Here is a 57,671-nt window from a genome sequence, read left to right as displayed (position 1 = left end):
CATCATTACGTCCGAGATTCCCACCGAGTTTGCGCTGGCAGCAAAGGTGGCGCGGCAGAACATCGACAAGCATATGCCCGACGCCGTTGTCTGCCTCGGCCAAGCCGGCGGTCGCCACGCGATTACGCCCGAGCGCGTCGCGATTAACCTCATCGACGCACCAATCGCGGACAACGCGGGAGCGTTGCTTGTAGATGCCCCCATTAATCCCGCCGGGCCCACCGCCTACTTTGCCACGCTGCCGGTGAAATCCATGGTGCAAGCCATCCGTGCACACAACATTCCGGCGGAGCTTTCCACCACCGCCGGCACGTTTGTCTGTAATTTCCTGATGTATTCGGTGCTGGATTATCTCGCGTCCTCTGACTTAGATATTCTCGCTGGATTTATCCATGTTCCTTATATACCGGAGCAACACCAGCAACCTGCCGTGCCTCTCGATGACCTGGTTGCCGGCATCACCGCCGCGCTTGGAGCCCTCATCGCGGACGAACCTGACGAACCTACGGGCGATTCGCTGCTTGGCAATCTGCATTAGGCGCTAGTGTGCTTCGGGCTCCGTGGCATTCCACACCGCAGCCCACTTGGCGCCCAGCGAATCGATATTCTCGTGCGCATTAATGCCGCTGGGCTGCGGAACTACCCACAACTGCACATCGCGCGGCCACCCGGCTGGAACCTCCACCAGCGCCGGATCCTGCAAACCCAACTTCGCCTTGCGCAGACCAAACGCATCCCGATAAGCCGTAATTCCCGTAACCGCCACCGCTTCCGGGCGCAGTCGGGAAACCATCTTCACGATCCGAGCCGCACCCTCACGTAGCTGCTCCTTCGTGAGCTCACTCGCCCGCGCGGTGGCCAGCTCTGACACAAAATTGGTCAGCCCAATACGCTTGTCCGCAAACTCTTGAAGGGCGGAGTCGGGAAGACCCGCGGAGGCATCGACAAGCTGGCTCATAATTCCGCCACGCTGCAGCGATGGCCAAAACCTATTTGCTGGATGCGCAAACGGCGCATTGACCGCCGCCGTCCACGGAGTTGGATTTACCCCCACAATCAGCATGCGCAAACGCTGCGTCTCATCCGCTGCCGGAACGATGTCATCCACCGGTGCCAGGCGAAACTGCTCCAAATCTTGCTTGCTCGGCTTGACACCATTCATGGGCGAGGGACGACGCTGCGCAAACTTCATACCCGCCATTGTGCACCCAACTACCGCGCGTGCCAAACATCAATGCCATCTTTACCAACTTGTAATTGCAGTTCTGTACAGGCGCTTTGCTGCTTTTCGATGCGCAAACCGGCAAACATTTCGGCACAAGCCAAAGAATTTGCTTAGCCTGGATTCTAGCGCTCCGATGATAGGAATTAATGCCCTAGCAGGGTCGATGGGGAGTGCGACAGCGAAAGAAGAAACAATCTACCTCACATCGAGGAAAGGATAGTCTTTTCAATGTCTAAGAATGTTCAAGACCTGCTCTCCGCAACCGCATACGACAACAACGGCGACAAGCTTGGCGATGTCAACGAAGTCTTCGTCGACGACGACTCCGGCCAGCCAACCTTCGTGGACGTCAACCACGGCCTTTTCGGCATGGGCAACTCGCTTGTGCCACTGCGTGGCCATTCCATCGACGGCAACAATCTGACCCTTGCCTTCCCCAAGGACCGCATTAAAGACGCCCCCGATTTCGATACTGACAAGCCACTAACCCCAGACCAGCAGACCGAAATCTACGATCACTACGGCATTTCCGGCGCCTCCCACGTGGAGGGCTACACCGGCGGCGAGCGCCCAGGAACCACCACCGACACTGATACTTATAGTCACGGTGACGCTGGTGCCACTGACACTGATGCGGGCGCGGGTGTTGCCGGCGCAGGTGCTGCTGGTGCGGGCGTGGCAGGAGCCGGTGTTGCTGGCGCTGCCGCCAACAATCCAGATTTCTCATCCGATAATGAGCGCCCACATCCAGACTTCTCCGATAATGTTCGCGAGTACGATGCCGGTGCTTCCTCCACCCACACCACCGACATCCCTGGCAACACTGCCGCCGAGACCGCAGCGGTAGGTTCCACCGAGGTCACCGAAAACGCGGGCACAACCGACACTTCAGAAGTGGCCAGCACACAGTCCGGCGTCCCCGCTGGCGAGACCCGCCTGCGCAAGTACGTTGTTACTGAGACTCAGACTGTTGAAGTACCAGTAACCCACGAAGAAATCCGCGTCGAGCAGGTTCCAAATTCCGAAGAAGACGACCTCCAAGCAAACACTGGTGGGGTCGACGACGACGGCGTCGAAGGCCTTAACCAGAAGTAGCCGCCCGACGAGGAAGCGCCCGCGCTTCTAAAAGCTTTTCTGTAGTGCTCCGTGTTCTCACGGGGCACTTTCCTTTTTTCTTTTTGCTTTTCAACGCTTTCCTTGACATACAGATCCCTCACTCCAAGCTGCGCCCGCGGTCACCGCATACCTCCTTGAAATGGCCGCGTCCCCTTCGCGCTCACCGAAGTCCTGCGCCTGGCGAGTTGGCTTTCCCCGGTGAGCGCGAAGCGCACATCGGGCGGGACGAGGCGCGGGAAGGGGCAGCGGAGAAGGTAGCAAAAAGCGGCCCGCACCGAGAAAATCAGGTGCGGGCCGCGGAAGTACGGGTCAGTAAGCGTTAAGCCTTGACCTCAGCGTCTTCCTTCTTGTGGGAAGGGGAGACGGCTGCTTCGATGCCTTTGGCGCCAGCGTCCCAAACATCCTGGTCCAGGATCTTTGCGCGCTTAGCCACGATGGTCGCAGCCAGGGACTGGCCGGTGACGTTGACTGCGGTGCGGCCCATGTCGATGATTGGCTCGACGGCGAGCAGCAGGCCAACGCCAGCCAGTGGCAGACCCAGGGTGGACAGGGTCAGGGTCAGCATGACGGTTGCGCCGGTGGTGCCTGCGGTTGCGGCGGAGCCGATGACGGAGACGAAGATGATCAGCAGGTAGTGGGTCAGCGTCAGGTCGATGTCGTAGAACTGTGCAACGAAGATTGCGGCGATAGCAGGGTAGATGGAGGCACAGCCGTCCATCTTGGTGGTCGCGCCCAGTGGGATGGCAAAGGATGCGTATTCGCCTGGTACGCCCATGTAGCGTTCGGTGACGCGTTGGGTGACTGGCATGACGCCCATGGAGGAGCGGGTAACAAAGCCGAGGGAGAATACTGGCCAGACGCGCTTGTAGAACTCGATGGTGTTGATGCCGTTGAACTTCATTACTGCTGGGTAGACAACTGCGAGTACCAGTGCGAGGCCGACGTAGATGGCGAGCACGAACTTGCCCAAGGAGCCGAGCGCATCCCAGCCGTAGGTTGCAACAGCCTTACCGATGAGCGCGGCGGTACCGATTGGTGCCAGGCGGATGATCCACCACAGGATGACCTGGATGACCTTGAGGAAGGATTCGGTAAAGCGCAGGAATGGGTCGGCAGCTTCGCCGGCCTTAACCGCAGCGATACCGATGGCCAGGGAGATAACCAGTAGCTGCAGGGCAGCAAAAGACAAAGAGACGCCATCGTCGCTTGTCGATGCAGACAGGCCGATAAAGTTATCCGGCACGATTGATTGGATAAACCCAGTCCAGGAACCAACGCGGGATGGATCGGCGGCAGATGATGGATCGACCGTGGAGTTAACACCGGGGCGCATAATAAGCGCGACCGCGATACCCACGAGGACGGACAGGAATGCAGTAATCGCGAACCACACCAGCGTGGATACCGCGAGCGCTGCCGCGTTGGCAACCTTGCGCAGGTTTGCCACGGAAGTGACAACCGCTGCGAAGATCAGCGGCGGAACCATCACGCGCAGCAGCTGCACGTAGGCGTTGCCGACACCGCTAAGCAAGTCCGAGAGCCACTGCAAGCTCATGCCGGATGCGATGAAACCTAAAATCAGACCAATAATCAGGCCGGCGAAGACTTGGGCGCCGAATCCGGTCGCCCACTTGGGCAGGCCGAAGCGCTTGTTATTGGTTGCTTCCGAGCGAGTTGAAGTATCAGACATGCTCAGTACCTTTCGTAAGTTTCTAGACTGCCTTGTTTGATCGAAATAGACAGACCAGTTTATTTGACCGCTTCACTTTAGCTTTAAATTCATAACAGCACAACGTCATGTGTTGCACGGAACATTCCAACAGGTGAGAGGGGAGAGGGGGCATCGGCAAGCAAAGCGTAAAGCCGCAACCTTTAGCATGATGGACGGGTATGGAACGTGAGCTGCTGAAACCTGAAGAAATCGAACGCGTGCTGGTAGTTGTTGCTCACCCTGATGATGCTGAGTATGGTCTGTCCGTGGCTGTCAACAACTTCACCGCCGCGGGCAAGGAAGTTGGATACTTGTTGCTGACTGCCGGCGAAGCTGGTATTTGCGACATGGAGCCAGCAAAGACTAAAACCTTGCGTGCCGATGAACAACGCTCCGCCTGCGCGGAAGTCGGCGTCGAGCATCTGACCATCCTGAATTTTCCCGACGGTGAGATGGAATATGGCCTGGAGGTGCGAAAAGCTGTGGCGAAAGAAATCCGTGAGTTCAAACCTGACACCGTGGCCGTTATCAACTTTGAATTCAGGGCAAGCTGGGGCATCAACCACATTGACCACCGCATCACCGGCGAAGCTGTGGTGGATGCCATCCGCGATACTGACAATCCCTGGACCCACCGCGACCTGAGCGAGCAACCTTGGAAAGCGGACCGGCTCCTAATTTCGGGGAGTGCCAACCCCACCCACCGCCTGCTGGTGTCTGAGGATGATATCCAAGCCGGCGTGCGCTCCCCAGAGCAGCACAAGGTCTACCTTGAAGCGCTACCGGACCACCCCAAACCAGCTGATTTCATCCCCGCCATGGTGGAAGGCGAAGGCGCGGAGAAGTACCTGAGCTTGCAGGTTGTCAACATGTGATACGGCCACGTCGGGGCTAGTTTTCCGTGTTACATCTTTCGGACCATATGTGCGTATTTAACGTGTAAAAAATACTTTCATGCGGTACTCTTAGGGCTATGTCAAAGTTGAGTCCGCTGAATTGGCCCGTTGTGCGCCAGATGCAGCGCGGCGACTTGTTTGGCCGGGATAAATCCACCCAATCCTCCAAGTCCCGTGACATGCACGGACGTACTGTTGAGGCCGACAAAGTAGTCCAGTCGGTCTGCCCCTACTGCGCTGTGGGTTGTTCCCAGCGCGTCTATGTCAAAGACGACCGAGTTGTCCATATTGAAGGCGATCCGGACTCTCCAGTATCCCGTGGCCGTTTGTGCCCGAAGGGTGCAGCATCCGAGCAGCTGGTGAACTCAGCGACTCGCCTGACCAAGATTAAATACCGAGCTCCTCACGCCACCGAGTGGGAAGAGCTCGATGTTGAAACCGCAATGGATATGATTGCGGACCGCTTTATTGAGTCCCGCCGCAACCAATGGCAGGACTTTGATGATGAAGGCCGAGTTCTCAACCGCACCATGGGTGTGGCAGGACTGGGCGGCGCGACCTTGGATAATGAGGAAAACTACATTATCAAGAAGCTGTTTACCGCAGCTGGCGCAGTCCAGGTTGAGAATCAGGCCCGCATATGACACTCCGCCACGGTTCCCAGTTTGGGATCCTCGTTTGGCCGCGGTGGCGCAACTCAGCCACTGCAGGATATGGCGAATGCTGACTGCATTCTGATTCAAGGCTCCAACATGGCCGAGTGCCACCCAGTGGGTTTCCAGTGGGTTGTTGAAGCCAAGAAGCGTGGTGCCCGCGTAATCCACGTCGACCCGCGCTACACGCGTACCTCGGCGTTCGCGAACCGTCACGTTGCTATTCGCGGTGGTACCGACGTGGTGCTGCTGGGCGCATTGATCAAGTACATGATTGACAATGACCTGTACTTCCACGACTACGTGGTTAATTACACGAATGCTGCGTCGATCATTTCTCCGGACTTCCTAGACACCGAAGACCTCGATGGTCTGTTCTCTGGCTACAACCCAGAGACCGGCAAGTACGTGACTGACTCGTGGCAGTATGTGCAAAAGCCAGAGGGTGCTTCCTGGAATGTAGAGCGTGATGAGACGCTGCAGGACCCGAACACGGTCTTCCAGATTCTCAAGCGCCACTACTCGCGCTACACCCCAGAAGTAGTGGAGGAAACCTGCGGTATTTCCCAGGATGACTTCTACTATCTCGCGGAGTCGATCGCGCAGAATTCCAATCCGGAGCGCACCACAGTCTTTGCCTACGCACTTGGATTCACTCAGCACACGCTCGGTGCACAGTTCATCCGCACTGCCGCGATTTTGCAGCTGCTGATGGGCAACGTCGGACGTCCGGGCTCGGGCATCATGGCGCTGCGTGGACACGCATCCATCCAAGGCTCGACTGATATCCCGACGCTGTTTAACAACTTGCCGGGCTACTTGCCGATGCCCCATGCAGACCACACCACCTGGAATGACTTCCTGGATGCAACGGCCAAGGCTGACCAGAAGGGCTTCTGGGGTCTGCGTGAGAATTACGCAGTGTCTTTGATGAAGTCCTACTGGGGCGACAATGCCACCGAGGACAATGACTGGGGCTGGAATTACATGCCGCGCATCAACGGCGCGCATTCCACCTATGAAACCTTGATGGGCATGCTCGACGGCATTGTCGAAGGCTATATCGTCTTCGGCCAAAACCCAGCTGTCGCGCAGTCCAACGGCGGCATGCAGCGCCGCGGCTTGGCAGCGCTGAAGTGGCTGGTTGTTCGTGACTTCCAGGAGATTGAGACGGCATCGTTCTGGTATGACTCGCCGGAGATTAAGACTGGTGAGCTCAAGACCGAGGACATCGGCACTGAGGTATTCCTCCTGCCTGCGGCAACGCACGTGGAAAAGGCTGGTACCTTTACTCAGACTCAGCGCATGCTGCAGTGGCGTTTCCAGGCCACCAATCCGCCAGGAGACGCAAAGTCTGACCTGTGGTTCTTCTACCAGTTGGGCAAGCGTATTCGCGAAAAGCTCGCGGATTCGACCGATCCTCGTGACGCGTCTTTGTTGGCTGTGACATGGGATTATGAAGAAACCGAGCATGGCGAGCCCGATCCCGAAGACGTGCTGCGCGAAATCAACGGTTACTACCTGGACGGGCCAAAGAAGGGCCAGCTGCTGCCTGGCTTTACGGAGATGAAGACAGACGGCTCCACTTCCGGTGGCTGCTGGATTTACTCTGGCGTGTTCAAAGACAATATCAACCAGTCCGCCCGCAAGGTTTCGGGCTCCTCACAAAATGAGGTTGCTCTGGAGTGGGGTTGGGCATGGCCATCGAACCGCCGGATGTTGTACAACCGTGCATCGGCGGCACCTGATGGAACGCCGTGGTCAGAGCGCAAGAAGTACATCTGGTGGGATGCTGAGGCAGGCCGCTGGACGGGCAATGACGTGCCAGACTTCCCGGTCAATCTCGATCCGTCGCATCGTGCGCCGGTCGATGCCACAGGTCCGGCCGCACTCGACGGCACGGATGCCTTCATCATGCAGGCAGATGGTCGTGGTTGGTTGTTCGCACCCAAGGGGCTTTCCGATGGTCCCCTGCCAACCCACTACGAACCGCACGAGTCGCCGGCACGCAATATTTTGTACAGCCAGCAGCAATCGCCAACGCGTCTGACCATCAAGCGCCCGGACAATATGTCTAAGCCGATGGCCGGTGAGCCTGGCTCTGAGGTTTACCCAGTGGTCTTCTCTACTTATCGTTTGACAGAAATGTACACCTCGGGTGCGATGAGCCGACGGTTGCCGTACTTGGCGGAGCTTCAACCAGATCTCTTCGTGGAGGTCGACCCAGTCTTGGCTGAAAAGCGCGGGCTGGAAAACGGCGGCTGGGCAACAATCATCTCGCCACGCGGTGTGATTGAGGCTCGCGTGCTGGTGACAGAACGCGTGGAACCAATGACCATCAACGGGGAAGATTTCCACCAAATTGGTTTGCCGTTCCACTATGGCCAGTCCAGTTCATCGCCAGTAACTGGCGATGGTGCTAATGACCTGCTTGGTCTGACCTTGGAACCGAATGTGTTCATTCAGAACTCCAAGGTTGGTGCGTGTGAAATCAAGGCGGGCCGTCGCCCACGCGGCAAGGCTCGCTTGGAGATGCTCAAGGAATACCAAAAGCGTGCTGGGGTGACACTGGATACCGGCAATGAGCTCATCAATACAGATGAGCAGCAGCTAGAAGGTACTTCCACGACCGACCTGTTCATTCCGAATAAGGTGGAAAAGGAACCGGTGGAGGCATCGGCAAGCGCACCTGGCGTCGCTTTTAAACCGGACCAAGAAGAAGAACTACGCAGAAACCTCGACGGTGACATCCACTCTGAAGGTGGGGAAGAAGGCGCCGCTGACGGATCTGCACACCACGGTTCAGCAATGGGCGAAGTCCCAGATTCTGAATCGGATTAAGGCAAGGAAGGCGAAGACTAATGGCGGCGTCGACGAACCAGCTGACCGAAAGCACTCACGCGCACGGCTATGACGATTATCAACGCATGGCCTTTTTTACCGATACCTCGGTATGCATCGGCTGCAAGGCCTGCGAAGTTGCCTGCAAGGAGTGGAATCGCAACCCGGTGGAAGGCTACAACCTGACCGGCAATTCCTACGACAACACCGGTGCGCTCGGTGCGAATACCTGGCGCCACGTGGCGTTTATTGAGCAGGACAATGAGCGCATCACTAAAGCACGTGAGGAAGGCGCCAAGCTAGTCTCCCTGGGCATGCCGACGATTGGCACTTCGCCTGCCGATGCCTCAGCTCCCGCCGCGCCCGCCGACACCACCCCTCCTGACACCGATACCTTCCGCTGGCTGATGTCTTCCGATGTCTGCAAACACTGCACCAATGCTGGCTGCCTCGATGTCTGCCCAACCGGTGCTTTGTTCCGCACTGAGTTTGGCACCGTCGTAGTTCAAGATGATGTCTGCAACGGCTGCGGCACCTGTGTTGCCGGCTGTCCTTTTGGCGTTATTGAGCGCCGCGAGGACGGCGGCGTGTCTTTGAAGGCCAACCACGTGGAAGCGCAAGAAGTGCCTGAACATGCTGGTATTAACGTGTTCAAGAAGCTTAAGCAGCTGCGCCCGCAAGGCCCCGACCACACTCCCGGTGAAACCATGCCGATCAAGAATCTTGGCGTGGCTCAAAAATGCACCATGTGTTACGACCGCCTGAAAATGGGCGAGCAGCCAGCCTGTTCCAAGACCTGCCCGACTGATTCTATCCAGTTCGGTACCTATGAAAACATGCTGTCTGCCGCGCAAGAGCGCGTGGCGGAGCTGCACCGCCAAGGCCAAACCGAGGCGCGCCTTTATGGCGCCAACGGTGAAGACGGCGTCGGTGGCACTGGCTCCATCTTCTTGCTTCTCGATTCCCCAGAGGTCTATGGCCTTCCACCTGACCCACGCGTTCCCACCGCGGACCTGCCGGCGATGGCGAAGACCTTTGCCAAGGCTGTTGGAGCCATGGGCGTTGCGGTTGCGGCCTCGTTCCTAGTTGGTAGAGGAGGGAAGTAAATGCCAGATTTTGACGAATACCGCCCACCCGGATCTGAACGTCGCTACCGTGGCGGAAAGAAGAAAAAGGGGAACGGACCGCGCAAAAAGCGTGGCGCTGGCGCACAGGACGGCTCGCGCGAAGAGCGCATGGCCATGGACTTTGAGTTCGCCAACTACTACGGCCAGCCCGTGGTTAAGGCTCCACCATGGGAGTGGCCGATTGGCGTGTACTTCTGGCTCGGCGGCATCGGCGGCGGCTCTGCTCTGCTCGCCGCGGGTGCGCAGGCAACCTCGAACAAACCGCTGCTGCGCGCAACGCGTCTGACCTCAATCATCGCTGCTGGTCTCGGCTCCGGATTCCTCATTTTGGACCTCGGCCGTCCTGAGCGTTTCTACAACATGTTCCGCGTGTTCAAGGCTTCGTCGCCGATGAACATGGGCTCGTGGCTGCTGGGCGGATTCTCCGGCGCAGCCGCTGTAGCTGCCGCATCTGAGGCAGCTGAGATGACCAAAAATGTCGTCCCGCTGCCAAACGTTGTCCACCGCGTGCTGCACACAGCTGCTGGTCCCGCCGGCATTGTTTCCGCAGTTCTCGGCGGCCCTTTGGCTGGCTACACCGCAGTTCTGATCGCCGATACCTCCAATCCCACCTGGAACGGCGCCAAGAAACACTTGCCCTACGTATTCGTGGCTTCTGCATCCTTGGCCTCTGGCGGTACCGCCATGATCACTACGCCATTCGAGCACGCCGGCCCTGCCCGCGCGCTCGCCCTGACCGGCGTCGCAGCTGACCTCGCGATGGTCCGCGTCATGGAAGACAACATGGAACCCGAGCACGTCAAGCACCTCAAAGAGGGCAAGCCCGGCAAACTCATGAAGGCTTCTGAATACCTCGCTATCGCCGGCGGCGTCGGCACCGCGCTCGCGTCCGTGACCAAGTCCCGCGCGGTTTCTGTCTTTGCCGGGGGATGCCTTGCCGCAGCTTCGCTGTGCACCCGTCTCGGTGTTCTCGGAGGCGGACTCGAATCCGCCAAAGACCCCGAAGCGACCATCGGCCCGCAAAAGCGTCGCGCCGAAGCGCGCCTGCGCGAATCCGGCCTGACCAATTCAGTGATCACCACAAAGTAGGGCATCGGCAAGCACCTGCTTCTGCCCGCTGTCCCATCCGCCCACTGTCCAGCCCCGCGTCCCCTTCGCGCTCACCAGAGTCCTTCTTCTCCCGAGGGCCCTGCCTCCGGTGAGCGCGAAGGGGACACGGTGCGGAAGGAGCGAGGCGGGCGGGGTAAGAGCAGAGAAAGAAAGCCCCGCGGGATAAACCCGCGAGGCTTGCAGAAGATTGAAAAGGCTAAAAGCAGCGCGCCCGGTGGGGAGCGTGGTGCCAGGGGACTAATTGATGGTGATGTAGGCCCCGGAATCAGGACCGGAAGGTCGGGAGATGGTGCGGCCGATGACTGGATAACCTGGGACTTCGCCGACTACAAGCAGGCCGCCGGAGGTTTGGGCGTCGGCGAGGAAGATCAGGTCCTCCTCGGTAAGGGAAGAGTTGGTGACGTCTAGGTGTTCGCGGACCCAGTCGAGGTTGCGGCGGGAGCCGCCGGGGACGAAGCCATCGGCAAGAGCTTGCTTGGCGCCGGGGATTTCTGGGACGTCGGCGAAGTTGATTTCGGCGTTGATGCCGGATGCGCGGCACATCTTGTACAGGTGGCCGAGCAGCCCGAAGCCGGTGATGTCGGTGGCGGCCTTGTGGCCCGCGGCAACCGCGGCCTTGGAAGCTTCGCGGTTAAGTGTGGTCATGGATTCGACGGCCTCAGCGGAGACTTCGCCGGTGGCCTTGTGCTTGTTGTTAAAAATGCCGACGCCGATGCCCTTGGTCAGCGTCAGGGGAAGGCCGGCTTCCGCGGAATCGTTGCGCATAAGCTTGTCGGGGCTGGCAATTCCGGTAACAGACATGCCGTAAATAGGCTCCGGCGCGGTAATGGAGTGCCCGCCGGTGACAGAAATACCGGCTTCGTTGCACACGTCCATGCCGCCGCGCAGCACATCGCGCAGCACATCGAGGCCAAGCAAATCCACTGGCCAACCAACAAGGTTGATGGCGGTGATGGGGTCGCCGCCCATGGCGTAGACATCGGAAAGCGCATTTGCGGCGGCCACCCGCCCCCAGTCATAGGGGTCGTCGAGCATCGGCGTGAAAAAGTCCGCCGTGGAAATCACTGCGGTGTCGCCGTTGATGCGAATGGCGGAGGCGTCATCACCGTCTTCTAATCCAACAATGACGTTGGGGTCATCGTTGCCAATAAGCCCGGCAATTGCGGACTCAAGCTGACCTGCAGGAATCTTGCATGCGCAGCCGCCGCCGGCCGCGAAAGAGGTAAGTTTTGGTGTCATATTCCCCAACCTACTACTTTGAGTAGTGGAGGCGTACGTGTCCTGGTGGGCGCCCCGGTCTTCAAAACCGGTGAGGCCAAGTAGCTTGGTCTGGCAGGTTCGATTCCTGTCCGTCTCCGCCACCTGCGCAAAGGAGCTTTAATGACTGACCTGCGGCGTTTCATTCCGCGCGCTGATGAGATTTTGGCCTCGCCGGCGGTGGAGGTTGCCCGCCGTTATATGGCGGAGCACATTATTCGCACGCGGATTAATAAAGTTCTTGCCCAGGCACGGGCGGGAGATATCGCACCGCAGGCAGTGATGGATGAGGTCGCAGCAGTGCTCGCCGATGCTACCCCGTATTCACTTCACCGCGTCCTCAACGCCACGGGCGTGATTATTCATACCAATATTGGACGTGCGCCTTTGCCGCCGGAAGCGATTGACGCGCTGGTAGCAGCGGCTGGATATACGGATGTGGAGCTGGATTTAGCCTCGGGTCTGCGGTCAAAGAACCGCGGGCGCGCAGTAATTGAAGCGCTGCTTGCAGCGTGTCCGGGAGCCGAGGATGCGCTGGTTGTTAACAATGGTGCTGCCGCATTGTTGCTGGCCACCGCCGCGTTGGCGCCGGAGCGGGAAGTCATTATCTCTCGCGGGGAGCTCATTGAGATTGGCGCCGGATTTCGCCTGCCGGAGCTGATTGAGTCCACCTCGGTGCGCTTGAAGGAGATTGGCGCAACCAATCGCACGCACCTGGCGGACTATGAGGACGCTATTAGTGACAAGACTGGTGCGATTTTGAAGGTGCATCCGTCGAACTTCCGGATTGAAGGTTTCACTGCAGCGGTAGGCATTGATCCGTTGCGCCAGCTTGCCGATGCCCACGGAATCTCTCTCATCGTCGACCTCGGCTCCGGGCTCTTGCAACCAGACAAATCAGTGCCGGAGGAACCAGACCTGCAGGCGCAATTGGCCGCTGGCGCGGATATTGTTATCGCATCCGGCGATAAGCTGCTGGGCGGCCCGCAGGCCGGTATCATTCTGGGGACAAAAGAAGCGATTGCAAAGGTGAAGAAGCATCCGTTGGCGCGTGCGGTTCGTATCGATAAGCTGCGGCTCAACGCGCTAGAAGCAAGCATTAACGCGCCCAGCAACGCTGTGCAGGACGCCCTGCACCTGGACTCAGATACGCACCTGGAGCGCACCCGTGCTGTTGCAGCCGCCGTAGGGGGAGACGTGATTGAGCACCCAGGCCGCGTCGGCGGGGGCGGTGCGCCGGAGTACCCGCTGCCAGGTTTTGCTGTGGCACTGGATGAATCCCTGGCTGCGGCATTGCGCGCAGGAACCCCGGCGGTGCTGCCACGCGTGCACCAAGGCCAGTGCCTGGTTGATGTGCGCTGCATTCCGGCGAGCGAGGATGAGACGTTGATTGCGGCCATCCGTGCCGCGCAGGAAAGTCTGGCGGAGTAGATGTACGTATATGCGACCTCTGGCCACGTTGATCACGGTAAATCCACTCTGGTCAATGCGCTGACCACTATGGACCCTGACCGCTGGGCAGAAGAAAAGCGCCGCGGGCTCACCATCGACTTGGGTTTTGCTTGGACCACCCTTGAATCCGGCGTAAATGTCGCCTTCGTGGACGTGCCCGGGCATGAGCGTTTCATTGCGAACACGCTCGCTGGCCTGGGCCCCGCGCCAGCGGTCCTGCTGGTCATTGCCGCTGATGAAGGCTGGAAGGAACAGACCACGGAGCATCTTGAGGCCATCGATGCCCTGGGAATCTCCCGCGGCATCATCGTGCTCACGCGCATGGACAATGGCCAGCGCATCACCGCGCCGGAGGTGTGGGAGAAAGTCCGGGGCACGTCGCTTGCCGATGCCCCCATCATGGCCGTTTCCGCCCACACCGGCGAAGGTATAGAAGAGCTGCGCGCGGCACTCGATGCTGTATTGCCCTCAGATTTGGAGCTCGCCGAAGCCGCTGAACAGCCGGTGCGGATGTGGATCGATAGAGCGTTTTCCGTCAAAGGCGCCGGCACGGTAGTTACCGGTACGTGGGCTGTGGGGCGTGTGAAAGTAGGCGATAGACTGCGTATCCTCACAGAAACCGGAACACACGAAGTGACTGTGCGCGGTCTGCACAGCGAAAACTCCGCGGTCGAAGAAGCAGCGCCGGTGATGCGACTGGCTGTGAATCTGCGCGGTATTGATGCAGACAGTATTTCGCGCGGGGACGTGCTCACCGCCGCGGATAGCACCTGGTGGCGGCCAGAAATCTTAGACGTTCGCCGCCGCACCGGGACACAGCTGGACAATGTGCCCAAAGAACTCAACCTGCACGTGGGCACAGCTTCCGTACCTGTACACGTACGCCCGCTGGGAGCGGAGCACGCGCGGCTGATCGTGCAAGGCGCGACGCTGCCGCTGCGCATCGGTGACAGACTCGCGCTGCGTGGGCCAGGCTTGGACAAGCTCGCAGGCCTTGAAGTGGTGGACATGGATCCACCATCTATTCGTCGCCGCGGCGCACCAACTGAGCGCGCGAAGGAGCTGAGCTCCCACCACCCACGCGATGCCGGAGCTTATGTCGCCCGCCGGGATGCAATTCACAAGACGGAGCTCGCATCAGCAGGTTTTGATACCGGCAACAAGCCAACCTCAGTCATTGAATATCAGGGCTGGTGGGTCAACGCCGCAGCCATTGGACGCTGGACCAAACAGCTACGCGAGATGTTCGATACATACATGGCGCGCAATTCGCTTGCCGATGCCCTCCCACTCGCCACCGCACTCACCAACCTCGCGCTACCAGCAGATGCCCTGCTCGCTATCCCGCTGACTGGCGCGAAGCTCAAACGCGATGGTGCATTCATTCGCGATCCTAAGGCTGCACCACGCGACCTTGGTCCCGCCGAGAAATCCGTGGCACAGCTCGAAACACAACTGGCAGCAGCGCCGTTCGCAGCACCCGATGCCGATACTCTCAAAGACTTGCGCCTGGGCACCAGCGAGCTGGCCGCGGCAGAGCGCGCCGGGCGGCTGCTGCGCATTGACTCCATCGTGTTGCTTCCCAGCGCCCCGCACAAGGCTGCTGATATTCTGGCGCAGCTGCCGGGAGAATTCACGCTCTCCGAGGCTCGACAAGCACTCGACACCACTCGGCGAATCGCGGTGCCGCTTTTGGAATACATGGATTCCAAAGGGCTGACCAAACGCACCAGTGAAACCACGCGCGTGGTCACCTAGTCCTCGTCCGGCTTACCCAGATCGTGCTTGCGAAATAGTGCTTCAAAAGCCTCAGTTGCTGGTTGGTCATCAAACTGCGGAGTGGTCAGGAAACGCTGCGATTTCGGTTTCGTGGCCTCGGTAGATTCTAGATACTCACTCGGGTCGAAACTGAGCATTGCATCTTCTGTGTCTTCCCCGGGAGTGGGGAGTGGGGTGGGGATGAGGGGTGCATCGAAAAGCGAAGGCAAAGACGGAACCGAGGGGGCAAAAAGATTATTAGGATCCGCCGGTAAATCCACCGCGACCATGCCGTCGGCGATGTATGCGCGGGCGGCGATGGGAGCCTGGGCAAGCAGCTGGGTGAGCAACTCGAAATCGGTAGCCTGGCCCAACAAACCCAACACCGCGTCATCAACGGTGACCACAATACTGCCGGCGACGTGGTGAAACTGCACGAAGACGCACGCGGTGCCCAACGCCTCAATCTGGGATGATTGAACATCCGAAGACATCGACGTATCCAGCCCCGCTGCCACCCCGCCCGCGAGCAAAACCGTACCTTCCGGCTGGTCATTGCGCGCGATATGCCACGGCGCCAAGCCCAAATTGACCGCAACATCATCCAAATCCACCACCGCGGTGGTCGATGCCGTCATGCCAGCTGAGCGCAACCGCTCCATATCAGGAAACTCTGCTGCCTCTTCGGCGGTGAGCCAACCTACCGTGCCAAACATGCTGCGCACCCGCCAGCCGCCCGTGCGATTATCTGCCTCCAACGTCACCGGAATCTGCGTCTGCGCCGGCAGGGCCAAGGTTGCGGACAAGCAGACATAATCCAACACCGCGAGGTGCTCAACCCCAAGATGGTGCGCGGGCAACGGATAGTCAGACATGAGATCGATACTAGGCCAGGCTTAGTTGGGCGCGTCAACAGCGTGGGTTATAAAATGACGCTTATGTATGAGCTCTCCACCATATTGGTTGCCTTTGGACTGACCGTGCTGGCGGGTCTGTCCACGGCAATTGGCGGCGCCATCGCTGTGGGGCGACGCAATCCAGGGCCCGGCTTTTTAGCCGCAGCACTGGGGCTTTCTGCGGGTGTGATGCTCTACGTTTCTTTTATAGAAATCCTGCCCAAAGGAACCGAAGAGCTCACCACCGCTTTTGGTTCGGATAAAGCAGGTCAATGGGCGGGCATCGGTGCTTTCTTTGCTGGCATCGCGGTTATCGGCATCATTGACCGGATGGTACCGGCCTCCATCAACCCGCACGAGCCGGGCACCGTCACCCAGGCCGAACGCAAAAATCGGTTGATGAAGACAGGTGTGTTTACCGCAGGTGCGCTGGCACTTCACAACTTTCCGGAAGGCTTCGCCACATTTTTAGCGGGACTTGAAGACATGACCATCGCGATTCCAGTGGCGGTGGCCATTGCGATTCACAATATCCCCGAAGGCATCGCCGTCGCCGTGCCGTTGCGCGCCGCCACCATGTCACGCGCCAAGGCATTCTGGTGGGCAACCGCTTCCGGCTTCGCCGAACCAATCGGCGCACTCATCGGTTTCCTAGTGCTCATGCCGTTCATGGGGCCAGCAACGATGGGCATTTGCTTTGCGATGGTCGCCGGCATCATGGTCTACATCAGCCTCGACGAACTTTTGCCGGCTGCCGTTGAAACCGGCAAACACCACCACGCCATCTACGGTCTGATTGTCGGCATGGCCATCATGGCGGTGTCGCTGCTGCTGTTTATCTAATTGTTAAGCAGCCTCCGCTGGTTCTTCCTTTTCTTCCTTGCTGTCTGGCGTGAGCTTGTCCACGCCCGCAATTACGCCAACGATGATGGTGCCCACGATGAAACCGAAGACCATCGAACCGGCGGTATCAACCAACCAGGTGAGGAATCCAGCTGGCACCAAGTCGGTCAGACTGTGAATGATGTCCGCTGGTTCAGTGACATCAAAGTCGGACAGGCCGGCGACGATGATGTGCCCGCCGACCCACAACATTGCAGCCGTACCGATAACCCCGATGATGTTGAGGACATGCGGCATGCTCTTAACCAAAGCACTGCCGAGAGGGGAGTTGCCGTTGCGCCGACGCAGCATCGACAAGCCAATGTCATCCATCTTGACCAACAAGCCAACCGCGCCGTAGACAACAACGGTGATGAGAATCGCGACCGCAAGCAAAGCGCCCAGGCGCATCCAGAAAGACTGATCCAGCAGCGAGTTCAGCGAGATAACCATGATTTCTGCCGACAGAATCAAATCAGTTGTAATCGCTGACTTCACCAAGCGGTCTTCGGCTTCCTTGCCTTTGGCCACGGTGGGTTCTTTCTCATGCTCATCTGAGGGCATGAGCTTGTGGAAAATCTTGTGCGCGCCCTCATAACAAAGATAAGCGCCGCCGCACATCAAGATGGGGCCAAGCGCCCACGGTGCCAGCCAGGACAGCAGCAGCGCAATCGGCAAAATGATAACAATCTTGTTCACCAAAGAACCCTTGGTGATACGCCAAATCATTGGCAGCTCGCGCTTGGGGTCAACGCCCTGGACATATTGCGGGGTGACAGCGGCGTCATCAATGACTACGCCCGCAGCTTTCAGCGAAGTCCTGCCGGCAAGGGTTGCGACATCATCAACCGATGACGCCGCCGAGCGTGCAATTAATGCAACATCATCTAAGAGCGCGAGAAGTCCGCCAGCCATGAGATACCTCCAGAGGTGAAATAAAGTACAGGAGGAAGTGTAGCGCGCGCACCGGACATCAGCCGGGCAACCGCACTAGCTAGAAAAAGAAAATATTAAGCAACCGGGGTGAGTTCAACATCGTTGGCCCAGGTTAACTCCATGCCGAGTGCACGAAGCCACTCCATAGCATTGTCGCCATAGCGGGTGATGCCCTCGACGGCGGTCAAGGTGGCATCGATAGCCTTCTCTGCCTCTTCAGCAGTAATAAGACCAGCAGAAGTTGCCGCTGAAAGCTCATCGATGTCTTGGACATCAATCGGCTCACCAGTGTTAGAAATCAAGTCCACGTACAGGTCGCGCGTGGTCCACACATCACCGTTGCGGTCAATCTCAGCAACGTCGATGTAGAAGTCCTGACGCTCCTCAACTCCATCGCGGAAGTGGAAGATGTTGGCGCGCAAACCAAGCTGTGGCAGAAGCCAAGACTCCAGGTAGCCGAACTTAGGGTGGTTGGCGCCACGCGCCATGTAAAGACCAAAGTCAGTGATCTTATAGGTGTCTACCTCGCGGAGGTAGCCCTTTGGATCAACGTTGACGTGCTCAGTCGTGTTGAAAGTTTCCTTCTTGACCGGATGAAGATCGACGCTCATTTTATTTCACCTCGAAAATGGCTGCGGTTGGTACAAAGCTGCAGGGTTGTTCTTGAGTTTTGACCGTGCCGGACACCACCGCGACGATGGTTCCTTTACCCGTAGATGCGGTCCCAGAAACAGTTGCTGGTCCATCAGGATTGATGCCGTTGTTGCTCAGGGGAGTGATACCTGTCTTAAAGGTGTCAATGTTGAACCACTGAACATGCATGTCGCCCTGGCGCTGAGCTGCTGGCTCGGTTCCCAAAGCGGTGAACACGAAGGCGGTTTCGCCTGACTTCGCGCCCGGTGCTGGGATTTCCGTTGGGCCTGGAACAGCAATGGCTGAGCCGACCGAGTCGCCTTGGCCGCCGATGCACTTGCCCGAGACCGTTGGCCAGTAGAACTGCTCAAAGTTCGGTCCGCCCTCAACGAGCGGAACTCCACTTTCGCCATCGCCTTCGCCCGCGTAGAACGCCAGCGCCGACAAGATTGCGTTGCGAGCATCGCGTGGCATCCATGGTTGGTTCGCGAAATCACGGACCTGGGCTTGGGTTGCGGCAGTCGGGCGGCCTAGCTCATCCAGCGGGTTTTCAACACCGCTTGACGATGCCACCTGCGATACCCCAGCCGACGGCCCCGCACTTGATTGTGCGATCGCCGGGGTAGCAATACCGAGTAGGGCAGCTGCTAGAGCTGCAGCGAAGGCCAAACGGCGGTTCTTGCTCACTGGGTTACATCCTTGGGTTAGTGAAATGATTGAGGTTACTTCGTGGCGTCAAGCCCTAGCGTTAGTCACATGCATAACATTTGTAACACTAATAACTTTGACACCCCCTGTAACAATATTCACTTTTTGCACGCAGTCAACCCTTAAAGCTGACTGTTGTTTACTACTTCGTCCATTGAGTCCGTTTCGTTACATACGCGCCCGAACTTTTCCCACCCCACGGCCAGGCCCGTCTTCGCGATGCACCCAGACCGCCTGTTCCAGCAATCCCTTTCTGTCACCGATTCCCGAATCCAACCCCGTGCCGAGTGGTATTTAACCCAGCGTCCATCCCCGCGTCCCCTTCGCGCTCACGGGGCAGCATCGACTAGCAAGTTGCTTTACGACGGTGAGCGCGAAGCGCACATTGCTGCAGATGTTGCCGATGTTGCCGATGCTGCCGGTGCTGCCGAAGTGGCCGGTGGGGGCGCCGCGGCGAAAATATTGTACGGCGACTGGCAGCAAGTTGGCAGGATATGGGTCACATGCGGGAGTGTCAATAGTGCATGAATAGGCAACAACGAGTACTGTTTAGACGCTAGCTTTTAAACTTTTCTGTGAGGAGATTCCTTTAGTGACCACCACTGAGTTCCGAAATGTTGCCATCGTCGCCCACGTTGACCACGGCAAAACCACCCTTGTCAACGGCATGCTGGAGCAGTCCGGCGCATTCGGTGACCACGGCGACCACTCGGACCGCGTTATGGACTCCAATGACCAGGAGCGCGAGCGCGGCATTACCATTTTGGCCAAGAACACTGCGATTCACCGCAAGGGCCAGGGTAAAGATGGCGCCGATTTGATCATCAATGTTATTGACACCCCTGGCCACGCCGACTTCGGTGGCGAGGTTGAGCGCGGCCTGTCCATGGTGGACGGCGTTGTGCTTCTTGTCGATGCATCGGAAGGCCCACTTCCGCAGACCCGCTTCGTGCTGACCAAGGCACTTGAGGCGAAGCTTCCTGTCATCATCGCGGTGAACAAGACTGACCGCCCTGACGCACGTATTGATGAAGTTGTCTCTGACGCGCAGGATCTGCTGCTCGAAATCGCTGCGGGCCTGGAAGATGAAGAGGCTTCCGCTGCTGCTGAAGAGCTGCTCGACCTGCCAGTTCTGTACGCTTCCGGCCGCGCGGGTATCGCGTCGACTGAAAACCCTGGCAATGCAAACGTCCCAGAAGGTGATGATTTGCAGCCGCTTTTCGATGTCGTCTACAACGTTCTGCCAGAGCCATCGGCAAACGTGGATGCACCACTGCAGGCACACGTTGCCAACCTTGACTCCTCTGACTTCCTTGGCCGTATCGCTTTGCTGCGTATCAAGGCTGGCTCCATCAAGAAGGGCCAGCAGGTTGCATGGATTCACTACGATGATGAGGGCAACCAGCACATCAAGAACGTCAAGGTCGCGGAGCTTCTGCGCACCGTTGGCTTCGAGCGTCAGCCAACCGCTGAGGCAATCGCCGGCGATATCGTGGCTATCTCTGGTATCTCTGACATCATGATCGGTGACACCATCGCTGATACTGAGAACCCAGTTCCACTGCCACGTATCAAGGTCGATGAGCCAGCTATTTCCATGACCATCGGCGTGAACACCTCGCCTTTGGCTGGTCAGGGCGGCGGCGACAAGCTGACCGCACGTGTTGTTAAGGCACGTCTGGACCAGGAGCTCATCGGTAACGTGTCCATCCGCGTTCTGCCAACTGAGCGCCCGGATGCTTGGGAAGTTCAGGGCCGTGGCGAAATGGCTCTGTCCGTTCTGATTGAGTCCATGCGCCGCGAGGGCTTCGAGCTCACCGTTGGTAAGCCACAGGTTGTTACCCAGGTTATTGATGGCAAGGTTCACGAGCCATACGAGATGGTCACCATCGACGTGCCAAGTGAGTACCAGGGTGCAGTTACCCAGCTCATGGCAAACCGCAAGGGCCAGATGCAGGCTATGGACGTCCGCGAGGGCGGCTGGGTGCGCATGACTTTCCGCATCCCAGCGCGTGGTCTGATTGGTTTCCGCACCATGTTCATGACCGAGACCCGCGGTTCCGGTATCTCTAACTCCTTGTCTGATGGCCTGGATGTTTGGGCAGGCGAAATCAAGGCTCGCCCAACCGGTTCTTTGGTTGCTGACCGTTCAGGCCAGATCACCGCTTATGCGTTGATGCAGCTGTCTGATCGTGGTGACTTCTTCGTGGAGCCAGGCGTTGAGGCTTATGAGGGCATGGTCGTTGGTGCTAACAACCGTGATGAGGACATGGACCTCAACATCACCAAGGAAAAGAAGTTGACCAACATGCGTGCAGCTTCCGCAGATGCGACTGTTACCTTGGCTAAGGCTCGTAACTTGTCTCTGGAAGAGGCACTGGAGTTCTGTGGCAACGATGAGTGCGTTGAGGTAGGCCCCAAGGTCCTGCGCGTGCGCAAGGTGCACTTGTCTGCAACCGATCGTCGTCGTGCGGCATCTAAGGCGAAGCAGCTCAACAAATAGAAACTCATGCGTCGGGCAAGGATTAAGCGCTTAACCGGCACGTCATTGGCTTTGTCCGCGACGTTGCTGGTTAGTTGCATGGCTAATCCTGGCCCGGCGCCGACTGTTGATGAGCAAGAGCAGCTTGCCGATGACCCCGCAGACGACGCAGCCTCAGACGACGAGGCTGCGTATGAGGGCGAAGGCGATGCTGACTCTGAGGGTTCTGAGTACCCAGATTCGGCAGGAACTGAGGACGATGGGGGAACGGATCGTTCCGTTGTCTCTGTCGGCATTGACGCTTTTCAGCTTGGGTTTAACCCGCATCTAGTCTCCGATAACACGGAGCTGGTTGATTCCATCGCGGATTTGGTTTTGCCGTCGGCATTTAACGGAAACTTCGTTGACACCGATGTGCTGACTTCGGCGATGGAAGTCGATGCTCCAGTCGGAGTGGAGCAGCGTTTGCGCTACTCCATTAAAGATGGCGCGCAGTGGTCTGATGGCACACCGATTACGGGTGCTGATTTTGAATATTTGTGGACCGAAATGGTGTCCACTCCGGGGGTTCGAAATGTGGCGCCGTATCGCGCCATTTCGAAGATCACCACCTCTTCGGGCGGAAGTGTGGTGACGGTAGACTTTTCGACTCGTGTCAAAGACTGGCACATGCTTTTTTCGCATTTGCTGCCTTCGCATCTTTTGGAGCCCGGTCAGTTCGAGCGGGTGTTGGAGTCGGATATTCCGGCATCGGCAGGCAAATTTAGCGTTGGCAGCATTGACCAAGCCCGCGGCATGATTACTTTGAACCGCAATGACCGCTTCTGGGGCGAAGACCCAGCGGGCATTGATGTGGTGCAGCTGCGCGCGATTCGCACGACGTCGCAGGCGGCGACGCTGCTGCGCTCGGGTCAAGTCAGCTTCGTTGATATTGAGCCGGCACAAACACTCAAGGAGCAGCTCGCATTGCTTGGCGATGTCCGCACCGTCAACGTCAATCCCGCGCGCCAATTGCGACTTAATTTGTCCACGGAATCTGAGGTGCTCTCGACTCCGCAGCTGCGTCGGACGTTGCTGTCGTTGATTGACTCTGACCAGGTCGCACGCCTTGCCACCGAGCGCACCACGGATCTGCGGGTTCCTTATGGCGGGAATCCGTTGCTGGGTACAGCTAGCGCGGAAGACATCGCTGCATTGGCTGCGAATAGTCAGGATAATCCGGTGCGCATTGCAGTGGATCCCACGGATGCCGCTGCATCGAACGCGGCGCTGACCATTGTGGATATGCTGCGACTTGCGGGCGTTGAGGCCAACGTGGTGGAAAACCGCATGACCACCATCATCGAGGACTCCTTGCCCGAGGGCGAAGTCGATGCCGTCATCGCCGGCGTAGATGCCTCAGTCACATCCGCCAACATGGCTAGCTTCTTTACATGCCAGGCCCCTGAAGAGACTGAGAGCACCAGCAGCACCTCTGAGACAACGACTTCACCAGCCACCTCCACGCAGGCAACTGAACGTGCTGGCGCACAGCAGCAGTTGTGGTCTGGGAATCTTTCACTCGCATGCCTTGACGAATTCGAAGCGACCGCCCAGTCGATATTGAACGGTGATATCAGCGCGCAGGAAAGCCTCGCGCTCATCCGAGAGGTTAACCGCGATCAAGCGCTATATTTGCCGCTTATCGATGAAACCCGCATCCGCGCCTTCGACTCCGAAGATGCCGAAGCTTCCGACAGCACCGAAGCCTCAGACGACGGTGAAGCTGCAAACGATGCGGAAGCTGCAGACAACGCGGAAGGTGATGTGGATGATAACGCTGATCACAGCGAGAAGAGCATAATAGATTGGCACCGTGGGATTGCCTCGGCACCAGAATGGGAGGTCAACAACAGTGACGAATAGGATTAGCTCGAAGTTCGCGGGCAAGCGCGTGTTGGTTGTCCACGCACACCCAGACGATGAAGTGCTGTTTACCGGCGGCACCATCGCAGAGTTGACCATGCATGGTGCAGATGTTCTCCTGCTGACGGCAACGTTAGGGGAGGAGGGCGAGGTCATCGGCAAGCGATTTAAAGCGCTTGAAGGCAGTGACCTACTCGGCGGTTTCCGTATCCGGGAGCTGCAGGACGCGGCCCGCGCTATTGGTGCTCGCAGCGAGCATCTCATCGCGCCAGGGCACCTGCGTGATTCCGGAATGGTGAGCTCGCCAGCGCATGAGAATCCACGCGCTCTGGTTAATTGTGTGGATGAGGCGGCAGGGGGCATCGAAAAGCATCTTGCGCGCTTCAAACCTCATGCTGTGATCACCTATGGCCCTGACGGCGGCTATGGCCACCCGGACCATATCGCGGTGCACCAGGCGACCGAGCGTGCGTGCAAAGCTGCTGGTGTGACCAACATCTGGTGGACTATTTACCAGCGTGAGGCCATCTACCAGGCCCTTGATACCGTTACTGCGGCCGACGGTTGGCACAAGCCTTCCGATGCCTACCTGCACAATTTCACCAACGCGGCATACGACCTGAAGCTTCCACTTTCCGATGCCGCCCTCGGCGCCAAGATTGCTGGAATCGCCGCGCACCCCACCCAAGTGTGGCTGGGAAACGGCACTGTGACAGAAACCAATCCTGTGCCTGCTTGGGCGATTTGTCACGAACCTGCCCTCGCGCCGGTTGCTTATGCGCTGTCGAACAACCTGGTAATGCCGATCATCCGTGCGGAATATTTGCAACGCAGCCGCGGCGAATCCACGCCGCTGGACGCCGACCTGGCTGCCGATGCCGCGCGCTTGCACACCGCTGACCATAAGCCTTTGAACGGCGACGTGTGGGAGGAATTTTTCAATGAGTACCTCATTCGTTCCCTTTGAATTCTCCCGTGGCGAGGCTGTTGGCGGGCTCCTCTGGCTTTCTGTTGGCGCGCTGCTCTCGCTCGTGCTGGAGGTCGTCTACCTGGGCGCATACATAACCCTGCCCAGCGGGATGCGCATCGCTTTTCCGATTACAATCTTGATCGCCTGGTGGTTTAGCAAAGTCTTAACCAAGACTGCGCGGCTCTGGACCCCGAACCCGCTCATCGCAGCAATCCCGCTGATTGTGTGGGTGCTCGGATTCTTTGCCTTCTTGGTTATCGGCTCAACTACCGGAGATCAATGGTTAGGAAGTAATATTCGCACCGTCGCCTTGCTTTTTGCCGGAATAATAGGTGGTGTTTGGCCATTTGTAGTGTCCAAGTGACATACTGATAAATGTCTGGATAGTGCCGGATTTCAGGAGAATTAATACCCCATGACTTATACAATTGCTCAGCCCTGCGTCGATGTAATGGACCGTGGCTGTGTTGAAGAATGCCCCGTAGATTGCATCTACGAGGGCAAGCGTATGCTCTACATCCACCCAGATGAGTGTGTGGACTGTGGCGCTTGCGAACCTGCGTGCCCTGTAGAGGCCATTTTCTACGAAGATGATGTTCCAGATGAGTGGCTGGAATACAACGATGCTAACGCCGCGTTCTTTGATGACCTCGGCTCCCCGGGGGGTGCTGCGGGCCTCGGCCCACAGGACTTTGACGTGGATATGATTAAAGCCCTACCACCACAAAACCAGGACTAAATTCTACAAAGGAGTTCAACCCATGGCACGTTCCCCATTGGGCAGTGTATTGCCAGATTTCCCATGGAATTCTTTGGCGGATGCAAAGGCGAAGGCCGAATCCCACCCTGATGGAATCGTGGACTTGTCAGTGGGTACTCCTGTAGATGAGGTTTCTCCGACTGTACAGCTCGCACTGTCATCGGCAGCCTCTGCACCTGGATATCCTCAAACTGCCGGCACGCCCCAGCTGCGTCAGGCGATTGCGAATGCGTTGGAGCGCCGTTACGGAATTACCGGACTCAGCGTCAAGGCTGTGCTGCCAGTAGTAGGCACCAAGGAGGCCATCGCGTGGCTTCCTACCTTGTTGGGAATGCGCGGCGAGTCCGTCGTCATTCCGTCCGTTGCATACCCCACCTATGAAGTGGGCGCAAAGATCGCTGGGGCAGAGGTCATTCGTGCCGATGACCCCGCTGATTTCGCCGATGCTTCCTTAATTTTCATCAATTCACCATCCAACCCCACGGGCGCGGTGCTTGGTGTGGAGCAGCTGCGCGCGATTGTGGCGTGGGCACGTGAGCACGACGCCATCGTTGCCTCTGACGAGTGCTACATGGCGCTGGCGTGGGATGATGACAACCCGCCGGTGTCCATCCTGGATCCGCGCGTGACGGATGGCGATATGACTGGGTTGATTGCAATGCATTCGCTGTCCAAGTCTGCCAACATGGCCTCTTACCGCGCGGGCTTTTTCGCCGGCGACGCAGAGCTTATCGCCGAGTTGTTGGAGGTGCGCAAGCACGCCGGCCTCATGGTGCCAGGTCCCATCCAGGCAGCCATGGTCGCAGCGCTTGACGATGACCAAACAGAAGCCCTCCAGGCCCAGCGCTACGCTGTTCGCCGAGCCAAGCTGATGCGCGCGCTGAGCGATGCCGGGTTCACCATCTCTCATTCCGAAGCCGGAATGTACCTGTGGGCGACCAGCGGCAACAACTGCCGCGAAGACGTTGCCTGGCTCGCTGACCTCGGCATCCTCGTTGCCCCAGGTGACTTCTATGGTGAGGTCGGCGCTGAGTACATCCGCGTGGGACTCAACGGCACCGACGAGCGTGTCGAAGCCGCGTGTGCGAGGCTTGCAGCTGCAGGTCAGCGCTAGTTAGTTTTCACAGCGAATTGCCACCGCGTGGTGGCGATTTGTGCTGCCTGCGTGCGCTAGACTTTAATAACTTTCTGCGCTTAATATTCTGTTAACCGCAGCGTTAAGTTTTATTGCGAAGAATTGTCCACGAAGAAGGGTTACTAAAGAGCATGACGGTAGCTCGTTTTATTTCCAACATGGGGCAATTCCTCAGATTCGGCATCGTAGGTGGATCCGGTACCGTGGTCAACCTGCTGATTGTTTACCTGACCAAGAAGTTAGCCCTGTGGTCTGCAGATATCACCGAACACGACGTTTTCATCAACCTCTTTGGCACCCAGTTCAACATTCGTTGGTACCACGTGTTCATGACCATCGCATTTTTGGTCGCAAACACCTGGAATTACCAGCTCAATCGCATGTGGACATTCAAAGAGGCCCGCCGAATTACTTGGTTCCGTGGTTTCTTCCCGTTCCTGCTCACCGGTCTTGGTGCTTTCCTAGTCAGCCAGGTCGTGGCAACACTGCTGATGAACGTGAACTCTCCAATTGCTTTGTCGCCCGAGATTTTCGATGACTCCACCGGCTTCCGCACCAAGTTCTACTGGGCATCCGCCATCTCCATCATCGTGTCCATGCCGATCAATTTCGTGATTAATAAGCTCTGGACTTTCCGTTCCCGGCCTAAAAAGCCCATTTTCGTCACGGATACCGCGCCTAAATAAACACCCCGCGCACACCTTCGTGCCAGTTGAACACCGGGTTTCCTTTGACTCCCACCTCATCGCGCCGTGGCCGGCCTTGCCGAATCCACAGCGCGATTTCTTTTACCTTCGCCACCACTTGTTTGAGGTGAAAGCGCACGCACTCGGCACTAAAGCGCAGCACCACGCACCCCAAGCCCGCGCCGTCATTCGATTTCCAGCGGTCTTTCACGAAGCTCTTCGCATCACTGTGCACCTCATAGCCATCGACCTCAATGAGAATCCCCAGCTTCTTCAACCACAGGTCATAGCGGTATCCAGCAAAGAGCACATTGTGTTGTACCTGAAATCCTGCCCGCCGCAGTTCATCGGCAAGAATCTTTTCTGCGACGCTGTCCGCGCCAATCGAGCATCTCTTCAGAAACTCCCGCAGGTGCCGCGGAACCCGCCTCATGCGCTTCACGTCACGCCTTAGCTTTTCGATGCCCCTATGCCCCTGATAATAACGCTCCAACAACCACCTTCGCTCATACTTGCTTGTGCTCGCCGCCCACAATGGCTCGACCACCCGCACGCCATCGATGACCTGCGTCGTATGCCTGCGAGTGTGCTTGACCTGGAACTTCTTTCCCCTAGTCGTCCGCGGCCCCTCCAATTCAAGCGGAAATGTCAGCTTTTGTCCAAGGTGCTTCTGCGTGGCGGAATGCCCGGCGAGTGCGACATCGGCAAGCGAATGCGTCAACGCTCGCGCAAAGCTGTCCGCCGTGGCCTTACCGTCCACGTAAATGCCCCGGTGCACGCGATGCAGCTCACCGTCCGCGACCATCCGCGCCTGCTTCCGCCTGCCGATACCCCGCGCCCTCAGCGCCTGCGTCGTCCAGATTCCCATGCTCCTGACGCTATCGCCGCTGCGCAACCCCAAACCACCCCTTGCAGCACAACCTGTGGATAACCCACCCGAATTCGCCCGCTTCGCGGACACATCACCATCTTTCTGTGGATAACCCCGCCATTTCGACCCCGCCCAGTACCCCTTCTTCCCTGTACCTCTCTCGTACGCAGCTCCGAATCCACCCGGGTCCCCTTCGCGCTCACCAGACGCAGCGCTCTGGTTAGGAGCCTTGCCCCAGTGACCGCGAAGGGGACGTGCGGCAGCAACACAGCCCTTTGAGCCCCAGCGGCTCCTCATCGAGAGCACCCAAGCCGGTTCAACTGGGACTCCGCTTACCGTGTCCCCTTCGCGCTCACGGAAGGACGGCCTCTGGCCAGGACGGCCCTCGTGGTGAGCGCCAAAGGTACGCGGCGGCGGAGATGAGGACAGAACCGCGGAGCTGGGTGGGTAATGTGCGCTTTGCGCTCACCGGCGCCTGCCTCCTGGCCAGCAACGAGCTTCTAGTGAGCGCGAAGGGGATGTGGCGGGATTTTCGGGGCTGTCGGGGCTGTCGGGGCTGGTGGTGCTTGGCGATGATTGGCAGTGCTTGGCGATGCCGGCGTTGGCAGACGCGTGCGGGTTGGCGGGTGGGGATGGCAGTCGTCGCGGGAGTGCAGTGGTGATGTCGGGAGGGGAGGTTAGAGGGGCAGCAATAAGCGCCTTAGCGATGAGGAATCGGTAAGGCGCGGGGAGAGGCGGAGGGTTAGTTCTTGTGCAGGTCCTCGTTGAGAGCGACTGCAGAGGCCTTCCATTCGGTTGCTTCGATGGCGCCGGTAACAGAGTTGCGGCGCAGCAGCATGCCGGAAGCACCGGAGAGGGAGGAAGCCTTGACGGAGGTACCCTCGGAAACGCCTGCGACCTCAGCTACGCGACCGAAGACAGCAACCTTAGAGCCGGCGGTGACGTACAGGCCGGCTTCGACGACGCAGTCGTTGCCAAGTGAGATGCCAACACCGGAGTTCGCGCCGAGCAGGCAGCGCTCGCCGATGGAGATGGTTTCCTTGCCGCCGCCGGACAGGGTGCCCATGATGGATGCGCCGCCGCCGATGTCAGAGCCATCGCCAACCACAACACCTGCGGAAATGCGGCCTTCGACCATGGAAGCGCCGAGGGTGCCAGCGTTAAAGTTCACGAAGCCCTCGTGCATGATGGTGGTGCCTTCAGCGAGGTGAGCGCCGAGACGCACACGGTCAGCGTCGCCGATGCGCACGCCGGAAGGAACAACATAATCAACCATGCGAGGGAACTTGTCCACGGAGTAGACGGTAACTGGGCCGCGGGATGCTAGACGACCGCGCAGCATCTGGAAATCAGCAACAGCACATGGGCCGTAGTTGGTCCACACAACGTTTGCCAAGTGGCCGAAGATGCCTTCAACGCTCAGGCCGTGTGGCTTGACCGCACGGTGGGAGAGAAGGTGGAGACGCAGGTAGGCATCGTATGCATCGATAGGTGCTGCGTCGAGGTCCGCGATGGAGGTCTCGACTGCGATGCGCGCTACGCCACGCTCCTCATCAGGGCCAACCAGGGCTGCAAACTGCTGTGGAACTTCTTCCAAGCGTTCGGTGCCGGCAGCAGAAACTGGGGTATCTAGGGATACTGCTGGGAACCAAACATCCAATACTGTTCCGTCGTGGGTGATAGTTGCTAAACCGCGGGCAGATGCAGAAGTCATTGAATATTCAAGCCTTAGAAGGGTCGAGGGAATGGATACCTTAGGAAGTATAGGGAAGCCTAGACTTTTGCGCGAGAATTAGGCATCAACAGTGACACAATCGTCAGTCCGCCGGCGATGACGGCGACGGCGACGAGTTGGCCGCGCGCGGAGGCATCGAAAAGCATAAGCAAAACGATGAGCCCTAGGCCTACCAGTACTGCGTACGGTACCCAGGGGAAACCTGGGGCGCGCAGCTCAGTGGACTCCAGCGACGGCTTGAGCTTGATGTAGGAAGTCACGATGAAAATCCAGATGACCAGCAGGCAGCCGCCCACTGCGTTGAACAAGAAGGTCAGGAGTCCAGGTGGGTTCCAGTACTGCAGGCCTACCGATGCAAACGCGAAAATCATCGACAAGATGACCGCATAGGTTGGGGAACCGGTCTTGGACGTGTGCTTGAAAAAGCCTGGTGCATTGCCATCGCGCGCCATGTCGAAGACGAGGCGGGAGGTCGCGTAAATCTGCGCGTTGAAGGCAGAAAGCAGCGCTACGACGATAACCAATTCCATAAACGTTGCAGCATAAGGAATCTCTGCGACGCGCAGAACCTCTGTGAATGGGGACTGGGCAGCGACGTCAGCGTCCTGAATATTATCGTAAGGCAGCAGCAGCGTGATGACCGCGACGGAGCCCAGGTAGAAGATAATAATGCGGAAGATGATCGCGCGAACAGCCGTGGCAACGTTATGTGCAGGGTTCTCAGATTCGGCAGCCGCGATGGTCACCAGCTCAATACCGCCGAAGGCGAAGGCGACGGCCAACAGGCCCGCTGCCAGCCCCGGTACGCCGTTCGGCATGAAGTTTTCTACAAAGCTGCTGGTCTGAGTTTCAGCGGGCCCGAAGATGAGCCAGGCGCCGAGCACCAAGAAGGCGATGATGACGCCAACTTTGATGATGGCGAACCAGAACTCAAATTCGCCGAAACCACGCACCGCGGCGAAATTGACCACGGCAAAGAAAACGACTGCGACCAGCGCCGGAATCCACGGCGCGACACCAAACCAGGAGCCTAAGATGGCGGCGGCGCCGGTGATCTCAGCTCCCATCACCATGATCAGCATGAACCAGTACAGCCAGCCCATGGTAAAACGTGCCCAGTTGCCAAACGCTTGGCCGGCATAAGTGGAGAAGGAACCCAGTGATGGGCGCGCGGAGGCCATCTCACCGAGCATGTACATGATCAGCGTGACCAAAATTCCGGCGACCAAGTAGGCCAGCAAAATGGAGGTGCCGGCAATTTGGATACCCACGCCCACGCCGAGGAAGAGGCCGGCGCCAATTGCGGAGCCCAGACCCATCATGGTCAGGTGCCTAGTCTTTAACTTATTTGACTCTGAATTACTCATCGCCCACTTTTCTTTCATCCGGTAATAACCGTTAGGGATGTTACACGCCGCATCCGCCCTGATCGGTAGCGGGTTTCGCGCTACGATGGCGGATTGTGACTATTTCCCACCTTGATTTGACCCAGGATCCGACTGAGCTGACTAAGGCGCTGGTTGATATCCCGAGCCCGTCGCACCATGAGGAAGCCATCGCCGACGCGATCGAACAGGCGCTAAAGCCTTTGGAGGCCGCCGGGGTAGAGCTTGCCCGCTTTGGCAACACGGTGTGTGCACGCACCAACCGCGGCTTAGCCTCGAGGATTGTTCTTGCAGGTCACGTGGACACGGTGCCGATTGCGGACAATGTCCCTCACCACATGGAGGGCAACATCATGTTCGGCTGCGGCACGGTTGACATGAAGTCCGGGTTGGCAGTGTATCTGCACACTTTTGCCCAGCTTGCGGCGGCAGAGAACTTGCAGCATGACTTGACGCTCATCGCGTATGAGGGCGAGGAGGTCTCCACGGAGTTCAACGGCTTGGGCCATTTGCAGCGGGATAATCCGCAGTGGTTGCAGGGTGATTTGGCATTGTTGGGGGAGCCTTCGGGCGCGATGATTGAGGCTGGTTGCCAAGGCACGATTCGCCTGCGGGTTACAGCACACGGTACCCGTGCGCATTCGGCGCGCGCATGGTTGGGATCCAACGCGGCGCACACATTGGCGCCGGTCATGACGAAGATTGCAGAGTATAGCCCGCGCAATGTCACCATCGACGGTTGCACCTACCGCGAGGGCCTGAACATCGTTCACCTTGAAGCCGGGGTGGCCACCAACACGCTGCCGGATGTCGCCTGGATGTTCGTCAACTTCCGCTTCGCGCCGGATCGCAGCTCCGATGAGGCCATGGCCCACATGCTTGAGGTCCTAGGGCTCAGCACCGATCAGCAATTGCCTGCCGATGCCACCTTGGACGAGGCCGGCATTAGTTATGAGGTGGATGATGTGGCATCGGCAGCCTTGCCAGGTTTGGGGCAGCCAGCAGCCGCAGCGCTTATCGATGCCGTCGGAGGCAACGTCCGCGCCAAATACGGCTGGACCGATGTGGCGCGCTTCTCCGAAATGGGCACCCCGGCTGTCAACTTTGGCCCAGGTGATCCCGGCTTTGCGCACAAACGCGATGAGCAATGTCCGGTCGATCAGATAACTTCAGTGGCAGAGGCGCTACAGACTTATCTCACTTCTAAATAACAACTTCTTGAGGAGGAACCAATCATGGCTCCAGTTCGCAATAGTCCAAATGATAAGCCGCGGGTGAAGAGGACATCGGAAAGCGCTGCGAAAGACCGCACCCTGCGCGGCCCGTTGTTGCTGCGTACCGATGGCCAGCAAACCTCGACCTATGACCAGCGACTGTTGGAATCTGGCTCTGACCACGCCTGGAAGCATGCCGACCCCTGGCGTGTGCTGCGCATCCAAAGCGAATTCGTCGCAGGCTTTGATGCCTTGAGCGAAATCCCTAAAGCCGTGACCGTTTTTGGCTCTGCACGCACTGCGGAAGACGCGCCAGAATACATTCAAGGCGTTGAACTGGCAGAGAAGCTAGTAGGCAAAGACTACGCGGTTATTACCGGCGGTGGCCCTGGCATCATGGAAGCTGGCAACCGCGGTGCTTATGAGGCAGGCGGAACCTCCATCGGACTAGGTATCGAGCTGCCTTTTGAACAACACCTGAACGACTATGTCGATACTGGGCTAAACTTCCGCTACTTCTTCGCACGCAAAACCATGTTCTTGAAGTACTCGCAGGCTTTTGTGTGTCTGCCAGGCGGATTTGGTACTTTAGATGAGCTTTTCGAAGTCCTCTGCATGGTACAAACCGGCAAAATCACCAACTACCCAATCGTTCTCATCGGTACTGAGTTCTGGGCTGGCCTGGTGAAATGGCTTGGTGAGAGAATGCTAGGAGAAGGCTACATCAGCCCAGAAGACATGGACTTGTTCCTCGTCACGGATGATCTATCCGAGGCCGTAGAGCACATCGTTCGTTACCACAGCGTGCTCAGCGATAAGCGTATTAAGGATTTTAATTGAGTAGAATCAATAGATCACCCGCGAAGAATCCTAAAAGGCTGCTCGAACGGCGCAACATGAGCAGAGGCTTGTCTTCAAAAATCATTGTAGTGCTCATGGTCGTGGTAGCTGTCTTGCTAGTAGGTACTGGACGCCCCTGGTTATCGGCTCAGGATGCATTCTCAAGTTTCTCTGAGGCACTTATCGCGGTACACGGAACTCTCTTGGCAACGGCTGCGATTATTTTTGCCGTTGCTTTTGCCGATGTGCGGTTTTGGCCTTCGCTTCGATACGTAGCGAAGGCTACTCTATTGTGGCATTGGGTAGTACTCAGTGCATGTATCTCAGGGATTCAAGCGTTGTCAGCAGTTCGGAATGAGGAAATACTCAGTTGGCTCGTACCCATAGGTTGGACGAGTGTCTGCCTAATTGGTCTTGTTTCATGTGGAAAGATTCTTCATTACAGTGACTCTAACCATATGAACTCCGAATTAGGAAAGCGGCTCGCGGAAGCATCAGCTAAGGACATAGATCGCTTTGAAAAGGCTGCGCTCGAGGCCATCGCAGTTTCGGACGAAATTAGATTGAGAGATCTAGCTGATCAAGTAAAATCAGCTAGAACGTCGAATGAAGCGAGTCCCGAATTAACTGACGCATTAATCAAGATTCATTCTAAATTGATAGATAAAACCCTGCAAGAACCAAGTATGTGCAACTCTGCTGTTTATCTAATTAAAAATACAATGTATTTAAGGGATTCTGCTAAGTCAGATCAAAGCTTGGATGCGGATTCGGTTTACTTCACTGAAGCTACGAGTAGAGTCTTGGGACGAAGCTTTTCTCGGATTGTACTAGCACTCGAAAATGATGTGATTCCTGCAGGGGTGGGGCAATTGGTTCTTGAAACCATAGATAACCAGCTGTGGGAGAACAGACGTTGGTTCGATTGGCTGCTTGAAGATACGATAAGCCTTGAAGATGCATTAGGCATTTGGTCAGCTCTGAACCAACGAATGTCATCTCCGGGTCTTCACGCAATTTATACTCTATACCAAAGATTGATCGGTACTTTTTATACTGGTGATTATTTGAAAGATGACCTCTTTTTGGCTGACTTCTATGCTAAAGCAAGGTCAATTGAGGACACGAATATGTTCGGTGATGACTCAGCAAGAACTTTGCGTGGGTTCATTGAAATGCATCTTGCATTGATGTTGGGCCGATGCGTTTACGTGCAGTATCCTAAAGAAAATAGTGTTCGCCGTCAGACAGCATATGTTGAAAGAGTTAATCATACGTTGAATAGCTTTAGGGGCCTGGTTCGTTCGAGCAAGAAATCAGATACAGGCCAAGTAACTATGGATAATGCACTAGATGATTTGGCTGCAATAATGGAACTGGTTGCGGAAGAAACAACTGAAAACGGCGTTAGGAGATTGTCGCAGATAGCATTTGCAGACAAGGGGCCTATTAGTGACCAAGAACTTATAAGTTCAGTCGTTGTCGGTTGGCTGGGTATCCAGTTGATTCGGGATTCTAATTTTTATGAATATTTGAGTGCGTATGAAGATACTTGCGATGGCTTATTGGGACAAGCCTTGAGCCTGATAGAGAAGAGCTTTCCTGATGTTTACCAAGCTTCAAAGAAAGGGATTTTGTGGCCATGAGCTCAACTCGTTTGTACAGGAAGTTAGATAATACCCTGAATGATTGTTCCTTAAAGACAATTAAAGAGCTTTTCATTCAAACGGACGATGAGTGGGCTTTTTCAGGCACTTTTCTCGAATTCCGTGAGAGAATTGAAGCGTTAAATTCATTAGTTGATTCTACGGTACGAGTGAAAAAAATTAATATAATCGTGCCGTATCCTCGTGCTTCTGAATCAAATGAGATTGTCTATTACCGTAACATGGGCTATCTCAGATTATACTGCGTATCCCAAGGATGGAATTTGTTTCAAATAATAGTCGACGCGCAAAGCGTAATTGCAGACGTCACTGTGGGTCCTTTGGATTCGGGTTCTATTAAGTCACTGGATAAATGGGACGGGCTCTCTATGATTAAAAAGGAAGAAAACTTGTATTGGGGTATAGCTGATGTATAGTTCTCAGTTTTTGGACTTAGCCATTTCGACTGCGGCAGAATGCTTGGAGGACCCTAGACTAACTCCATTTGGGGCAGTAGTGGTTCGCAATGGTGAGGTCTTATCGGTGGGGGTTAGCTCCGTCATCCGCGACAACAATCCTGTTGCACATGCAGAAGTCAATGCAATTCAATCTGCGTGTCGAGTTTTAGACAGTTATCTGCTTACAGATTGTGATCTGTATTGTAGTGGTTTTCCGTGTCCATTGTGTCTTTCGGCTGCGCGTTGGGCTGAGGTTAAACAAGTTTATTATGCGGCTAGTTTGGAAGATTCTGCTGAGTTTGGGTTTCTCGATCAAAAGTTCTATTACGACTTGGCGCGTCAGGATTGGTCCGCAGGGTCGGAGTTTCCAGTTCTAGCTGGAAGTAGTACGCAACGAGCTCAAGGTCGGGAAGTGATTTCTCGATGGAAGAACATGCGCAACAGCAGTTAACCGCAATTGGAGTAGTAAGTCCCTTGCCATGTGGAGTGTTTGTGGTGATCTTCAGTTATTAACGAACTGAAGATTGGGGCTTCGAACTACTTAAAATAGGAAGATATTGGGTGTGTTGAGAAGGCCATGCTGCAGGAAACATCGATGGAATCCGGTTCGATGACACTGACTTTAGCGATAATACCGCCGACGTTGACCGGCAAGCCGGGGCTTGTGACAGCGTTGGCTGCGCCTTTTCACGATGCGCGGATTAACCTTGTCAAACCTGTCTATCGTAGGACTTTTAACGCACAACCTACTGGTGGCGGCAGGGTTACCGAACTTACTGCTAAGCCACTGTTGGGTATGTTTTCCCTGAGCTTTCTGTCATCAAACAGCCGTTGGGTGGGGAATACGCTATTCGGCGCAGTATCTCTAAGCAGCTGCCTTTGTCGATGGGTATGGTGTCGAAGCAGGACTGATGATCGATGTGGCGCATTTCTTTGGTGCAGAGACTATCGCGCAGGTTGAACTCCCACCACGAGTGCACCGCAACCGTCCGCTGCATGAGCTAACCCCCATGGCACGTGTCGTTCGGAGACCATCATTGACCGTGCGAACCTTTATAACCCAGAGCATCACGCAACAGTCAGCATGCTGAAACAGCGACCGCCGCTGGATAATTTTTCGAATCATTCAGTAGTGCTCAGCAGCACTGCGTCAGGAAAGGAAAACACATGAGCATTGTTCTCACCATCATCATTGTTGTGGCACTTGTCGCACTGTGCGCGATTATTGCTGCGTGGGTTATGACTTCATTCATTGGGCAAGGCCGCGTCATGGATGATTTGAGCGTTGAAGAAGTTCATGCAACCATGCAAGGAAACCGTGCTTTTGCGCTCAACGGTGAATACGACAAGGTCGGATGTAGCGCCGTAAAAAATGGGTACTCGCCGCAACAAGTAGATGATTTGCTCGCAGTTCTTACCCATGAGTTGCAGAAGGTGAAGGGGGAGAAGGAAGCATCGAAAAGCAATGCGATAGCTGAAACTCCAAACTCTGTGGAATAATTCTTAGGTCTTTAACCTGCACAAAAGGCTTCTTGATTGGTGAAATTTACGGTATGTTTCGTGAAAAAAGACTATAATCGTGAGGAAGCACTGAGTTTTTCATCACATGTATATCCTCGAAGGATGTGGTGGGAAGTCGTGAATTTTTAATGAGTAAGGGAGCAGAATTCACATGGCAGCAATGAAGCCGCGCACCACCGGTGGACCAATGGAAGCTGTAATCGAATCGCGCAAGATTGTTATGCGCATCCCCTCAGACGGCGGAGGCCGAATCGTAGTGGAGTTAACCAAGGAAGAAGCCGCCGAACTCGGCGAGCTGCTCACCGAGGTTGCCCAGTAGCCCACCGCAGTATCGCTTCGGCGATCAAATGATCTAATCTAGGTTTATGCTCTCGCACATTATTGATGTTTTGGCTGACCCCGCCGATGGAACCGCGCTCTCCGGCGCTGATGACTATAGCCGTCTGGTTTCTGAATCTGGTCACTCATTTGATGTCGCCAAGCAGGGATATGTAACCCTCGCGCCTGGCGCCGGCCTCAAGCACAAAGGCGATGACGCCGACATGGTTACCGCGCGCGAGGCATACCTTTCTAAAGGCCACTTCGCGCCGTTCGTCGAAGCCGTAACTGGCGCCGTGCAAAACGCGCTTGATAGCACCGTTAACGCCGATGATGTTCCAGAGCCAGCACTGTTGGAAGTTGGCGCCGGTACCGGCTACTACCTGTCGCACACTCTTGACTCCATTGAAGGCGCTCGAGGCGTCGGGCTGGATATTTCCCCGCACGCCGCGCGCCACCTTGCGAAATGCCATCCGCGCGTCGGCGCTGTCATCGCCGACGTATGGGAGCGACTCCCGCTTCGAGATGAATCTATCAACGCCATCTCCGTTGTCTTCGCCCCGCGAAACCCAGCCGAATTCCAGCGCGTTCTTGCGCCAGGCGGCCAGGTCATCGTGTTGACCCCGCAGGCCGGTCACCTCGACGAACTGCGTGACCCGCTGGGAATCCTGGGCGTGGAAGAGGGCAAGGTTGAGCGCATGTACGACCAAGCCGCCGGCCACCTTGAGCAGGCCGCCGACCCAGTCAACCTGGCCTTCGCAATCCAGTTGGATAAGGAATCCATCGCAGCGCAGGTCGCGATGAGCCCTTCCGCCCGCCACATTTCCGCCGAAGAACTCGCTGACCGCATGGCCGCGCTGCCGCAGACGATGTCTGTCACCGCGCACGCCCGCCTCGACCGGCTCCGCGCAGTCTAGATTTCGCGGCCACCCGCCCGCAGGACTTGTTGCCTGCGGGCATTTTGCTGCCGAAACGCCACCTCGCCCCGCATTCCCGCGCCTCGCGCTCCTCTCGCACCGTGAGTCCTCTTCGCGCTCACTGAGGGGCGGCTTCTCGCGAGGAGAGCTTCGCTCGTGAGCGCGAACGGTACGCGCGGGGAGCGCAGACAACAGATGTGAGCTTCGCGCTCACAGGAGAGAGCTAAGTCGGGAGAAGGTTGGCTGTGGTGAGCGCGAAGGGTACGCGGACGGTTGCAAAGCAGGCGCGGCGACGCAGATGCTTGCCGATGCCCAGAGGTTGGCAGGCGGTGGGCTGGGATCGTGGCTCGGCGGTGGGGAATGCATACAGATGTACCCTTCGCGCTCACGGGGTTGAGGTTGCTGGCTAGAGAGCAAGCTTCGGTGAGCGCGAAGGGTACGGCGCGGTGGTATAGGGAGAGTATGGAGAGCGGCGTTGGGAGCGCAGTGATGAGGGGGCAGCGAGTTGTAAGCCGCCGACGCCCAGTAGCGGGTAGTGGGGGTTAGTTGTGGTTGATGTACCAGTCGCGGATGATGTCGGCGTCGCCGTCGGTGGAGGCGGTGATGGAGGAGCAGCCGCCCTCGAAGTAGACGCGGGAAGCCATGGCGACCTGGCCTCCGTCGGCAAAGACTTCGACGGTGGAGCCGTCGACGATGACGGTGAGGGAGTCGGAGTCGCCATCGGCAAGCGGAGCGATGGCGGTCTCGGAGTCGATGGATGCGGAACGATCGAGCTCAAGCGTGGAGCCACGGTGGCGGATGGTGGCGGCGGGGTTTCCGGAGCCATCGTTAAGCGAAAGCGTCACGCTGGACCCCTCGGGGACCTCCAATAGCCCGGTCCATGAACTTGCGCGGGAGGCGTTGTTGATGGCCTCAGGGAGACCACGCGGAGGAGTCTGGAAGATGGTGCCACCTTGCAGCGTCACAACGCGGGGCAGTGAAATTGCATTCGCCCAGTTTCCTTCAGCCCAAGAGCGGTGGGTGGTTGCATCATCGAGACGTCCGGTACCATTGAGCAAGCCAAAGAGCATGCCTTCGTCATAAATCTTGGCGTCATCGATGCTGCCGGGGGTGTAGTTGGTGATGCGGGGGCGCGTGAAATCGTGGCCAAAATCAAGACGCTGGAACGGCGCGGCAACATTGAAAGTGGTGCCATTGAGGCGACCAACAACATAGCCGGAGTGCTCAACGCCATGCTTTTCGATGGTCACCATCAGCACATCATAGATACGTTCATCCACTTCATCGCGAAGGCGAATGATGCGAGGGGAGACTACAACCTGACCAGGCTGCAGCTCGTGGCCGGGATCGCCTTTGAATTCGAGGGGGCCGGCGAGCGTCCAGTTTTCGGCGTCGTCGCTGCGGAAGACCACCAGCTGAGGAGCGCTGGCGTCGCCTGCGACGGTGAGCATCAGCCAGCCATCGTGGCCTTCGCCGCGCTTTTCCGGATCGACCCAGTCGGCGACAACGCAGGGGGAACGGAAGCGCTGGAATTCAGACTGGTCAGAGATGGATTCACCGCGACGGGTGACGCGGGTGTCCAAAGCAGTGGGATCGTCGGAGATTTCGCAGACATCATCAAACAGGTCATAACGAGCGATCTGAATGCTAGTCGAGCCTTCTTTGACGGAGGTGAAATACAAATTGACGTCACCGCCGACTGCTGCGACAGAACCTGCACGCAGGCCGGTTTCTTCGCCTTCAGGGGCTAGCGGGTCATCGCACTCCAACCAATCAAATGGGGAGTCCTCGGAAAAGGTATGACCCCACCGTGACGGAGAAGTGGGGTCCGCGCGGTGCTGGAAGAACAGGTGCCACGTGTTGCCATCGAGAAGTGCACCAGCTGGTGCTTCGACAATTCCGGACTCTGGTGCGAAATGTAGCTCTGGGCGATGAACAGTCATGCCAACCATTTGTACACAAAATCCGAACTGCGTGTGCAAGCCCTACACCAAAGAACGGTAGATATCAATAGTCTGAGCTGCAATTGTGGCCCACGAGAAAGAATCCACTGCGCGCGTGCGCCCTGCTAGGCCAAAGGCCTTGGACTTTTCAGCGTCAAGTGCGAGCGCGTTGACGGCCTCGGCGATATCTGCCTCGAAGGTCGCAGTGTCGTTTTCGTCATAGTGCACCAAAGTGCCGGTTTCGCCGTCGCAGACAACCTCTGGAATACCGCCAACATCAGATGCGACAACCGCGGTTTCGCAGGCCATGGCTTCCAGATTCACGATGCCTAAAGGCTCATAGATTGAGGGGCACACGAAAACATCAGCTGCGGTATAGATTTCCTGGACCTGCTCGCGCGGCAGCATTTCTTCTACCCAGAAGATGCCGTCGCGCTCGGCACGGAGTGCATCGACAAGCTGTTGCGTTTGCTGCGCAATCTCTGGGGTATCTGGCGCGCCGGCGCACAAGATGAGCTGAATCGAAGGATCAAACTTCGCTGCGGCCTTCAGCAGGTGTGGTACGCCCTTTTGCCTAGTGATGCGGCCGACGAAAGCAGCTATCGGACGATTTCTGTCCACCCCAAGCGTTTCCAGCAGGCCATTATCACGTGGCTGCCACTGCCCAGTATCAATGCCGTTGAGCACCACGTGCACCTTATCGGGATCAATGCGGGGATAGGCGTCAAGAATGGAATCTTTCATGCCAGCGGAGACCGCAATAACTGCGTCAGCATATTCCATGGCATTCTTTTCCGACCACGAAGAAATCTTATATCCGCCACCGAGCTGCTCGCGCTTCCACGGGCGATGCGGCTCCAGCGAATGCGCCGTTACCACGTGCGGGATGCCATACAGACGCCCGGCCAAATGGCCTCCTAGTCCGGAATACCACGTGTGCGAATGCGCGACATCGATGCCGCTGGCAGCATTCGCCATGCGCAATCCGGTGGATAGGGTTTGAAGGGCGGGGTTGGCATCGGCAAGCTCTGCGTCAACGCCGTGAACAAACACACCTGGCTCATCCCGGGGAGCGCCCATGCAATGGACATCCACCTCAATGAGCTCGCGCATAAACCGCGTCAGCTCAGCAACGTGCACACCAGCGCCGCCGTAAATCTCCGGCGGGTATTCCTTAGAAAAGATGCCTGCTTTCATATTTGCCACATTAGCGGCTGCACACCCTGCCCGCTTACTAATTGTGCGGGGGTAGGTGATATAGGTACGTTTCCCTGCGAAAGTGATGAATTGCTTATACGCTGGGAGATGTGAGAAGCCAGCCTAATGTCTTAGCAATTGTCCTCGCGGGCGGCGAGGGGAAGCGGTTGTTTCCGCTGACAGAAGACCGAGCCAAGCCTGCTGTTCCCTTCGGTGGGTCCTATCGCTTGATTGATTTTGTGTTGTCCAATTTGGTCAACGCAGGATTTATGCGCATTGCGGTATTGACGCAGTACAAGTCGCACTCGTTGGACCGCCATATTTCGCAGGCGTGGAGCCTTTCGGGCCCAACAACGCAGTACATCGCGTCCGTGCCCGCGCAGCAGCGCCGCGGTAAGCGCTGGTACAACGGTTCCGCAGATGCGATTTTGCAGTCGCTAAACCTCATTCATGATGAGAAGCCGGACTATGTCATTGTCTTCGGTGCGGACCACGTCTACCGCATGGATCCATCCATGATGGTGGAGGAGCATATCGCCACCGGCATGGATTGCTCGGTCGCTGGTATCCGGGTGCCGCGTGAGGAGGCTACGGCGTTCGGCTGCATTCAGGCGGATGGAATGGGCTCAGTTACGGAGTTCATCGAAAAGCCTGCGAATCCACCGTCAACCCCTGATGACCCGAACATGACCTATGCGTCCATGGGTAATTACGTGTTCACAACGCAGGCGCTCATTGACGCATTGCTTGCCGATGAACACGATGACTCCTCCGACCACGACATGGGCGGGAACATCATCCCTTATTTCGTGGACAAAGGGCAGGCACATGTTTATGACTTCATGGCCAATGAAGTCCCAGGTGCCACTGACCGCGACCGTGGTTACTGGCGTGATGTCGGTACCATCGACTCCTACTATGAAGCACACATGGATCTGATTTCGGTCCATCCGATCTTCAACCTGTATAACCGTCACTGGCCAATTCATTCCACTGAGACGCAGAACTTCCCGCCTGCGAAGTTCGTGCAAAACGGAATCGCGCAATCATCCATGGTTGCTCCTGGCTGTATTGTCTCCGGCGGCACTGTGCGTAACTCGATTTTGTCTTCTGACGTGCACGTTGCCGATGGCGCGACTGTTGAGGGCTCCGTGCTGTTGCCTGGCGTGCGCGTGGGCAAAGGTGCGGTGGTGCGCCGCGCGATTATTGACAAGAATGCGGTTATCTCTGACGGCGCCATTGTCGGTGTTGACCCCGAGCGCGATGCGCAGCGTTTCAAAGTCTCAGATTCTGGCGTTGTCGTGGTTGGCAAGAACGCAGTGGTTTAACGCGGCCCGGTCTCTTTGCAGGCTCCTCCCCGGTATTTCCGGGCGAGGAGCCTTCTGCGTTCTCGGCTCCCGATTGCGGGCCCATGTACCCTTCGCGCTCACCAGAGCAGAGCAACTCCCGAGCGCGCGTGCCTGCGTGAGCGCGAAGTGGACGAGCCGTGGCTCGGCAAATGCTATCGGGGAGCTGTCCGGGCGCTGGCGGGTACGGGTAGGGGAATGTTGCTAGAGAGGCTTGGGGATTGGTTGGAAACAACTTTTGGGTGATATCGCGTCATGCGGAAGCCGGATTTTGTGCAGATTTTAGGAATTTCCGAATAATATTCAGAGCTTTGACAGGAAAAATTAATGTGAACTATTTTGATATTCACGCAGGTGAAACCATGTGCGTCACTTAATGCATAAAGAGAAACTTAGCCTTGCCTAAAAAATCTTTGGCAAAGACTATTGCCAAGCCTGTGAGCCTGTGTCAATATGTATATATCACACAGAGAGCAAGCCGCTGGGAAAGCATCTGCTAACACGGGGGTAAGGTTCGCTGCGGTGATAAACAATTGAATAAATGGTCTAGCGTTACTGCATATCGGGCGGGCGCGGCAGCCTAGACCAGTTAGGCCCAGGGAGGGGAAAGAATTCTCTGGGAAAATTGAATACAACCGGCTATTGGGCGAAAGCTTAGAGGGGTCGGGGCTCTCTTACGATACGGGGCCTAGGTTAGCAGCATGGGGGTGTGGCTAGCTCGGGGTAAGCAGGAGTCTAGATAGAGGTTCGAGGGCGTTCAGTTCTGCTGAGCGCCCTCGAACCGTTTTCTAGAGTTATGTGAGTGCTCATCGGGGGGTTAAGTAAAGAAAAGTGTGTCTGTCGGTGTGTCGGGCAAGAATTCGACTGCTCTCGCTATGACGGCACGTACTTACTGGTAGACGAGCTATCGCTGAGTTTTAAGGCCGCGCAAGGGCATTGTATTGAGATGCGCACCCCACGGCAAAGAAGTGCTCTCGAGGAGCTTTCCATTTGATTCTTCGGTCCCTGTAAGCGAAGCTAACTGGCTGTTGTACAGGCCTTATGCTCCTAAGTGTGTGCCGGGGCGGTGTCGCTGCTGTTCGTACCATATTGAAATCTCCGTCGTGGCATTGACGTGAAAATGCCGGTTTATAGCTCCTGAGGAACTATAAACCGGCTAAAAACAGGTGATGAACTGGTAAAAGAAGGCCAACTCAGACACACTTTTCTTTACTTAACCCTCATCGGGGCTGCTGCTAGACGGCGGGGATTCAGCTGGCCCATTTGCCGCTGCAAGGGTGAGGCGGATGGGTTGAAAACAGTCGAAGCGGCTGAGATGGCCAGCTTGGTGTCTCAGCCGCTTCGGTGTGCTGTGAGGTTTGCGGCAAGGATGCCGCAAACCGTTAACGCTTGGTAACGAGGGTTAGTCCAGAGCCCAGTGGTAAGCGGGTTACGTGTGCGTCCTCGAGGGATCGGACGAATTCGTCGGCTTCGCGCGCTGCGACTGTGACACGGTCGGTGCGGGAGGTGTCGGCGATGGTGGCGTCCAGGAGGGCATCGGGAAGCACTAGCGTGCCGCGACGAGCAATCAACGGCCATGCTGCCTTGATGACTGCTGGAAGATCAAGGGTTGGAACGTCGGCGTAAATGACGTGGTAAGCCTCAGTGGCGAGACGGCCCATGACATCAAGCGGGCGCGACGGCAGGAAGCGGACGCGACTCGGGGAGTAGCCAGCGTCTCGGAAAGTGGACTTCGCGTGCGACTGGTGTTCAACCTCTGGGTCGATGCAGGTGACGATACCGGAGTCCGAAAGGCCATCGAAAAGATAAAGTCCGACAACGGAAGCTGCCGGGGTGATAGCTACGGTCTGTACCTTTTCTCCAGCAGCGGAGGCGGCCAGTGTGGTCAACAGCTGGCCGACGGAAGAATCCGGGATGCGGAGACTGAACTCCTCGGCGTGCGCGCGGGCGCTGGCCAAAGACTCAGACTCGGTGCTGGTGGAGTCGATGAAGGTTCGAAGGGCATCATAAGCTTGTACGGTCACGCCCCCTAGTTTAGGGAACTTCCGCACGCTATTGGGATGAAACACCGCAGTTCGGGCTTAACAGGTAATTATCAGGTCAGTCGCTGGTGTTTGCTAGTCCGATATAGCACAATAGAACGTATGACATCACAGGATCTTTCGGGGACCGCCGCATTTGATGCGGGCGAAGCAACCATGCCAACCTGGGGTGAATTAGTCGAAGAACACGCAGATAACGTCTACCGGCTAGCTTACCGTCTTTCTGGTAATCAGCATGACGCGGAAGATTTGACGCAAGAAACCTTTATGCGCGTCTTCCGTTCTTTGAACAAATACCAAGCCGGCACTTTTGAAGGCTGGCTGCACCGCATTACCACCAACCTGTTTTTGGATATGGTGCGCCACCGCGCGAAGATCCGCATGGAAGCTTTGCCGGAAGATTATGAGCGAGTTCCGGGTACAGATATGACCCCGGAGCAGTCCTATGATGTGGCCAATTTGGACCCAGCTTTGCAGGCTGCGCTCGATGAGCTGTCGCCAGATTTCCGTGTTGCAGTTGTTCTGTGTGACGTTGTGGGCATGACCTATGACGAGATTGCGGAGACTCTCGGCGTGAAAATGGGTACGGTTCGTTCGCGAATTCACCGCGGCCGTTCGCAGCTCAAGAGTTCGTTGGAACAGGCGGCGCGCACGAACGATGAAGCTCGAGCACTGCTGCGCACAAGGTAGGCCGAAATGTCTCAGTTTGCCAAGATTGCGGAGCTGTCTGCAGAAAAGCGTGAAAAGATTCGTTCGCGTGGAAAGTCAAAGGCGCGTCGCGCGGACACCATCGGGCACCTAGGCCCCGAGGCGGTTGTTGCTTTCGTTGATGATGAGATGGATTCGAAGGCGAAGCATCGCGCGCGGATCCACCTGGTTCATTGTGATGAATGCCGTGATGAGATTTACACCCAGCGCGGAACTTCCGAGTGGGTTCGTCATTGCAATATTGAATCCCAGGTTCGTGCGCCGCGAGATTTGCTGCGAAAGCTGGCGAGCATTGGAAATTTGGATGCGCGGGATCGCAGCTTTTCGATGGAAGAGGAACACGAACCTGCGACCCGGCAGGACTTCTTTGACAAGCTAGAAATGGTCGTGCGGGCGATTAAGCACAACCAACGAGGAAACGAGTAAGCTAAATCCGTGTTTTCGTCTATTGGCTGGGTAGAGATATTTTTTATCGGATTGCTGGCGTTGATTATCATCGGCCCAGAACGTTTGCCCAATGTAATTCAGGATGTTCGTGCCGCAATTTTCGCTGCTCGTAAGGCGATCAATAACGCGAAGAAGGAGCTCAACGGCGACTTCGAAGGTATTGGCAAAGAGTTCGACTCGATCCGTGAGCCATTGTCTCAGGCCGCAGAGTGGGGCCGGATGGGCCCGCGTGCTGCGATCACCAAAGCACTTTTCGATGGCGATGATTCTGCCTGGGATGACTTCAACCCGAAGAAACTTTTAGAAGAACCGAAGCCGCTGACTCCAGAAAATACTGCGCAGCCCAACTTTGCGCAGCAATACGGGGCGCAACCAGCGCAACAGCCAGCGCAGCAGCCTGTTCAGCAGCAACCGCAGCAACAACCACAAGCTCAGGCACAGCCTCAGCAACAGGTGCCGCAGCAGCAATATCAACAGCACCAGTATCAGGCACAAAATAATCCGCCGCGCAATCCCAATATCAATAGTCAGGGATATGCTGGCGGCGGATTCTCCTGGGCGGATATTACCTAGTTATTGGTAACGCCCAGCCCCAGGGGCTTGCCCGCTAGGGAAGTACGGCGCTTTGCAACCTTGGTCGCAACATCAGAAATGGCAGTCGCTGCAGCAGATTCTGGGTGAGCAATAACAGTCGGGGTGCCGGAGTCACTATCTTCACGCAGCGCAGGTTCCAGAGGAACCTGGCCGAGCTGCTCAACGTCGTATCCAAGCAGTGTCGTTAAGCGCTCTGCAACAACCTGCCCGCCGCCGGAGCCAAAGACGTCGACTACCGATCCATCGGGAAGCACCATTGCGGACATGTTCTCAATAACACCTGCCACGCGCTGGCGGGTCTGCTGAGCGATGGAACCTGCACGCTCTGCCACCTCGGCGGCCGCAGCCTGCGGGGTGGTGACAACCAGCAACTCTGCGTTTGGAATGAGCTGAGCAACCGACAACGCAACGTCACCGGTGCCTGGTGGCAAGTCCAGCAAGAGGAAGTCTAAATCGCCCCAAAAGACGTCGGTGAGGAACTGCTGCAGCGCACGGTGCAGCATAGGTCCACGCCACACGATTGGGGCGTTACCCTGCACGAACTGGCCAATGGAAATGTGCTTAATGCCATGCGCAATTGGTGGCAGCAACATTTCATCATCCAACACAGTCGGACCAGCGATGCTGCCCAACTGACCAGGCACGGAGTGGCCATAAATATCGGCGTCAACGATGCCAACCTTGAAACCCTGCGCGTGCAATGCCGCAGCCAAGTTCACGGTCATAGAGGACTTACCAACGCCACCCTTGCCCGAAGCGACTGCAAAGACGCGCGTCGTAGAATCCGGATTCGCAAAAGGAATCTCCGGATCCTGCGCGCTGCCACGAAGCTGTTTCTTAAGCTCCAAACGCTGCTCATCGGTCATTGCGCCGAGAGTGACATTAACTTTGCCGACGCCTTCAATGTCTTCAATTGCGGCACGGACGTTAGTGTCGATCGTTTTTTTCATTGGACAGCCGGCAATGGTCAACAAAATCTCAACGGAAACGTCCTGGCCATCCACCTCGACGGTGTTGACCATGTTGAGTTCTGTAATCGGCTTACCAATCTCAGGATCCTCTACGCGGGAGAGCGCGCTGCGGACAGCGGATTCAGTTAATGGGGTAGTCATAGCGCTTTCCAGTCTAGACCCGTCGCGCACGAATTCGAAAGGCGGAGGCTGCTAGGCTGCTATGGGTGAAGAAGTTTGGTGCGATGTGTCTAGTTTTGTCGACGGCAGTGCTTTCTGCCTGCAGTTTTGCTGAGGTGACCCCGGAAGCAAATGGGCTTCAGTCTGAGCCGGTGAGAATAGTAGTGGAGCCAGATGATGCTGAGCAGATGGTGCTCGCAGAAATCTACCGCGGCACGTTGGAAATTGAGGGCCGCGATGTTGAGATTGCTCACTCCGGTGAGGGCAATTTCCGCATTGGTTGCACCGGCCAGATTCTGTGGGAGAACGATCCCGCCCGCGCGCAAGAGCTTGAAGCGGCATTTGAGGCCGAGGAAGATTTCGACGGCCGCAATAACAATGTGGTCACCCACGATGAGATGATGGGCGCCATGCCAACGGACTGGATGACTAATGATCCATCCGCCGCTACCTGGTGTGATGACTTCGATGAGGTCGACATCCCCATGGACATCGTCCCTATCTACAAAAAGACCTTGCTCAACCGCGTTGACCGCCATGAAGTCAACAGCGTGACCAAGTACATCACGAATACAGACTTGCACGAGCTTGTCGATGCCTCCCGCACCGCCCCCGTTGAAGACGTCGTTGAGCAGTGGATCCTCACCTCCGTCGCTGGCGGCGGCAATCTCGACACTGGCGATGCTGTCTCCGACAGCTCCGGCACCGATTCCGACTCGGGCTCCGATTCCACCACCAACTAGCCCTTCCCCGCGTACCCTTCGCGCTCACCATGGAACTGCTCCTCGCTAGTCCCGCTGTTTCTGTGAGCGCGAAGGGTACATCCCGATATACAGCGCAATGAAAACTATGAGTTAGTTCTCATTTTCTATTATTTCTCGGTAACTTAGGGCATGCTTAGTGCAGGTCTTAATTGAGCCTATCGAAACTCGGGGGCACCATTGGCGCATAGCAATATCTGAAGATGAGAGTCGGGGGACCTCTTCAAGTTGAAATACAAAAGATTAATTGCGTGCACTATGGTGCTGCAATTTTTAGGTTTAGCAATCTCGTCCTGTTCCACTGAATTCGGGCCGGTTGACCGTTCAAGCGGTGCAAATACAGGCACCGCAGACTCAGCGTCGTCTGGATTTCAAGATGGTAATGGAATTACTGACGCAAGTCCGTTCAATTCTGGTGGTTCGGTCGGCGGCGACGGGGTCGGAGACACACTAGAAGCAGCCTCTGATGGATACTTCCCTGAGCTTGGTGAATTTAATCCGGCGCTGGCGAGTGTGGAATTCTTTGGTCCGTGCTTTGATGTGCCAAGAGATTTCTATGAGAGTTTTGGTTTGACTGATCTCAAATTTCAATACCATGCCGATTCAGAAATAGGAACCTGCAGTCATGCTTGGCTGGGTGATCTCTCGGAAGTTTCTTTTGGAAGCACACCCCACAGCCTGTCTGGTCGTCGAATTAGCGAAGTACCAGGAAGATGGTCAAAGACAAGTTTTAGAGATCCGTTCCTATTGGTGTGTGAAAGAAGCGGACTTTTATCCAATTGTATGGCCACGATTGAAACCACTCGGGCAACACTTGCGGTGGGATTTCTGTCTGTTGGATTTAGCGAACCCGAGGATTTGTGTATCGATGCTGAATACTGGCTTCGGACATTGTTAACCGCAGACGGCAGGGACAACTACCACGGTTAGTTAGCGTCACCGTCATCTCGTATTTGGCGAAGATGGCCACGGACTTTTACTTTCAAGTTAATAGTTGGGCAAGAATGAACTTCCGTAAAAACAGAACAGTCAGTGTGGGGTTTGTCGCAGCAGCTGCGACAATGCTATTGACCGGATGCACGATAAACATGGGTGGGGGAAGTCCTGAAGCTGAAGCCAACGACTCGGTAACAGGTGCGACGTCATCGCAGACAATTGAAAATGCCGCAGACGGAACTGGCGATTCTAATGGCGGGGTAGATAGCTTTCTTGAGGGCGGATACTTGCCGGAACTCGGAGAATCTGCTGTGGTGGGAAATCTGACTGATGTTTTTAATCCCTGCACGGAAGTCCCGAGTGAGTTTTACGAAAGCCTGGGCATGAGTGAGCTTAAAACTGTCCTTGAGAATGAATCGACCCCAGCGTGTTATTTGACGATGGAGGGAAATTGAAAGTTATCCATTTCAGCATTGTTTGTCGGACTGGAATTCCTTGAAGGCGATGAAGCAATGGGATGGTCTGAAACAAGCGATGGAATCCCGATCGGACTCATAGACAATTCGTATGGTGGCGCTCCGAGCTGCAGTGCGACGGTTGGTACTGAACGTGGAACTTTGCTGGTGAGTCATAAGTCCCCAAATGCAGATGGAGACACCTGTGCTCAATCGGAGCACTATTTGCGTTCCATTCTTACTGCAGATGGCAAAGACAATTACAACGGTTAAGTAGTGCTTGCTGATGCCACCTTTTTGCAATTAACCGTAGACATTTCCAACTAGTTCGGGCATGCTTGATAAAAAATATTGGGGGATCGGGGAACCAATAGTTATTGTCTTGGCACAAGGCTGTGCCGAATTCTGCATTCTATAAGGGGACTTGATGCATTTGTTGAGGAAACTACGCCACACTGGAATCTTATTTGCCGCCGGCGCAATTTTGACTGGTTGCACCATCAATATAGGTGGTGAGTCCACAGATTCGGCACCCGAATCAGTGGTCCCAGAATCAAGCATTGAATCAACCGATGAGAACACCGACGTAGCTGCCGCTGGCGATGGCATTGAAGCCGAGCCTGTGATTCCGCCCCTCGGAGAATTTGATCGAAGCGATCCCGACTACGTCCAATACAAACCCTGCCTCGAGATCCCTGACGACTTCTTGGAAAAGGCCGGCTTACACGGCAAAGAAATGATGGAAGGTGTTGGCGAGGTCGACGGGACATGTACGTTCAATGCCGGACCCGAGTACGGTACTTCAATTTTCAATCTTCAAGGAAGCAGGCATAATCATGATGCATTTCTTGGTATCTCAGGGGACGTTACATGGGATCAGACGAGCAATGGGGACCCTATTTTACTGCATCGTTCTAAATACCTTGCGGATTCCGAATGCCAAGCCGCAATTGAAACTGAACGGGGAACCTTTAGCGTGTCCTTTCAGTCTTTTGAATATGGGAATGAAAACTTTTCATTTGATCCATGCGATGAAGCACAAATGAAACTAAAGACCGTTTTGGAACTGGATGGAAAACATGAAGATTAATCTCGCAGCGTTAGAATCTACTTCGGCGCAGCTTGCCTTAGCTCAAAGGGAAATCGAAATGACGGCTGGTGCTGTGCAGAGCAGCATTGGTGGACAATTCTCATCCATTGTGGGAATGAATGAAGCTGGTGTGATTCACGGACGAGCCATAACGCAAGACCCTGCTTCTGCACAAGAAATTTTGAAGAAGTTTGCGGAGCAAGTTAGTTGGGCAAGCGGCCTCGTTGCAGCCGAAGCAGACTCAATTTCTCAGCAGGACACCTCAAATTCGCAAGGAATCGAGATTGCGGATGAGGGCGGCTGGGTTGGGGCTAGTGGAGTTTCACTACCGGCGCAACCAAGTAGTCAGAAATATCCACTCTCATTTGTGCCACCCGTAGTAATACCAGGTGCGTCATTGGTGCAATTGGCGAACAATTTCAATACCACGAGGTTCGACCAACTCGGACAGGTTGCTGCGGACTGGCTTACTCTGGCAACGAACATTAGCCAAGTTGTAAAACAACTGAATAGTGCCGCATCACAATTGGAGTCCGAGCACGACAGTGACTTTACTCGAAATGCGGCCGTTAGAATTCGAGAAATGGCAGCTACAGGCGAGCAATTTGCTGCTAATGCGTCTTTGATGAATTCTCGAGCGTTCAATATGATGAGCAAGGCTCCGACAGCGTATATCGAGTTACCCGCTGATGTCACAGCAGTGCAAGCCATTCCTGATCCGATAATTCAAAAGACAGTTGAAGCAGCGATGCTGACGAAATGGCAATTGAAGCTGCAGGAGCTGGTATCAAGTTCACTTCCGGATCAGCAGAGCCTCACTGATCCGCCGTCGTCAAATGGACGCGGGGATAATGTCGAGATTGGGCTGGAGTCGATTGCGGGGACGGGGGTCCGCTACAACACTGATAAGGTGGTGTGGCCGCAGGAGATTCAGGAAGCGATTCAAAGCGGGGAGATTGGACCGGGGTCTTTCGGGGTGGCTGATGGGGAGTTGGTTGCCCTGGAGAATATTGATCAGGGGTTGGTGGATCAGGTTCGGCAGGCGGTGGCAGATCGAAATGAGGCGTTGTATGGCGGGGGAAAGCTACAAGAGTTCATTAACGGGGGAATGCAGACTCTTGAGAACACGGGCACGTCGGCTGCGGGTCTTGATGGCATTGGCAGTGGCGCTTTCAACAATGGTGTAAATCCGGGACTCGGGCAGAGCGGCGCGGGTGCTGCGGCGTCGGCGGGTTCGGGAATCGGAGGCCTGGGGGCGGGCGCTGGTTCCGGGGCCATGGGACCATTGGGGGCGCTTGGCGGGGCAGGTGCACTTGGTGGCGCAGGTAATGGCAGTGCAGCTTCGGGAATCCGCGGGGGAATTGCTGGGGCCGGGCTTGGAGGTGCGCGTGGCGCTGGAGCTGGTGGCGGACTGAGCGGTCGTGGGTTTGGTGCGGCGGCAGGCGAGGGCGGCTCGCGCGTACTGGGCGGAACTGGTGAAAGCGCTAGTCGTGCGGGAGCCGGGGCAGGTGCGGGGGCGCATGGCGCGGGTACTGGTGCCGGAGCAGCACAGAATGCGCATGGTCGTGGCGCTGCTGGGCCGATGATGGCGCCGGGTGCCGCGGGGCGAAATCAGGAAAAGAAGAAGTCGGGGATGATTAAGGCAGTGACGTCGAGGGTGGAGGCGGATAAGAATCGTCGGGATCTGCTGGGTGACCCGCCGGCGGCGTTGCCGGGCCCGATTGGGGATTGGGCGCGGCAGTAGCATCGGTTGGCATGCGGTTGGCATCGGCAAGCAACTGCAAAGAAAAAGAAGCAGCTCACTCCAACAATCTGGAGTGAGCTGCTTGTTGCTCTTAAAGGCTTGGACTAGATGTCGAAGGCCTCGTCGAGAAGGTTCTTCTGCTCGAGCTGGTGAACCTTAGAAATACCGGTAGCAGTCGAAGACTGTGCACGGCGGGAGACGCGAACCATCTCAGGCATATCTGGGATGAGGTTGCGCAGGTGCTCGTTGTAGAACGGCCATGAACCCTGGTTTGCTGGCTCATCCTGAACGAAACGTACCTGGGTAGCGTTAGGGAACTTCTCAAACGCTTCACGCAGACGGTTGAACGGAATTGGGTGCAGCATCTCTACACGGACGATGGCGATGTCGTCGCGGCCATCAGCGGCGCGCTTCTTCTCCAAGTCGTAGTAGATCTTGCCGGAACACAGCATGATGGTCTTAACCTTGTCGGCATCACCGATGACGTTGCCGTCGCGGTCAACCAGGTTCGGGTCGTTGATGACCGAGGTGAACGAGGTGACGTCGGTGAACTCTTCGATGGAGGAGTATGCAGCCTTGTTACGCAGCATGGACTTAGGGGAGAAGACGACCAGTGGACGCTTCATCTCACCAAGTGCCTGACGGCGCAGCAAGTGGAAGTGGTTAGCTGGGGTGGTTGGCTGTGCAACAGTCATGGAACCCTCAGCACACAGCTGCAGGAAGCGCTCGATGCGAGCGGAAGAGTGGTCAGGGCCCTGGCCTTCATAGCCGTGCGGCAGAAGGAGAATCAGGGAAGAGGTCTGGCCCCACTTGGCTTCGCCGGAGGAGACGTACTCATCGATGATGGTCTGCGCACCGTTGGCGAAGTCGCCGAACTGTGCTTCCCAAACAACAACTGCGTCCTGGTTGCCCAGGGAGTAGCCGTACTCGAAGCCCATGCCTGCGTACTCGGTCAGAGCCGAGTTATAAGGCAGGAACTTGCCGCCGTTGCCGCGCTCTGCAGCGAGGTTGTTGAGCGGGTTGAACTCTTCGCCGCTGTTTGGATCGAAAGCGATGGCGTGGCGCTGGGTGAAGGTACCACGACGCGAATCCTCACCAGCCAGGCGAACGAGCTTGCCTTCATTAGCCAGGGAACCGAAGGCGATGAGCTCGCCCCAGCCCCAGTCGATGCCGCCTTCGATGGAGGTCTTAGCACGGTCCTGAGCGACCTTGCCCACGCGCTTGTGGAACTCAAAGCCTTCTGGGGTATCCAGGTAGGACTGGCCAAGAGCACGTAGCTCATCAGCGGTGATGGAGGTGTCCAGGCCGCGGGTCAGAGCCTGGGACGAGGTGATGCCCTCTTGCTCCTGTGGGCCCATCTTCTCAGCTTCCTTGACCTCAGCGAAGACAGATTCCATCTGGTCGTGGAAGTCTCGTGCTGCTGCCTCTGCGTCCTCCGGGGACAGGTCGCCACGACCGATAAGGTCGTCGGTGTAAGACTCACGAACACCGCGGTGGTCGTTGATCTTGCCGTAGAGAACCGGCTGGGTCATGGAAGGATCATCAGCCTCGTTGTGACCGCGCAGGCGGTAGCAAATGAGGTCAATGAAGACGTCCTTGCCGAAGCGACGACGGTACTCGGTTGCGAGCTGGCCAACCCAAACAACTGCCTCTGGGTCATCACCATTGACGTGGAAGACAGGACAATCGAAGCCCTTAGCCAAGTCAGTGGAGTAGTAGGTGGAGCGCGAGGAATCTGGGGTGGTGGTGAAACCAATCTGGTTGTTCACAACAACGTGAACGGTACCGCCGGCGGTGTAGCCACGCAGCTGGGAGATGTTGATGGTCTCCTGAATGATGCCGAGGCCTGCGAAGGATGCATCGCCGTGCAGCATCAGAGGGACAACGGAGTAGCCCTCTTCGCCCTTGTCCAGGATGTCCTGCTTAGCGCGAGCCATACCAACCAGAACTGGGTCAACAGCTTCCAGGTGGGATGGGTTGGCGGTCAAGGTGACCTTGATTTCGCCATCGCCGAACATCTGCAGGTGCTCGCCTTCAGCGCCGAGGTGGTACTTCACGTCACCGGAGCCGCCAGCCTGGCCGCCCTTGAAGTTGCCATCGAACTCTGCGAACAGCTGAGCAAGTGGCTTGCCGACGATGTTGAACAGCACATTCAAACGACCACGGTGAGGCATGCCGATGACAACCTCATCCAGGCCCTGGCCAGCAGCGGTGTCGATAACGGAGTCCATCAAAGGAATCAGTGCTTCAGCGCCCTCGAGGGAGAAACGCTTCTGGCCGACGTATTTGGTCTGCAGGAAGTTCTCGAATGCTTCAGCCGCGTTAACCTTCTGCAGGATGTACTTCTGCTCAGCGTTGGTTGGCTTTGGCATACCTGCCTCGAGGCGGTCGCGCAGCCACTCGCGCTCATCGCGGTCGAGGATGTGCTGGTACTCGGTACCAACCTTGAGGGTGTATGCGGAACGCAGGCGGGAGAGAACCTCACGCAGCTGCATGGATTCCTTGTCGCCGAAGCCGCCGACGTTGAACGTACGGTCCAGATCCCAGATGGTCAGGCCGTGGGTTTCCATGTCCAAGTCGCGGTGATCTGGGATTGGAAGGCCTGGCTGGGTCCAGCCGATTGGGTTGACATCGGCAAGCAAGTGACCGCGGGAACGGTATGCCTCGATCAGCGACATAACGCGGGTGTTCTTATCGATGCCCTTGTTTGGCATGTCCTGTGCCCAGCGGAATGGCTGGTAAGGAACGCCCAAAGCGGTGAAGAGCTCATCCCAGAATTTGTTATCAATAATCAGCTGAGAGATGGTGCGCAGGAACTCGCCGGACTCTGCACCCTGGATGACACGGTGGTCATAGGTGGAGGTCAAGGTAACCAGACGGCCAACGCCGAGGTCTGCCATGCGGTCTGCGGAAGCACCAGCGAACTCTGCGGGGTAATCCATAGAACCGACACCAATGATGGAACCGGAACCCTTGGTCAAACGAGCAATGGAGTGACGGGTACCAATACCACCTGGGTTGGTGAGGTTAATGGAAACGCCGGAGAAGTCATCCATCGTTAGCTTGTTCTTGCGGGAACGAGCAACAATATCTTCATAAGCGTCGATGAACTCATTAAAGGACTTGTTCTCGCACTCCTTGATGGCTGCAACAACAAGCGCGCGGGAGCCATCCTTCTGAGGCAAGTCAATAGCAAGACCCAGGTTGATGTGCTCTGGCTGAACGGCGGTCGGCTTGCCGTCCTGAACCTCGTAGCGGATGTTCATATCTGGGTGGATCTGAACAGCCTTAACGATGGCCCAGCCAAGAATATGGGTAAAGGAGATCTTGCCACCACGGGTGCGCTTGAGGTGGTCATTGATCATGGAACGGTTTTCCCACATCAACTTAACCGGCATATCGCGCACGGTGGTTGCGGTTGGGATCTCTAGGGACTGATCCATGTTCTTAGCAATTGCCTTGAACATGCCCTTAAGAGGCTTCTCAGAAAATTCTGGGTAAGGCTCAATGCGATCCAGAGGAGACTGCGGACCCTTCTTTGGTGCCGGTGCGACTGGAGCAGGCGCCTTCTGTGCCTTCTTGGCCTGCTCAACGCTGGAATCTACCTCGGTCTTGCGAGCAGCTTGCTTAGTTGAAGTTGGCTTGCCTTCTGTTGCCTTGGCATCTGACTTAGGCGCGGCTGCCTTTGGTGCTGCGGCCTTCGGTGCGGCTGCCGCAGATTCACCCTGCTGCTTCGGTGCACCGTTCTTCTCAAAGAACTCTTTCCACTCCTTATCTACGGAGTTGGGATCCTTGGAATACTGCTGGAACTGTTCGTCAATCAGCCACGCATTGGGGCCATAAATGCTCGAGTTGCTCACGGCAGGTGCTCGCCTCATTTCCTTGGGTTTATGTATGGGTCTTTTGTCGACTTTAGTTGTGCTTCCAGCGCTTAGCCACTATACGCCGCTAAGAACTGTAGACAGCTCGTCCCTAATGATACGGCTGAATGTTATTTCAACCATAAGCACCCGCCTATTTGGCGGTAAACCCTCAGAGTTACCTGCATAAACATACCCTTAGTGAGGGGTAGTTGCGGGTCACTCCAATAACGCCGGAATCTGGGTGCGAGTGTGTTTGACCATCTGCTGGCCAAGCTTGCGGTTAGCAATTGCGCCAAGCGCCGCACCGATACCAAACGGAACCAGCTTGGACACCCACATCCACCGCATCCTCTTGCTCATGTTCTTAATAAACATATTGAGCAAACGACCGTTAAGGCCAGACAGGGAAGGCGCGGAAAAGCGCGTCAAGGCGGTGGCTGTTGGCAGACCCTTGCCCTTGCCGACATCCTGGACCAAGGTATCAACGAGCGCGGAGCCCTTCGCGCCGTTGAGGACGAGCAAAACTACAGCCATACGGCGTTCCTTGGTGCTCAGATCAATTCCACGATTGTGTGCGGAGGCTAGGAAGTACCAGGAAGCAGCTTCCACAAAGACCAAAGACTCAGCGCCGATAGCTGCCACGCCAGTGACAAGGCCAACGCCCGGTATTGCTGAGGCAGCACCTGCGCCCGCACCGGTGCCCTGTACTAAGCGCATGAAGTGCTTATCCAAGATGTCCTGAATTTCTTCATGCGAAGCTTCAGGATTGCGCTTGCGAATAGAGTTGACGTATTTCTCTACAGTTGAGGACTGCACTTCGACAGCCTTTTGCAGGCCGGTCATGATCATAGACCCGAACTTATCGTCATTGTTGATCAGTTCCTTCGCCTGGGCGCCATGCGCGTCATCAACGATCTCGCCTTCTAGAATCTCATCGTCTTCGCGAGTGTTTTTCCTATTAATAACGCGAGTGTTTTTCCTATTAATAATCTGTGGGAGTTTCATACCTAAATTCCTAACTCTTATTTAATAGAGGCACTTATCAATGCGATAGCACGAGGATACAGCCCTGGCCGGGCTGCTCGCACGTGCATTCACTGGTTTCAACCATCCGGAATAGCGGCACCATTCCCGGAACGTGGTTATTGTTATGAATATGAGTTCTTATTCGCTCCTTCGTCGAAGAAATGGTCTGACGACATGAGTAATGATGAACGCAACTTGTCAGGCGACCAGCCACAGCCAAACGGTGATTATTTCTCTGACCAAGTTGAACGCGAAATTTCCGTAACCGCTGCTAAGGCCGCAGCCGAAGCCGCTCGTCGGCGTGCGAAAGAGGCAATTGCCGCTGCTGCCGAGCAGTCGCGCGGT

49 protein-coding genes, 1 tRNA gene and 2 pseudogenes (2 of these 52 running past the window's edge) are annotated in these 57,671 nt (G+C 56.4%); 36 read left to right on the top strand and 16 right to left on the bottom strand.

The genetic code is table 11. The annotated features are described in order from the left end of the window. On the top strand, nt 1–538 hold the 3' portion of the coding sequence (gene pcp / locus CCASEI_RS09175) for a pyroglutamyl-peptidase I (protein ID WP_025387785.1). 107 nt of this gene lie to the left of the window's left edge; only the last 538 of its 645 coding nucleotides appear in the window; its start codon lies beyond the left edge, outside the window; its stop codon occupies nt 536–538. 3 nt (nt 539–541) lie between these two features. On the opposite strand, the gene CCASEI_RS09170 is transcribed toward pcp, so the two are convergent. Next, nucleotides 542–1,192, bottom strand: a complete 651-nt coding sequence (locus CCASEI_RS09170; protein WP_025387784.1) for a mismatch-specific DNA-glycosylase — start codon at nt 1,190–1,192, stop codon at nt 542–544. Nucleotides 1,193–1,453: 261 nt separating this feature from the next. Here CCASEI_RS09170 and CCASEI_RS15470 point away from each other — a divergent pair, with 261 nt between their 5' ends. Next, on the top strand, nt 1,454–2,320 hold the full coding sequence (locus tag CCASEI_RS15470) for a PRC and DUF2382 domain-containing protein (RefSeq protein ID WP_025387783.1): 867 nt from the start codon (nt 1,454–1,456) through the stop codon (nt 2,318–2,320). Nucleotides 2,321–2,660: 340 nt separating this feature from the next. Here CCASEI_RS15470 and CCASEI_RS09155 read toward each other — a convergent pair whose 3' ends face one another. Further along, nucleotides 2,661–4,031 carry a dicarboxylate/amino acid:cation symporter gene (locus CCASEI_RS09155; protein WP_006822867.1) on the bottom strand — a complete coding sequence of 457 codons (1,371 nt, stop codon included), beginning with the start codon at nt 4,029–4,031 and terminating at the stop codon, nt 2,661–2,663. Nucleotides 4,032–4,231: 200 nt separating this feature from the next. On the opposite strand from CCASEI_RS09155, the gene CCASEI_RS09150 reads away from it, so the two are divergent. From CCASEI_RS09150 to nrfD, 4 genes and pseudogenes are all read left to right on the top strand, one after another. Then, nucleotides 4,232–4,927 carry a PIG-L deacetylase family protein gene (locus tag CCASEI_RS09150; protein WP_025387781.1) on the top strand — a complete coding sequence of 232 codons (696 nt, stop codon included), beginning with the start codon at nt 4,232–4,234 and terminating at the stop codon, nt 4,925–4,927. 98 nt (nt 4,928–5,025) lie between these two features. After that, a pseudogene (gene fdnG / locus CCASEI_RS09140) lies at nt 5,026–8,202 on the top strand (formate dehydrogenase-N subunit alpha); the annotation flags it as partial. A gap of 260 nt (nt 8,203–8,462) precedes the next feature. After that, the gene (locus tag CCASEI_RS09135) at nt 8,463–9,548 is read left to right on the top strand and encodes a 4Fe-4S dicluster domain-containing protein (RefSeq protein ID WP_025387780.1); all 1,086 of its coding nucleotides are present in this window, start codon (nt 8,463–8,465) and stop codon (nt 9,546–9,548) included. After that, nucleotides 9,549–10,658 (top strand): NrfD/PsrC family molybdoenzyme membrane anchor subunit, encoded by a 1,110-nt coding sequence (nrfD, locus tag CCASEI_RS09130; protein WP_025387779.1) that lies wholly within the window; start codon nt 9,549–9,551, stop codon nt 10,656–10,658. 258 nt (nt 10,659–10,916) lie between these two features. Here nrfD and selD read toward each other — a convergent pair whose 3' ends face one another. Continuing rightward, the gene (selD, locus tag CCASEI_RS09125; protein WP_025387778.1) at nt 10,917–11,918 is read right to left on the bottom strand and encodes a selenide, water dikinase SelD; all 1,002 of its coding nucleotides are present in this window, start codon (nt 11,916–11,918) and stop codon (nt 10,917–10,919) included. 27 nt (nt 11,919–11,945) lie between these two features. Here selD and CCASEI_RS09120 point away from each other — a divergent pair. From CCASEI_RS09120 to selB, 3 genes are all read left to right on the top strand, one after another. Continuing rightward, nucleotides 11,946–12,040: transfer RNA gene (locus CCASEI_RS09120), tRNA-Sec, on the top strand. Nucleotides 12,041–12,059: 19 nt separating this feature from the next. Beyond that, a complete protein-coding gene (gene selA / locus CCASEI_RS09115) occupies nt 12,060–13,367 on the top strand; it encodes an L-seryl-tRNA(Sec) selenium transferase (protein ID WP_025387777.1) in 1,308 nt (435 codons plus the stop codon). Next, nucleotides 13,368–15,146, top strand: coding sequence for a selenocysteine-specific translation elongation factor (gene selB, locus CCASEI_RS09110; protein WP_006822874.1), 1,779 nt, complete (start codon nt 13,368–13,370; stop codon nt 15,144–15,146). Here selB and CCASEI_RS09105 read toward each other — a convergent pair. Beyond that, the gene (locus CCASEI_RS09105; protein WP_006822875.1) at nt 15,143–16,021 is read right to left on the bottom strand and encodes a hypothetical protein; all 879 of its coding nucleotides are present in this window, start codon (nt 16,019–16,021) and stop codon (nt 15,143–15,145) included. The two genes, selB and CCASEI_RS09105, sit on opposite strands and share 4 nt — an antisense overlap. A 63-nt stretch (nt 16,022–16,084) precedes the next feature. Here CCASEI_RS09105 and zupT point away from each other — a divergent pair, with 63 nt between their 5' ends. Then, nucleotides 16,085–16,885, top strand: a complete 801-nt coding sequence (gene zupT / locus CCASEI_RS09100) for a zinc transporter ZupT (RefSeq protein ID WP_006822876.1) — start codon at nt 16,085–16,087, stop codon at nt 16,883–16,885. Nucleotides 16,886–16,888: 3 nt separating this feature from the next. Here the strand turns inward: zupT and CCASEI_RS09095 are convergent, their stop codons facing one another. From CCASEI_RS09095 to CCASEI_RS09085, 3 genes are all read right to left on the bottom strand, one after another. Continuing rightward, nucleotides 16,889–17,839 (bottom strand): DUF808 domain-containing protein, encoded by a 951-nt coding sequence (locus CCASEI_RS09095; protein ID WP_025387776.1) that lies wholly within the window; start codon nt 17,837–17,839, stop codon nt 16,889–16,891. A gap of 95 nt (nt 17,840–17,934) precedes the next feature. Next, nucleotides 17,935–18,471, bottom strand: coding sequence for a DUF402 domain-containing protein (locus CCASEI_RS09090; protein ID WP_006822878.1), 537 nt, complete (start codon nt 18,469–18,471; stop codon nt 17,935–17,937). Between the two features lies 1 nt (nt 18,472). Beyond that, on the bottom strand, nt 18,473–19,180 hold the full coding sequence (locus CCASEI_RS09085; protein ID WP_025387775.1) for an Rv1157c family protein: 708 nt from the start codon (nt 19,178–19,180) through the stop codon (nt 18,473–18,475). A gap of 613 nt (nt 19,181–19,793) precedes the next feature. Here CCASEI_RS09085 and typA point away from each other — a divergent pair. The 7 genes from typA (at nt 19,794) to CCASEI_RS09045 (ending at nt 27,139) form a co-directional block, all read left to right on the top strand. Further along, nucleotides 19,794–21,704: a translational GTPase TypA gene (typA, locus tag CCASEI_RS09075; protein ID WP_025387774.1), complete on the top strand. Its 1,911-nt coding sequence runs from the start codon at nt 19,794–19,796 to the stop codon at nt 21,702–21,704. Nucleotides 21,705–21,710: 6 nt separating this feature from the next. Next, a complete protein-coding gene (locus CCASEI_RS09070; RefSeq protein ID WP_025387773.1) occupies nt 21,711–23,588 on the top strand; it encodes an ABC transporter family substrate-binding protein in 1,878 nt (625 codons plus the stop codon). After that, nucleotides 23,578–24,555 (top strand): PIG-L family deacetylase, encoded by a 978-nt coding sequence (locus CCASEI_RS09065; protein ID WP_006822883.1) that lies wholly within the window; start codon nt 23,578–23,580, stop codon nt 24,553–24,555. The genes CCASEI_RS09070 and CCASEI_RS09065 overlap by 11 nt, the downstream gene beginning before the upstream one ends. Then, nucleotides 24,530–24,922 carry a hypothetical protein gene (locus tag CCASEI_RS09060; protein ID WP_006822884.1) on the top strand — a complete coding sequence of 131 codons (393 nt, stop codon included), beginning with the start codon at nt 24,530–24,532 and terminating at the stop codon, nt 24,920–24,922. Before CCASEI_RS09065 ends, CCASEI_RS09060 begins: the two co-directional genes overlap by 26 nt. 51 nt (nt 24,923–24,973) lie before the next feature. Continuing rightward, a complete protein-coding gene (gene fdxA, locus CCASEI_RS09055; RefSeq protein ID WP_006822885.1) occupies nt 24,974–25,297 on the top strand; it encodes a ferredoxin in 324 nt (107 codons plus the stop codon). A 22-nt stretch (nt 25,298–25,319) separates the two neighbouring features. Further along, a complete protein-coding gene (gene dapC, locus CCASEI_RS09050; protein WP_006822886.1) occupies nt 25,320–26,432 on the top strand; it encodes a succinyldiaminopimelate transaminase in 1,113 nt (370 codons plus the stop codon). A 152-nt stretch (nt 26,433–26,584) separates the two neighbouring features. Continuing rightward, the gene (locus tag CCASEI_RS09045) at nt 26,585–27,139 is read left to right on the top strand and encodes a GtrA family protein (protein WP_006822887.1); all 555 of its coding nucleotides are present in this window, start codon (nt 26,585–26,587) and stop codon (nt 27,137–27,139) included. On the opposite strand, the gene CCASEI_RS09040 is transcribed toward CCASEI_RS09045, so the two are convergent. From CCASEI_RS09040 to CCASEI_RS09025, 3 genes are all read right to left on the bottom strand, one after another. Then, complete coding sequence (locus CCASEI_RS09040; RefSeq protein WP_025387771.1) at nt 27,132–28,007, bottom strand: type IV toxin-antitoxin system AbiEi family antitoxin domain-containing protein; 876 nt, start codon at nt 28,005–28,007, stop codon at nt 27,132–27,134. The genes CCASEI_RS09045 and CCASEI_RS09040 overlap by 8 nt on opposite strands. Nucleotides 28,008–28,752: 745 nt before the next feature. Continuing rightward, nucleotides 28,753–29,724, bottom strand: coding sequence for a 2,3,4,5-tetrahydropyridine-2,6-dicarboxylate N-succinyltransferase (gene dapD / locus CCASEI_RS09030; protein WP_006822889.1), 972 nt, complete (start codon nt 29,722–29,724; stop codon nt 28,753–28,755). Nucleotides 29,725–29,783: 59 nt separating this feature from the next. Beyond that, nucleotides 29,784–31,112 carry an amino acid permease gene (locus CCASEI_RS09025; protein WP_038574589.1) on the bottom strand — a complete coding sequence of 443 codons (1,329 nt, stop codon included), beginning with the start codon at nt 31,110–31,112 and terminating at the stop codon, nt 29,784–29,786. Nucleotides 31,113–31,207: 95 nt separating this feature from the next. Here CCASEI_RS09025 and dapE point away from each other — a divergent pair, with 95 nt between their 5' ends. The 9 genes and pseudogenes from dapE to CCASEI_RS08995 all read left to right on the top strand — a co-directional run bounded on the left by dapE (nt 31,208) and on the right by CCASEI_RS08995 (nt 38,044). After that, the gene (gene dapE / locus CCASEI_RS09020) at nt 31,208–32,341 is read left to right on the top strand and encodes a succinyl-diaminopimelate desuccinylase (RefSeq protein ID WP_081748484.1); all 1,134 of its coding nucleotides are present in this window, start codon (nt 31,208–31,210) and stop codon (nt 32,339–32,341) included. 24 nt (nt 32,342–32,365) lie between these two features. After that, the gene (locus CCASEI_RS09015; protein ID WP_025387767.1) at nt 32,366–33,184 is read left to right on the top strand and encodes an LOG family protein; all 819 of its coding nucleotides are present in this window, start codon (nt 32,366–32,368) and stop codon (nt 33,182–33,184) included. After that, nucleotides 33,181–34,830, top strand: a complete 1,650-nt coding sequence (locus tag CCASEI_RS09010) for a hypothetical protein (RefSeq protein WP_025387766.1) — start codon at nt 33,181–33,183, stop codon at nt 34,828–34,830. Before CCASEI_RS09015 ends, CCASEI_RS09010 begins: the two co-directional genes overlap by 4 nt. Beyond that, on the top strand, nt 34,827–35,267 hold the full coding sequence (locus tag CCASEI_RS09005) for a hypothetical protein (protein WP_155894831.1): 441 nt from the start codon (nt 34,827–34,829) through the stop codon (nt 35,265–35,267). The genes CCASEI_RS09010 and CCASEI_RS09005 overlap by 4 nt, the downstream gene beginning before the upstream one ends. Continuing rightward, a complete protein-coding gene (locus tag CCASEI_RS15710) occupies nt 35,260–35,739 on the top strand; it encodes a nucleoside deaminase (RefSeq protein ID WP_081748483.1) in 480 nt (159 codons plus the stop codon). Before CCASEI_RS09005 ends, CCASEI_RS15710 begins: the two co-directional genes overlap by 8 nt. A gap of 204 nt (nt 35,740–35,943) precedes the next feature. Continuing rightward, nucleotides 35,944–36,459 (top strand): annotated as a pseudogene (locus CCASEI_RS15465) (glucosyl-3-phosphoglycerate synthase); the annotation flags it as partial. Next, the gene (locus tag CCASEI_RS09000) at nt 36,456–36,788 is read left to right on the top strand and encodes a hypothetical protein (protein ID WP_025387764.1); all 333 of its coding nucleotides are present in this window, start codon (nt 36,456–36,458) and stop codon (nt 36,786–36,788) included. The pseudogene CCASEI_RS15465 and the gene CCASEI_RS09000, both read left to right, overlap by 4 nt. A gap of 172 nt (nt 36,789–36,960) precedes the next feature. Next, the gene (locus tag CCASEI_RS14760; protein WP_081748482.1) at nt 36,961–37,128 is read left to right on the top strand and encodes a DUF3117 domain-containing protein; all 168 of its coding nucleotides are present in this window, start codon (nt 36,961–36,963) and stop codon (nt 37,126–37,128) included. Nucleotides 37,129–37,174: 46 nt separating this feature from the next. Beyond that, the gene (locus tag CCASEI_RS08995; RefSeq protein WP_025387763.1) at nt 37,175–38,044 is read left to right on the top strand and encodes a methyltransferase domain-containing protein; all 870 of its coding nucleotides are present in this window, start codon (nt 37,175–37,177) and stop codon (nt 38,042–38,044) included. 542 nt (nt 38,045–38,586) lie between these two features. Here CCASEI_RS08995 and CCASEI_RS08990 read toward each other — a convergent pair. Both CCASEI_RS08990 and glgA read right to left on the bottom strand, forming a co-directional pair. Next, nucleotides 38,587–39,987, bottom strand: a complete 1,401-nt coding sequence (locus tag CCASEI_RS08990) for a GH32 C-terminal domain-containing protein (RefSeq protein ID WP_025387762.1) — start codon at nt 39,985–39,987, stop codon at nt 38,587–38,589. Nucleotides 39,988–40,029: 42 nt separating this feature from the next. Beyond that, a complete protein-coding gene (glgA, locus tag CCASEI_RS08985; protein WP_025387761.1) occupies nt 40,030–41,184 on the bottom strand; it encodes a glycogen synthase in 1,155 nt (384 codons plus the stop codon). Nucleotides 41,185–41,294: 110 nt separating this feature from the next. On the opposite strand from glgA, the gene glgC reads away from it, so the two are divergent. Continuing rightward, nucleotides 41,295–42,512: a glucose-1-phosphate adenylyltransferase gene (gene glgC / locus CCASEI_RS08980; protein WP_025387760.1), complete on the top strand. Its 1,218-nt coding sequence runs from the start codon at nt 41,295–41,297 to the stop codon at nt 42,510–42,512. A 1,400-nt stretch (nt 42,513–43,912) separates the two neighbouring features. On the opposite strand, the gene CCASEI_RS08975 is transcribed toward glgC, so the two are convergent. Continuing rightward, complete coding sequence (locus CCASEI_RS08975; RefSeq protein WP_006822901.1) at nt 43,913–44,554, bottom strand: O-methyltransferase; 642 nt, start codon at nt 44,552–44,554, stop codon at nt 43,913–43,915. A 120-nt stretch (nt 44,555–44,674) separates the two neighbouring features. On the opposite strand from CCASEI_RS08975, the gene sigE reads away from it, so the two are divergent. Genes sigE through CCASEI_RS08960 form a run of 3 tightly spaced genes read left to right on the top strand, consistent with a single transcriptional unit; the run spans nt 44,675 to nt 46,300 of the window. Next, complete coding sequence (gene sigE, locus CCASEI_RS08970; RefSeq protein WP_006822902.1) at nt 44,675–45,262, top strand: RNA polymerase sigma factor SigE; 588 nt, start codon at nt 44,675–44,677, stop codon at nt 45,260–45,262. A 6-nt stretch (nt 45,263–45,268) separates the two neighbouring features. Beyond that, nucleotides 45,269–45,706, top strand: coding sequence for an anti-sigma factor (locus tag CCASEI_RS08965; protein ID WP_006822903.1), 438 nt, complete (start codon nt 45,269–45,271; stop codon nt 45,704–45,706). A gap of 9 nt (nt 45,707–45,715) precedes the next feature. Then, nucleotides 45,716–46,300 (top strand): Sec-independent protein translocase family protein, encoded by a 585-nt coding sequence (locus CCASEI_RS08960; RefSeq protein ID WP_025387759.1) that lies wholly within the window; start codon nt 45,716–45,718, stop codon nt 46,298–46,300. Here the strand turns inward: CCASEI_RS08960 and CCASEI_RS08955 are convergent. Further along, entirely contained in the window at nt 46,297–47,433 is a 1,137-nt protein-coding gene (locus tag CCASEI_RS08955) for an Mrp/NBP35 family ATP-binding protein (RefSeq protein WP_006822905.1), read from the bottom strand. The two genes, CCASEI_RS08960 and CCASEI_RS08955, sit on opposite strands and share 4 nt — an antisense overlap. A 65-nt stretch (nt 47,434–47,498) precedes the next feature. Between CCASEI_RS08955 and CCASEI_RS08950 the strand changes: the two genes are divergently transcribed. The 5 genes from CCASEI_RS08950 (at nt 47,499) to CCASEI_RS08930 (ending at nt 52,437) form a co-directional block, all read left to right on the top strand. Further along, nucleotides 47,499–48,194, top strand: coding sequence for a hypothetical protein (locus CCASEI_RS08950; RefSeq protein WP_006822906.1), 696 nt, complete (start codon nt 47,499–47,501; stop codon nt 48,192–48,194). Between the two features lie 276 nt (nt 48,195–48,470). Further along, complete coding sequence (locus tag CCASEI_RS15045; protein ID WP_006822907.1) at nt 48,471–49,142, top strand: hypothetical protein; 672 nt, start codon at nt 48,471–48,473, stop codon at nt 49,140–49,142. 74 nt (nt 49,143–49,216) lie between these two features. Continuing rightward, a complete protein-coding gene (locus CCASEI_RS08945) occupies nt 49,217–49,603 on the top strand; it encodes a hypothetical protein (protein WP_139017181.1) in 387 nt (128 codons plus the stop codon). A 427-nt stretch (nt 49,604–50,030) separates the two neighbouring features. After that, the gene (locus CCASEI_RS08935; protein ID WP_006822908.1) at nt 50,031–50,693 is read left to right on the top strand and encodes a DUF3558 family protein; all 663 of its coding nucleotides are present in this window, start codon (nt 50,031–50,033) and stop codon (nt 50,691–50,693) included. A 583-nt stretch (nt 50,694–51,276) separates the two neighbouring features. Beyond that, entirely contained in the window at nt 51,277–52,437 is a 1,161-nt protein-coding gene (locus CCASEI_RS08930) for a hypothetical protein (RefSeq protein ID WP_225868393.1), read from the top strand. A gap of 104 nt (nt 52,438–52,541) precedes the next feature. Here the strand turns inward: CCASEI_RS08930 and CCASEI_RS08925 are convergent, their stop codons facing one another. After that, nucleotides 52,542–56,297, bottom strand: a complete 3,756-nt coding sequence (locus CCASEI_RS08925; RefSeq protein WP_025387755.1) for a multifunctional oxoglutarate decarboxylase/oxoglutarate dehydrogenase thiamine pyrophosphate-binding subunit/dihydrolipoyllysine-residue succinyltransferase subunit — start codon at nt 56,295–56,297, stop codon at nt 52,542–52,544. Between the two features lie 219 nt (nt 56,298–56,516). Next, nucleotides 56,517–57,305 carry a hypothetical protein gene (locus CCASEI_RS08920; protein ID WP_025387754.1) on the bottom strand — a complete coding sequence of 263 codons (789 nt, stop codon included), beginning with the start codon at nt 57,303–57,305 and terminating at the stop codon, nt 56,517–56,519. A gap of 195 nt (nt 57,306–57,500) precedes the next feature. On the opposite strand from CCASEI_RS08920, the gene CCASEI_RS08915 reads away from it, so the two are divergent. Next, nucleotides 57,501–57,671, top strand: partial view of a carboxylesterase/lipase family protein gene (locus tag CCASEI_RS08915; RefSeq protein ID WP_025387753.1) — the beginning only. 1,629 nt of this gene lie beyond the right edge of the window; 171 of the gene's 1,800 nt are visible here — the first part of the coding sequence; the start codon lies at nt 57,501–57,503; the stop codon falls past the right edge of the window.

The organism is Corynebacterium casei LMG S-19264 (genome assembly GCF_000550785.1).
Lineage (GTDB): Bacteria > Actinomycetota > Actinomycetes > Mycobacteriales > Mycobacteriaceae > Corynebacterium > Corynebacterium casei.
Note: the sequence above shows the minus strand (reverse complement) of the source record. Positions and strands in the feature narration are given on the sequence as shown.

Bases quoted from the DNA above. Each gene is read 5' to 3' on its own strand.
- CCASEI_RS09170 (WP_025387784.1), bottom strand. From the start codon at position 1,192: ATGAAGTTTGCGCAGCGTCGTCCCTCGCCCATGAATGGTGTCAAGCCG.
- CCASEI_RS15470 (WP_025387783.1), top strand. From the start codon at position 1,454: ATGTCTAAGAATGTTCAAGACCTGCTCTCCGCAACCGCATACGACAAC.
- CCASEI_RS09155 (WP_006822867.1), bottom strand. From the start codon at position 4,031: ATGTCTGATACTTCAACTCGCTCGGAAGCAACCAATAACAAGCGCTTC.
- CCASEI_RS09150 (WP_025387781.1), top strand. From the start codon at position 4,232: ATGGAACGTGAGCTGCTGAAACCTGAAGAAATCGAACGCGTGCTGGTA.
- CCASEI_RS09135 (WP_025387780.1), top strand. From the start codon at position 8,463: ATGGCGGCGTCGACGAACCAGCTGACCGAAAGCACTCACGCGCACGGC.
- nrfD (WP_025387779.1), top strand. From the start codon at position 9,549: ATGCCAGATTTTGACGAATACCGCCCACCCGGATCTGAACGTCGCTAC.
- selD (WP_025387778.1), bottom strand. From the start codon at position 11,918: ATGACACCAAAACTTACCTCTTTCGCGGCCGGCGGCGGCTGCGCATGC.
- selA (WP_025387777.1), top strand. From the start codon at position 12,060: ATGACTGACCTGCGGCGTTTCATTCCGCGCGCTGATGAGATTTTGGCC.
- selB (WP_006822874.1), top strand. From the start codon at position 13,368: ATGTACGTATATGCGACCTCTGGCCACGTTGATCACGGTAAATCCACT.
- CCASEI_RS09105 (WP_006822875.1), bottom strand. From the start codon at position 16,021: ATGTCTGACTATCCGTTGCCCGCGCACCATCTTGGGGTTGAGCACCTC.
- zupT (WP_006822876.1), top strand. From the start codon at position 16,085: ATGTATGAGCTCTCCACCATATTGGTTGCCTTTGGACTGACCGTGCTG.
- CCASEI_RS09095 (WP_025387776.1), bottom strand. From the start codon at position 17,839: ATGGCTGGCGGACTTCTCGCGCTCTTAGATGATGTTGCATTAATTGCA.
- CCASEI_RS09090 (WP_006822878.1), bottom strand. From the start codon at position 18,471: ATGAGCGTCGATCTTCATCCGGTCAAGAAGGAAACTTTCAACACGACT.
- CCASEI_RS09070 (WP_025387773.1), top strand. From the start codon at position 21,711: ATGCGTCGGGCAAGGATTAAGCGCTTAACCGGCACGTCATTGGCTTTG.
- CCASEI_RS09060 (WP_006822884.1), top strand. From the start codon at position 24,530: ATGAGTACCTCATTCGTTCCCTTTGAATTCTCCCGTGGCGAGGCTGTT.
- fdxA (WP_006822885.1), top strand. From the start codon at position 24,974: ATGACTTATACAATTGCTCAGCCCTGCGTCGATGTAATGGACCGTGGC.
- dapC (WP_006822886.1), top strand. From the start codon at position 25,320: ATGGCACGTTCCCCATTGGGCAGTGTATTGCCAGATTTCCCATGGAAT.
- CCASEI_RS09045 (WP_006822887.1), top strand. From the start codon at position 26,585: ATGACGGTAGCTCGTTTTATTTCCAACATGGGGCAATTCCTCAGATTC.
- CCASEI_RS09040 (WP_025387771.1), bottom strand. From the start codon at position 28,007: ATGGGAATCTGGACGACGCAGGCGCTGAGGGCGCGGGGTATCGGCAGG.
- dapD (WP_006822889.1), bottom strand. From the start codon at position 29,724: ATGACTTCTGCATCTGCCCGCGGTTTAGCAACTATCACCCACGACGGA.
- CCASEI_RS09025 (WP_038574589.1), bottom strand. From the start codon at position 31,112: ATGAGTAATTCAGAGTCAAATAAGTTAAAGACTAGGCACCTGACCATG.
- CCASEI_RS09015 (WP_025387767.1), top strand. From the start codon at position 32,366: ATGGCTCCAGTTCGCAATAGTCCAAATGATAAGCCGCGGGTGAAGAGG.
- CCASEI_RS09005 (WP_155894831.1), top strand. From the start codon at position 34,827: ATGAGCTCAACTCGTTTGTACAGGAAGTTAGATAATACCCTGAATGAT.
- CCASEI_RS15710 (WP_081748483.1), top strand. From the start codon at position 35,260: ATGTATAGTTCTCAGTTTTTGGACTTAGCCATTTCGACTGCGGCAGAA.
- CCASEI_RS09000 (WP_025387764.1), top strand. From the start codon at position 36,456: ATGAGCATTGTTCTCACCATCATCATTGTTGTGGCACTTGTCGCACTG.
- CCASEI_RS14760 (WP_081748482.1), top strand. From the start codon at position 36,961: ATGGCAGCAATGAAGCCGCGCACCACCGGTGGACCAATGGAAGCTGTA.
- CCASEI_RS08995 (WP_025387763.1), top strand. From the start codon at position 37,175: ATGCTCTCGCACATTATTGATGTTTTGGCTGACCCCGCCGATGGAACC.
- CCASEI_RS08990 (WP_025387762.1), bottom strand. From the start codon at position 39,987: ATGACTGTTCATCGCCCAGAGCTACATTTCGCACCAGAGTCCGGAATT.
- glgA (WP_025387761.1), bottom strand. From the start codon at position 41,184: ATGAAAGCAGGCATCTTTTCTAAGGAATACCCGCCGGAGATTTACGGC.
- sigE (WP_006822902.1), top strand. From the start codon at position 44,675: ATGACATCACAGGATCTTTCGGGGACCGCCGCATTTGATGCGGGCGAA.
- CCASEI_RS08965 (WP_006822903.1), top strand. From the start codon at position 45,269: ATGTCTCAGTTTGCCAAGATTGCGGAGCTGTCTGCAGAAAAGCGTGAA.
- CCASEI_RS08955 (WP_006822905.1), bottom strand. From the start codon at position 47,433: ATGACTACCCCATTAACTGAATCCGCTGTCCGCAGCGCGCTCTCCCGC.
- CCASEI_RS15045 (WP_006822907.1), top strand. From the start codon at position 48,471: ATGGTGCTGCAATTTTTAGGTTTAGCAATCTCGTCCTGTTCCACTGAA.
- CCASEI_RS08945 (WP_139017181.1), top strand. From the start codon at position 49,217: ATGAACTTCCGTAAAAACAGAACAGTCAGTGTGGGGTTTGTCGCAGCA.
- CCASEI_RS08935 (WP_006822908.1), top strand. From the start codon at position 50,031: ATGCATTTGTTGAGGAAACTACGCCACACTGGAATCTTATTTGCCGCC.
- CCASEI_RS08930 (WP_225868393.1), top strand. From the start codon at position 51,277: ATGGCAGCTACAGGCGAGCAATTTGCTGCTAATGCGTCTTTGATGAAT.
- CCASEI_RS08920 (WP_025387754.1), bottom strand. From the start codon at position 57,305: ATGAAACTCCCACAGATTATTAATAGGAAAAACACTCGCGTTATTAAT.